Genomic DNA, 57671 nt, shown 5'->3' with positions numbered 1-57671 from the left:
ACTTATATATTGTAGTTTTTCTGCAATTGTTTGGTATAAAGACATCCTTAGTTGTTTGACGAAAAGCAAAGATAAGCAAAAATGTTAAACTGATGTTAAAAAATAATAAATATAACCAATTGATTATCAATTTATAACTTTTAAGTTGTATTTTATAAAAAATTGAATTTTAGAACATTGACGGTTTGCCGTAAAGACGATTCCTGAAAATGATATTCTGAAATAGGATTTTGTGTGATTAATGATAAAGTGAAAGCTTGTTTAAATTTATAATTATGATGATGACAAATCTATAGATTTACAGAATTTTTTTTTTTAACCACAAAAGCCACAAAAGTTTTTAACACTTCAGTTATTTGAAGTCTAAATATTTTGCGCATAAAAGTTCACATAAGTTTTGGAAAAATCAAGATTTTTGGACTGAATACTATCCATAAACATCTGTGAAAATCTGTGCAATCTGTGGTTAAAATATCAACCACAAAAGCCACAGAATTTATTAACACTTCAGTTATTTGAAGTCTAAATATTTTGCGCATAAAAGTTCACATAAGTTCTGGAAAAATCAAGATTTTTATCCTGATGAGTAACGATTATTTAACCTGCGAAACATTCCCCTCCCGTGGAGGGGTGGCGAAAATTCAAAGAATTTTTGACGGGGTGGTTTACAAGTAACCAAAAACAAAATTCCCACAGCTCACAACTCCAAAAGCAATAAATTACTTCTGAAATCCATGCATCTGCGGGAACTTTAAAAATAAAACTCCTTATTTAATTTTGAGAATATTTAGCGTAAGCCTTGGCTAGTTTTTCATCATATTTATTTTGCTTGTAACCGGCTCCGTTATAAAGTTTGGCAAAACCTGCCCAGTTTTTATTTCTGAGATGAACCAGACAATTATTTTTCTCCAGAAATTTTCCAAAAGCTTTCAAATGCTCACCCTCATTGATTTCCATTTGCGAAACGAAATGCTGAACATCCGTGTAGCCTAGATTTTTAGCATGATAACCCATAATCTGGAAACTTCCCCACGACGCAGAAGATAATGCAGCCTCTTCAAAGCTTGGGCTGTTGTCAAGGCTGATCGCTTCATTAAGCCGATCATATTCTTTCACGCCTCCCTGATAATAGGCTCTCGTCCATTTGGGATAAAGAACATTCTGGCTGTTTGAATTGTAATAGGAATTCGGATCGATACCTCTTTTCTTAAGTTCGCTCCAGAACACATGGCCTTCAAACAGTATTTTGGGCTTATTGTTGATTAAAAAACCTTTTCCGCTGCTTTCAATTTCATTCACCGCTTTTACAGCAGCTAATTCCAGATCGTATTCTTGAGCAAAGTTGATAAGATCACTTTCTTTCAGGAATTTATCAGTCTGGCTGACTGGTCTTTCATCTTTTTCAAGGAGAACGGCCCAGGTTTTTACCCCAACGATTCCGTCTACGACCAAACCGTTTTTGCGTTGAAAATCCTTCACTGCTTCATCGACTTCCAAAGTGAATGAATCTGAAATTTTAATGCTGTATCCCCGTTGATAAAGGATCTCACATAGTGTTTGTACTTCCGGTGCTTTTGTATAATATTTTAAAAGTTTCATGACAATAGTTTTTATTAAATAGTGAATTGTGAATAGTGAATAGTGAATTGTGAATTGTGAATTTTTTATGATAGACCTTAATAATTTCATCCTTAACCTTAGTCTGCCATCTAAGTAACCGGTATCCTCGGCATCTTCTCACAAATCATTCCGATCAGGAAAAAAGATTTAAATTTCACTTCCTCCCTTTGAAGTTTATATTCCAAATTGAGAGGCATGGCATTGGTGACACTGAAATTCTGATTTAAAATCGCATAATCATCAATTCTCAGTTCGATACTGTATTCCCCGGGAGGAATTAATTGGTTGATCATCCCTGTTTCATTGCTTTCGATTTCAAAAATCCGATTGTTATTGGTTCCTTTTATGGAAATACCGCATTTATAGATCGGTTCGCTGTTGATCTTATCTAAAATTCTGAACTGTACAACAGCTCCGGCAGGCGGTAGCGGAACAGGGATGGGAATAGGTGTCGGAGTAGGAATCGGCGTGGGAGTCGGTGTCGGTATTGTAGGGAATTTAGGTCCCCAGGAACCCCAGGGTACTTTGATGGGGTTGGCTGGCTGGGGAGCAGGCTGTACCGGACTGGCTCCGTGAGGAACAGGATTGAGAGGTTGTAAGTTTTTAATATTATTGATGATGTTTCCCATATTCGTTTTGCCCACAAAAGATGCGTTGACCGTTGTTTTCATGGCATCTATAGGTTCCGGTTCTACAGCTGTTTTAGCATTGAAGCTGTTGATCACGGTTGCTTTTTGGGTGCCAACAATAGCCGTCTTTCTGGCCATATAATTTAACTGATCAGATTTAATGGTTTTTACATTCGTGATTGCCTTCAGGAACTTCTGATTATTGTTTTTATTCACAAAAACCTGCTGCTTCATCACCATTGGACCGAAATAAACCAGCTGTTCCGCATTGCTTACACTGGCATTGATTATTGACGGATCTAAAATCACTTTCAGATTTTTAATCAGAATCATGGTTTTTGGATAGGCAGGAAGTTTAAAATCGTTGGAAATGGTCTGCCCGTCTGATATTTTTTTAGGTTCTTTCCATTCAAAATAATTGGAAAGCATGAAATTTTTATTGAACCAGTTTCTTTTTAAATGAACAAAAGAATAATCCACTTCCACAGCCTGAATCATACTTTCATCATAATCAATAGATAATATTTCAGAAGGAATATTCTCATTGTTGTTTTTCGCTTCGGAATGAAGTCCCTCCAGTTCAGATTTTTCAATACGCATGCTGTTCCATCCGGATTCATTTTCCATAAAATCATAGGGGATGAAATTGATGTCATGAATCGACGAGTTACTTATCACATCTGTCTTCTCAGCAGCTTCAAAAGTATGTTTTGCATTCTGTGCCATGGCGAGATAGAGATCAGCGTCAGATGATTTGTTAATTCTGGTCAGTTCCTTTTCAATCGTGTCTTTACTGCCTTTTACTTTCCATTCAGAAAAAGCGAGTTCTTTTAAATTGTTCAGGGCTACAAGCCTGTCGTTCCAGTTGTTTTTTTCTTCCTCCGTATCAAGTCCGTCAAATAACAAAAGATGATCAGTCACTTTATTAACGGTATCTTCAAATAATGTTCTGTATTTTTTGTAAGCTTTAAATTCCTTCGTATCGCTGTTTTTAGCATCAAATAAAACGGTGCTTTTGTTGTCGAGAACTTTATCCAGATTTTCTTCCAGGTTTTTCGGATTATTTTTGTCAAGAATATCCCTGTAAATATCAAACAGAGAATTGTTCGGATTCAGATCCCAGAAATTGGGTGAAATAGGAACAGAATTAAGTTCATAGGCGACATTCTGCTTTTTAATAATCGAAAGCGCTTTTTTCTGTTCATCGTTCAACAGGCTCTGAGGTTTCAGAAGTTCCAGTTCCTCATTGTCATAGATTCTAAGCGATGGACAAATCATCGGCAGATCATTCTCCATCGAACTTTGCGACATATAAATGTTTTTAAGCTTCTGGTAGACGGCTACAAAATATTTCATGGGTATAGTTTTTAGTTTAGGTGAATAACCGGCAGAAAAAACTTCTGCCGGCTATTCTTATTGAGAAGGATATATGAAGTGATAAGATAGGAAGAGGGAAGAAGGGAGGCTGGAAGTCAGTATTGTACACTCATCTTTTAATGGTTTTTAAAACTAAACCGTGATTGAATCTTGTACTCAATAACTTCCTTCTTCCGGCTTCAGACTTCCTTTCTGCTTATGATTTCCCGTCTGCCCATTTCTTGATCTCCGGATTTGGGTTTGGAGATTTTGGAACGATGTGGCATTTGTAACCGATAATGTAAATTCCTGTTGAAGTAAGCTTTTTGCCTTCCCATTCATAGCCGGATTTTACATTTTGGTTGTCGTAGCTATAGCTTCCTCCGATTACGAAAGGTCCTATTCCCACAGCACCACCTGCTGAAACTGAATTTTTAGCTTCCGTATACGCAGAACTGCTGTCCTTAAAGTTGAATGAAACATCTTTCGCAATAATTAGTTCAGTAATGATAGATGGCATTAATCCTTTACCTTTTCCGTCACTGATCATGTCGCCATTTAAGGTTTGTGGAGACTGTTCGTGAAGCTTCCAGTATTTGGATTCAATAAACTGTTGATTGAACCAGCCTCTTTCCACTCTTACCTTTCCGATTTTGAAAGAGATATCCATGCTTGTATAATCAGAGTTGATCTGTGTTTTTTCATTTTTTCCTCCGGCTTTTGCCCCGATGGAGAAAAGTCCCATGCTGAAACCGCCTGCAGCTCCCCAGTTATGAATGGTTTTAGAATAGTCGTAATTGGCTTTCCCTTGTGAGATAGAGATTTCGGGCCATCCTTTTGATTCTCTTAATGCATTGGCTGCTACAGGAATACATGGGGAATAATTCGTGTAATCCAAAATTCTGGTTCTCTGGCTGTTTCGGAATTCTGCCTGGATTCTTTTCTTGATCACAAGCATATGTTTTTCTTCAATTTCACTCAGATAATTTTGAATTCTTTCTACAGCTTCCTTGTATCCTAAAGACTGCCATGCTTTTAAAGAGGCCTCTTCACGTTTTTTCATGTTTTTCCCGTCGATGGAAACTTTGGCCATTGCATCAGGATCTCCGTTATCAGCAGCTGTTCTGATCTCATTGTTGGCATCTACAATATCATAATACTTCATCTGATACTCTACATATTTGGCATAAGTAGGCGCTACAAAAGTGTGGATCAGTTCAGGCTTGTTAAAGTCGTCTACCGGAGCATTCTCATCAAAATCAGGGTTTTTTACCTTTTTTATTTTGAATAATTTATCTCTCAGAGAATCCAGCTTTTTCTCTGTTTTTTTGTCAAAATCGGTGTCTACTACAACAGACCACTGCAGAAGGTCTTCGTATACTTTTGAAACTCTCTTCTGAGAATCATTCATAATGGTGATCGCTCTTCCTTTTCCGTCTGCCGTAAGTGGCGGAAGCTGAGAAGGAATGGCATCGGTCATTGCAGCGAACTGCTCCATCTGAAGATATTTTTTGAATTTGCTGTTGGATAATGCAGTCTGGTAAGCTTCCATATCCACTTTCGGATTTCCGTTCGCGTCAAGGATGGGTTTTCCTGTTCCGTCCAGCATGGGTTTTGGTGAAGGGGCATCTCCGAAAAGTCCGTTCAGGGCATAATCGAAAGTATCTTCAGAAAGTGTAATCCCTACCGGATCAAAGGCGATGAAATCATCAGTTCCTAAATGTTCAGGATTTCCTCCGTTGGTTACCGTGTCATAAACCTGCTTTAAAAGCATGCTCATTAATGAATTTGTTTTGGCTTCTTGAGTTAAAGTTGGCATAATTATAAGTTTTTAAATTTTTCTTTGCTTACTCTTTTTGGTTTTCAGCATCCCCTTATTTTCTATGGTACAAATGTATTTCGGTTCTGAAATAAATTCAACAGTGGTTTTCCTGTTTTTCGATGTGGTTTTCACTGTTTTTAAATTTATGTTGTATATTTTATAAATAACAGGTGTTTTTCTGAGGATAACAAAATGTTGAAAGGATGAATTTTGAATATTTCCTATGAAGAAGAATGTTAAAGTTTGCATATTGTTATAATATTTTTTAAAATATTGATGTTTTGATAAAATTTTGGCAGAAGTTTTGATATCGAAACAATACTTATCGATAAGAACACCTAAAACTAATAATCACTGATTTTAACAGTTTAAATATTTAATAGTGATGAAACACCTAAACCAAAACCAGGAATTTCGTTTCAACGAAGTTCTGTTTGAGCACCGAAACAAAGAATACGGTGCCTATGCATTAAGAAATGAATCAGATAGAATATTAACCAAAGCACTTTTTGTTGGGGTGAGTTTATTGGCTGCCATTTCGATAACGCCGTTTGTGATTTCAGCATTTCAGAGTGATGTGCGATCAGAAAGCGGAGATGGAGTAGAAATAGTATTAGTGGATCCGGTTGTTCCACCTGATATTCAGGTTAAACCACCTGTACAGATTCAGAAGACTGAAGTTCAGCCACCGAAAGTTAAAACTTATGATGCAACTCTGGGAGAGCCAAAAGCCCATGTGACAAATGAAAAAGTGATAGAGAAAATTGAAGGTGCTGTTGCAGGTCCGGAAAATAATAAAGACGGGATCATTGCCACAACAAATTATCATTCTGTACCTCCTCAGGCAGGAACAGGACCGGCAGTACCTTATATTCCACCAACTTCACCAGCAAAAGTTCCTGATAATCATATCGCAGATCCTACAGAACTGGCTTCTGAAGCCGTATTTGCAGGAGGAATTGATTCATTCAGAAATAAAGTAATGAATAATTTTGACGGTTCAGGATTTGGAGACGATGGAGGTATCATGAAAACGGTGATCACCTTTATTGTAGAAAAAGACGGAACCATCTCAGGATTAAAAGCAAATGGCAAGGATGCTGACTTTAATAATGAAGCCATCAGAACCATTAAAAATATTAAGGGTTTATGGAAACCTGCTAAAAATAAGCAAGGGGAAACCGTAAGAAGTTATTTTAAATTTCCGATTTCGATGAACTTTGAATAGTTGATGAAAAACAAATCTTGATAGTTATCCACAAAGAATTTTTTTTGTGGATAATTTTTTTTATCGCTAAAGTGTTTATTAACAATATTTTAACTCAATTTTGAATTTCGCCACTCATCGAGAGCAAAGAAAAAAGTGTATTTTTGAAACCTAAAGTTCTAATAATGGCAAAAATCATAGGTATCGCTAATCAAAAAGGAGGAGTTGGAAAAACTACCACAGCTGTAAACTTGGCGGCAGCATTGGGGGTATTGGAAAAAAGAATATTGATCATTGATGCCGATCCGCAGGCTAATGCAACCTCGGGGCTTGGTGTGGAAGACGTTCAGTATTCTACCTATAATCTTCTGGAGCACAGCGCAGATACAAGAACCTGTATCAAAAGAACCGCGACTCCCAATCTGGATATTATCCCTTCGCATATTGACCTGGTAGCAGCAGAAATTGAGCTCGTGGACAAAGAAAACCGTGAGTACATGCTGAAAAAAGCATTGGCGGAAGTGAGAGATGATTATGACTATATCATCATCGATTGTGCACCGAGTTTAGGACTTATTACAGTTAATGCGCTTACGGCGGCAGATTCTGTGATCATCCCGATTCAGTGTGAGTATTTCGCATTGGAAGGATTAGGAAAGCTTTTGAACACAGTAAAAAACGTACAGAAGATCCACAACAAAGATCTGGGTATCGAAGGTCTTCTTCTTACCATGTATGACAGCCGATTGAGATTATCCAATCAGGTAGTGGAGGAAGTGAATTCTCATTTCCCGGACATGGTTTTTGAAACCATCATCAGCAGAAATGTAAGATTAAGTGAAGCACCTAGTTTTGGTGAAAGTATCCTGAACTACGATGCAGAAAGTAAAGGTGCTATCCAGTACATTCAGCTTGCAGAAGAAGTTTTGCTGAAGAACGAAAATTTAGTAAAAAATTAATTTAATAATAAATGGATCCTAAGTGAATGCGCATCATCACTTATTAATTATCATTTATCAATTATATCTATGAAGGACAAAAAAAGAGCTATGGGACGTGGTTTGGGCGCTATTCTAAGTGCTGAATCCAAAGCGAGTATCAACTCCGCTACCGATGAAGGAGCAGATAAGTTTGTAGGAAATATCGTAGAGGTAGCCCTGGAAGATATTTATCCGAATCCGACCCAGCCGAGAACTTATTTTGATGAAAAAGCATTAAACGAACTTGCCCTGTCGATCACAAACTTAGGCGTAATCCAACCGGTTACCTTAAGAAAAGACGGCGAGAAATTCGAGATCATATCAGGGGAAAGACGTTACCGAGCCAGTAAAATTGCGGGACTTCCGACGATTCCTGCCTATATCCGTTTAGTGAATGACCAGGAGCTTCTGGAAATGGCTCTTGTTGAAAATATTCAGAGAGAAGATCTTGATGCTATCGAGATCGCTTTGACTTACCAGAGACTTTTGGATGAGATTGGTCTTACCCAGGAAAATCTGAGCCAGAGAGTAGGGAAGGACAGAAGTACCATTACCAACTCGATCAGATTATTAAGACTGAATCCGGATATTCAGAACGCCATCAGAAGCGGTGAAATCTCTGCCGGACACGGAAGAGCCATCATCAGTCTTGAAAGTGAGGAGCATCAGCAGATTCTATTTGATCTGATCATCAAAGAAAAACTCAATGTACGTCAGGCTGAACAGGCTGCAACCGCATTGAAAAACCCTAAATCACCGGCAGCGAAAAAAATAAATGCTGAGCTTTCCAACAACTTTAAGAGAGCCCAGAAAACGATCGCTGATATTTTAGACGTAAAAGTAGAGATCAAAACCTCCGGAAACGGTAAAAAAGGTAAAATAGTCCTGGACTTCAAAAATGAAGAAGAACTGGAGTATATTTTATCCCATATTAAATAATGAAGAAAATATTTTTCACATTTTTTTTGTGCACTTTTGCTTTTGCTTATTCGCAGGTAGTTCCTGGCGATACAGTTCGTATGGGACCTCTCCCTAAGGACAGTGTTGCGGTGATCACTAAGCCCTCAAAGCCGGCAAAACCTGTGAAAACAGAAGCTAAGATTATAGAAGATCTTGAAAATGCAAACGGGCCCACAAAAAAAACAATCAAACTGAACCCAACAAGAGCCGGACTGTATTCTGCAGTGTTTCCGGGGCTTGGGCAGTATTACAACAAAAGGTACATTAAAATTCCTATTGTATGGGGTGCTGTAGGAGCCGGTATTGGATACACCATCTGGAGTAATAATCAATACAAAAAGTACAGGGAATATTATGTAGCTAAGCTTAACGGAACACCTAATGAGTTTGTGGACAGTCACCCATGGCTGGATAAAAAAGCTTTTGGAAATGCCCAGGACAGATATAAAAGACAGCGTGATTATGCTATTGCTATCACAGGTCTTATTTACATCCTGAACATTGTAGATGCTGTGGTAGATGCTCACCTTTACGAGAGCCGCCATGACCCGGATCTTAGTTTTAACCCTACGGTGATCCAGGATCAGTATGGTTTTTCTACTCCGAAAACAGGTTTAAGTTTAAGTTATAGATTTTAAAACAGAATTTTAATAAAGTTGATATGAGCCGAAAGGCTGATACCATCATCATAAATAAGATATCACATGAGAATAGCATTAGTTGGATACGGTAAAATGGGGAAGATCATTGATGAGATCGCACAGAAAAGAGGTCACGAAATCGTTGCCCGCCTGAAAGAAACTCCAACCGCTGAAAATCTTAATAATCCGGACGTAGCTATTGAATTTTCATTGCCGGAAGTGGCTTATGATAATATCAAAGCATGTCTTGAGCATAAAATTCCGGTGATCTGTGGAACCACAGGCTGGCTGGAGAAAAAAGAAGAAGTTGAAAAATTGGCTGTAGACAACGACAGCGCGTTCTTATATGGTTCCAATTTTAGTTTAGGTGTCAATCTGTTTTTTGCCCTGAATGAAAAAGTAGCGGATATCATGAAAAATGTGGATGAATACTCCTGTCAGCTGGAAGAAATTCATCACGTCCACAAAAAAGATGCTCCCAGCGGAACGGCAATTTCCATTGCTGAAGGAATCATCAAAAATAATCCTAAATTTAACGCCTGGAAACTGGAAGAAACCCAGGGTAAAGAATTGGGAATCTTCGCTATCCGTGAAGATGAAGTTCCGGGAACCCACAGCGTTTATTATAAAAGTGAAGTAGATGAAATTGAAATTAAGCATACTGCCTTCAACAGAAACGGGTTTGCACTCGGAGCTGTAGTCGCTGCAGAATGGATTAAAGATAAAAAAGGAAACTTCACCATGAAAGACGTTTTGGGGCTTTAATTTGTAACAAATTCTTTAAATTGCAGACCAATACAAAGAAAATGATGAATAGTAAATTATAAATAGCAGAACGCTGGAATCATTTATTACTCATCATTTATCATTTATATATTTAGAATAGGCACAGAAAAAACTATGAATTATTTTTTAACTTACACAGTATATGTTCTCATTTTGTCTGTACTGATGGGGATTTCCACTTGGAAACTGTTCAAAAAAATGGGGCACAGTCCCTTATTTGCATTTATACCTTTCTATAATTATTTCATTATTTTAAAGGAAACAGAACATCCGAAATGGTGGGCAATCCTGTCCTATCTTCCGATAGTAGGGCCTATTATGATGTCTGTTTTCCATATTTATCTGATGAAGAAATTTGGAAAGACCCTGTTTCAGAACCAGCTTCTAACCGTGATCCTGCCGTTTATTTATATGGCTACGGTGAACTATTCCAAAGATGTGGAAGTAGAAGATGAAAATGCCAACGACCTTTTCATTACCGATGAAGAGAAAAGTGCAAAAAAGAAAGATACTTTCATGGGGTCTATTACTTTTGCCGTGGTTTTTGCCACCATTATCCACGTTTTTGTAACGCAGCCGTTCGGGATTCCTACAGGATCCATGGAAAGAACACTTCTTGTGGGGGACTTCCTTTTTGTAAACAAGTGGAGCTACGGATACAGAATGCCGATGCGTCCTGTGGCTATACCATTCCTTCAGGGAACCATTATGGATACGGGTCAGAAAGGAAACCCGAAAGATGATCCGAAATCATATGTTGATGGCATAAAACTTCCTTATACAAGAATTTTCGAGTTTGGAAAGCCTCAGAAAAATGATGTGGTTGTTTTCAATTATCCAAGAGACTCCGTGCATACAGCAATCGACAGAAAGGATCCTTATGTTAAAAGATGTGTGGCCGTAGCCGGTGATACCTTTGAAATGAGAGCCGGAAGACTTTTCGTGAACGGAAAACCAGAAACGGTTTTAGGTGATCAGGAAGTTCAGCACAGATATATTGTGAATACAAGCAGTCAGCTGGATATTCCTGGATTGTATAAGACTTACGGATTCTTACCGGTACAGGAGATTCAGGGTGAAAAAGGATATATGTATGCTTTCCAGGGGCTGACGGACAAAACGGCTAAAGAAATCAAACAGCTTTCTCAGGTCATAGACATGAAGGAAGATATTACACCAAAAGGTGAAGCAGCAGTATATTACAGAGACGAAGCCAAAACAAAAATAGATACGACACAATCTATCTTCCCAATCAACCAGCCTTGGAATCAGGATTGGTACGGGCCGCTAAGAATTCCTAAAAAAGGAGATGTTGTGGCCGTTAATAATGAAACACTTCCATTATATCAGTGGATTATTTCTGATTACGAACACAACAGGCTTGAAAAAAAGAACGGAAAGATCCTTATCAATGGACAGGAGACCAATCGTTACACAATTCAGCAGGACTATTATATGATGGTAGGGGATAATAGAGATGCTTCCCTGGATGCCAGGTTCTTTGGTTTCGTTCCGGAAGAAAACATTGTAGGAAAACCAATGTTTACATGGATGAGTCTTCAGGGAGCTTTCTCAGACAGCAGCTCTACATATCAGGCTCCGTTCAAAGTACGTTGGGACAGGATGTTTAAAGCAACCAATACAGGAGAGGCTAATAAAACTTCATACTGGTGGATTGCAGCCATGATCCTTATATTGTTCTTCGGATGGGAATATTTCATGAAATTCTTCGGAAAGAAGAAAAAGGAAGAAGAGGTATAATTGAATCTAAAACTTAAAGATAGAATGAAGTATTTGAAAAAATACTTCATTTTTTAATATGATGAATATGACAAATGTATTATTGCCGGTATTTTATATGCCCCCGATTTCATGGTTTTCAGTATTTTTAAATCCTGAGAACGAGATTGTATTTGAACAGTTTGAAAATTTTCCAAAGCAGACCTACAGAAACAGAACCAACATCTATGGGGCCAATGGAAAGCTTTCTTTAATAATCCCTATCAATCATAACGGTAAAAGAGAATTCAAAGACACGGAGATCTCTTACAGGGAAGACTGGAGAAACCTGCACTGGAAATCCATCAAAACTGCTTATCAGAGCTCGCCTTATTTTGAATACTATGAAGATAAATTCAGAAAAATATATGATCTGAATGAGAAGTTCCTATTGGATTTTAACCTGAAAGGATTGGAAGTTATACAGCAGATCCTTAAAACAGAAAAGGCACAGTCTTTGAATGAAGAATATATCAAAAATCCTGAAAGCATTAATTTCAGAGAAAAGTTCTCGGCTAAACATCCTTCTGAATTTCAGATGGAAGAATATTACCAGACCTTTTCAGATAAATTAGGATTTTTAGAAGATTTGTCAATTTTAGACCTTATTTGTAACAAAGGTCCTGAAACTCTGACTTATATAAAAAATATTAAATAATCATACTAAGATAAAATCGCCGTTAAAAGAATTCTCTGGAAAAGAAACCAATGAAAATGGCGATCGTATATAACTTTAAAGTAAATATCAACATATGAAAAAGGTATTATTAGCAGCTGTTTTTCTGACAGGTTTTAGTTTCTCTTATGCTCAGGAAGCTCAGGCTAAAAGCATTGATCCCAAAGAAGATAAAGATTTGATGACTTGGTATCATAAAGATTTCTCAACATCAAAAGTATACGGAGTAAATACGGCAAACGCTTATAAATATTTAGAATCCAAAGGCCTTAAGCCTAAAACTGTGGTAGTAGGAGTTTTAGACAGTGGTGTTCAGGTAGATCACCCGGGTCTTGTGAAAAACGTATGGTCAAATCCTAACGAAGTTCCCGGAAACGGAAAAGATGATGATGGAAACGGATACATCGATGATGTACACGGCTGGAACTTTATCGGTGGAAAAAACGGTGATATTGATATCGACAATATGGAGGTAACAAGAGTTGTTGCTAAATACAAACCTGTTTTCGAAGGTGACGATTCTGCAAAAAACAAAGCAAACCAGGCGAAAATGCCGGAAGAATTTGCGATGTACATGAAGTCTAAAGAACTTTTCAACAAAAAAAGTATTGAAGCAAAACAGAATCTTCAGACTTATACAATGATCAACAGTTTGATCCCTAATATGGTGAAATTGTTGGGAGGTAAGCCTGTAACTGCTGAAACCTTACAGGGAATTAAACCTCCGACGGACCAGAAAGATGCTATCGCGGTGCAGGTTCTGGGACAGGTTTCTCAAAGTCCTGAATTCAAAGGGAAATCTTCCGCAGATTTCGAAAAACTGATGAAAGAGCAGATGAAAGAAGCCATCGATCATTATGCACCACAATCTAAGCAGTACGATCTGAGCTATGATCCTAGAAAAGAAATTGTAGGTGATAACTATGACGACTATGCTGAAAAAATCTACGGAAACAATGACTACGAAGGACCTGACGCAGAACACGGAACACATGTTGCCGGTATTATCGCAGGTCTTCCGCAAGGCAAAGAAATACAGTATGGGGTAGCTTCTAAAGTAGCTAAAATTATGTCTGTAAGAACCGTTCCAAACGGAGACGAAAGAGACAAAGACGTTGCTAATGCAATCAGATATGCGGTAGATAACGGAGCTAAAGTATTAAACATGAGCTTCGGGAAGCCGGTTTCTCCAGGGAAAAATGTAGTTTGGGATGCTTTTAAATATGCTGAAGACAAAGGAGTTCTTTTGGTAAAAGCAGCAGGTAACGAAAATGAAGACGTTGCAGAGCACCTTGCATTCCCTACGAACTTTAAAAATGTTACAGATGAAAAACCTTTTGTAACTAACGTATTGGTTGTAGGAGCCAGCACCAACAGAAATAACGAACTGAGAGCAGATTTCTCCAATTACAACAAGAAAATGGTTAACGTTTTCGCACCAGGAGAAGAAATCTATTCTACAGTACCTAAAAACGAATATAAATATCTTCAGGGAACTTCTATGGCATCGCCCGTAGTAGCAGGAGCAGCAGCCGTATTATTAGCTTATATGCCCAACCTTAAACCTGATCAGATCATTGAAGCACTAGTGAAGAGCAGCAACCTGAGCTCAGAGAACAAATTTCCTGAGTATTCTCAGGCCGGAGGGGTTATCGATCTTCAGAAAGCAGCTGAATATGCTTACACGAATTTCTACAACGGAAAATCTTCACCATCGAAGAAGCCTGCGAAATCCGTAAAAAAGGCTGTTAAAAAATAATATATCTCCCTGTATATAAGGAGAAACCATTTAAAGTCCGAAATTTTCGGACTTTTTTTATTTTTATTTTTCAATTTGGCACGGTTTTTTGTAACTTTATAAATAACAAAATAATAAACAACAAAATGAAAAAGTTACTACTTGCAGGGATGATTGGAACATCACTTTTTGCAGTGTCTTGTTCCTCAGTGAAAAAAGCAGAAACGTCACAAAACCAAAGAGTTGAATATCTTAAATTAAAAGGCGACTGGCAGATTGTCAGCGTTGATTATGAAAAAGGATTCAAAATCAAGCCTTTTGACGAAGGTGCAGATGCTCAGTGTTTTGTAGGAAGCCATTGGAGATTAATCCCAAATAATTACACCGGTGCCTACACTTTAAACGGAGGAGGAGCTTGCCCAAGCATTACTCAGCCAATCAAATTTGAAGTAAAAGACGGCAATACTTTCATGTTTAAAAAAATCGCTGAGGGAACTAAAGCTAAGCAAAATCTTGCAGGATATTCTTTAACGATTACCAACCAGTCTACAGATCAGTTCTCACTTGTACAAAGCGTTCCATTTGATGGAAATACAGTGCAGGTTGTTTACAACTTTCAGAGAACATTCATGAAATAATTTATCAACATAAAAGATCAAAAAAATGAAATTTACTAAAACATATATAGGAGCGCTTTTCTTATCATCAGCATTATTATTAACCAGCTGTGAAGCTGTTCAGAATTCTAACCACCAGCAGAGAGGTACAGCAGTAGGTGTTGCATCTGGAGCTGTGATCGGAGGTATTTTGGGGAATAATGTAGGAAGTGGTAAAAACTCAGCTTTAGGAGCAGTATTGGGAGGTATTATCGGTGGTGTTGCAGGTAACGTGATCGGTAACAAAATGGATAAGCAAGCTAAGCAGATTAAAGAAACTTTACCAGGTGCTGAAGTAGAAAGAGTAGGTGATGGTATTAAGATTACCATGAATGAAAGCATCGTGAACTTTGCTTTTGACTCTTCAAACTTAACTTCTGTTGCACAGACTAATCTTAATAAGTTAGCTCAGGTTCTTGCTGACAACCCGGATACGAATATCAATATCTATGGTCATACAGACAGCAAAGGGGCAGATTCTTATAACTTATCTCTTTCTCAAAGAAGAGCAGATGCAGTAAAAGCTTACTTATCTGGAAAAGGAATCGCTTCTGCAAGAATGATTACAAAAGGTGAAGGTGAATCTATGCCTGTGGCAAGCAACGATACTGAAGAAGGAAGAGCTAAAAACAGAAGAGTAGAATTCGCTATTACAGCTAATGAGAAAATGATTAATGACGCCAAGCAAGGGCAGTAATTAATTTAATATATAAATATTTTCGTAAAAGACCGCTCCGGCGGTTTTTTTTGTATTTTTATGCTATGAATTTTGAATTTGCTATTTTTGTAACTGAATTAACATAAATGAAGAAATATCTTAAACTCCTCCGGGTGGAGCAATGGGTGAAAAACCTGTTTGTTTTTGTTCCTCTGTTCTTTTCGGGAAACATTACAAACATAGACTTACTAAGCAAAAGCATCTTTGCATTTATTATCTTTTCCCTCGCAGCAAGTGTAGTCTATATTCTCAATGATTATAACGATATAGAGGCAGACAGTAAGCATCCCGAAAAAAGAAGAAGACCTCTCGCAAGCGGGGCTATTTCAAAACCGAAGGCCTTAAGCATTCTTGCAGCACTCGTTATTGTTGATGTGGCTCTGGTAGGTCTTGCTCAACTTTATTTTCACGAACCTTTATGGAAATTTGCCACGATCATAGGACTTTATATTGTGATCAATCTCGCCTATACCTTTAAACTGAAACACGTTCCGATCATTGATATTTTCATCATCGCTACAGGTTTTGTACTGAGAGTTTTAGCAGGTGGTTATATCACCGGAATAGGGATTTCACAGTGGGCGATCCTGCTGACTTTTGTGCTGGCTCTTGTTTTAGCCATCGGAAAAAGAAGAGGAGAGCTGATTAATGCACAGGTTTCAGGAAAGACAAGAAAGGCTTTGGACGGATACAATGTACAGTTTGCAGATATTGCCCTATCTATTTCAGTAACGTTAGCCATTGTCTGCTATCTGATGTTTACCCTTTCACCTGAAGTTCAGGGAAGATTTCATCAGCGTGTTTTTTATACCGTTATATTTGTAGTCTTTGCTTTTTTAAGATATCTGCAGCAGACTCTAGTATACAACAGAACAGAATCTCCTACAAAAATAGTCTACAGAGACCGGTATATCCAGGTGACATTAGTACTTTGGGTAGCCGCATTTTTAATCCAGATTTATTTTAAAAAATGAAGCCGAATTTCACACAGAAAGTTACTAACTGGGGCAATTTCCCGGTAGTAGAAAAAGAAATGAGATCTGAGGACAGCTTCAAAAGAATCAGGGAGTTTGTACTTAATCATAACGAAATTATTGCCAGAGGAAACGGAAGATGCTACGGCGACGCTTCTCTGGGAGAAACCATATTTTCCACCAAAAAATTAAATAAATTCATCAGTTTCGACCGTCTCAACGGGGTGATAGAATGTGAATCCGGGGTACTACTTTCAGATGTACTTGAAATTTCAGTTCCGCAGGGATATTTTCTGTACGTAACGCCGGGAACCAAATTTATTTCCGTGGGAGGAGCTATTGCTTCAGATGTTCACGGGAAGAATCATCACGCAGAAGGTTGCTTTTCAGAATATGTGATTGAATTTAAGCTGATGACCGAAAGAGGAGAAATCATCACATGCTCCAGAGAAGAAAATTCGGATAAATTCTGGGCCACTATTGGCGGAATGGGACTTACCGGAATTATTCTTACCGTAAAATTTAAGCTTAAAAATATAGAATCTGCCTACATCCGCCAGGAAAGCATTAAAGCTGAGAATCTGGATGAAATTTTCAGACTCTTTGAAGAAAGTGAGAACTGGACGTACACCGTAGCGTGGATAGACTGCCTGCAAAAAGGAAAAGATCTGGGCAGAAGTATTCTGATGAGAGGAGAACACGCCTTTCAGCATGAACTTCCTCAAAATCTGACCAAACAGCCTCTAAGACTGAAGAAAAAGTTTCAGCCTACGGTTCCGTTTTATTTTCCGGGATTTGTTCTGAATGCACTGACCGTGAAAATATTCAATCTGCTGTATTACAAAAAGCAGACTAAGAAAGAAGTGAAGTCTTTTATCGACTACGAAACCTTTTTCTATCCGCTGGATGCCATCACCGACTGGAATAAGATCTACGGAAAATCAGGATTTATCCAATACCAGATGGTGATTCCGAAAGAAGCAGGGAAAGAAGGGATGAAACAGATTCTTGAAACCATTGCAGCAAGTGGAAACGGATCGTTTTTAGCGGTTTTAAAACTCTTCGGGAAAAACAATCCGGAGGCTTACAATTCATTTCCTTTTGAAGGTTATACTTTAGCCCTCGACTTTAAAGTGAATTCAAAACTGAAGAAACTGGTAGAGAAATTAGATAATACCGTTCAGCAGTTCGGAGGCAGGATTTATCTGACAAAGGACAGTATGAGCAGGTCTTCGCTCACGAATTACCTTAAAAATATTCAAAGTTCAAAATTTGTGTCTTTACAGCACAAAAGAATCATAAACAACAATTCATAATGATAGTTCTGGGAAGTACGTCTGAAGTGGCGCAGGCTTTTGTGGAAAAGGCTCTTCAGGAAGGAGAAAAGTTTGAGAAAATATACCTTTTCACTTCAAATAAAGAGACAACGGAAAGATTTGCGAGACACATTGATGTCAAATTTCTGCAGCAGTCCGAAGTCATCGAAATTGATCTGATGAAAGAAATTGATTACAATTCATTTGATCATGTCAGTTCAAATGTATTATTTTGTGCCGTAGGATATTTGGGAGATGGGGCTGAAGAAGGTCTTTATGACAACAGGAATACGGAAAGAATCATTACTATCAATTATTCAAAACTGATTCCTGTGATGAACTATTTTGCACAGAAGTTTGAAAGCAGAAGATCCGGAACTATTATCGGGCTTTCATCGGTAGCCGGAGATCGAGGAAGACAGAGTAATTTTATCTATGGTAGCGCAAAAGCGGCTTTTACGGCTTATCTTAGTGGTCTTAGAAATTATCTTTTTGAGAAAAAAGTACATGTTCTTACTATCAAACCGGGCTTTATGGCGACGAAAATGACGGAAGGACTGCCTTTGAATCCTAAATTAACTGCAACTCCCAAACAGGCGGCTGCATGCATTTATAAAGCATTCAAAAAGCAGAAGAATGTGGCATATGTTTTGCCGGTTTGGAGTATTATTATGATGATTATCAGGAATATACCTGAATTTATATTCAAAAAATTAAAGCTTTAATAAAAATGAAAAAATTGTATTGTTTTGATTTTGACGGAACCCTGACGTATAAGGATACCATGTTTATGTATCTTAAATTCTACGATTCTACCAAATTCCGGATACAGTTTTTGAGACACGTTCCTCTTTTCATTTTGCTGAAACTGAAGCTTGCCGAAACGGAAAAAGTAAAGAAAAGCTTTATCGGGTCTATTCTGAAAGGACAGACGCAGGAAAAGATTGAATTGAAGTCTAAGCAGTTTTTTGAACATCATTATCCCAAAATCGTAAGGGAAAACGCCCTCGACTTTATACAAAATATCGATAGGAATAATACACAGAGTTTATTGGTAACCGCATCGCTGGATATCTGGGTGAAACCTTTTGCTGAAGAACTGAAAATGCAGCTGGTATCCACACGTGCAGAGTTTAAAAATGGAGTTTTTACAGGAAACTTCATCGGCAAAAACTGCAACGGAAAAGAGAAACTGGTGAGAATAAAAGCTGAAATTCACGACTCTAAATACGATAAAATAATCGCTTTCGGAGATACTTCCGGAGATCGCCAGATGCTTAAATGGGCAAATGAAGGTCATTACCAATTTTTTCACTAATTTTGGATGGTAAAAATGTAAAAATGAAAAGACTGCTTGTGATAGGTACTGCAATCTTAATGAGCTGTACAGCTACGCCATCTCAAACATCATCAGATATGCAGAAAAATGCAGAACTTCTGGTGTCTGAGTCGCAGGGCGGTAAAGATGAAGCCGGATTTACCATTATTAAGAATGAACAGGAATTCCGTAACGCTATTAAAGGCAGTTTCGGTCTTATCGATTTGAAAAAAGAGCCGTCCGTTAACTATCCTAAATTCCCAAGAAACAAAAAAGTGGTTTTGTATCATATGGGACTTTTCAGATCGGGTAGCCACAGAATTACCAGCATTAAAAACACATCCGTAAAAAATAATGTCCTGTACGTGGAAGTTCCCGCTACAGCTTCAGGCGGAATGGAAATTCAGGTACTTTCAAATCCCTGGTTTATTTTTGCTGTTCCTTCAGATTATCAGTTTACCTCAGTAGAATTAACATATTCCAATTAAAAATGAACAAAATATATTTAGATAACGCTGCAACGACGCCTCTTGCGGAAGAAGTCATAGACGCAATGGTGGGTACCATGAAAATGAATTTCGGAAACCCTTCTTCTACCCACAGCTTCGGTCAGGAGGCGAAAATTCTTATCGAAAATGTAAGAAGACAGATTGCAGACTATCTTCATGTAACTCCTGCGGAGATCATCTTTACTTCGTGCGGAACAGAATCGAACAATATGATCATCAAATCCAGTGTAGAACATCTTGGAGTAGAAAGGATCATCAGCTCTCCTCTGGAACATAAATGTGTTTCTGAGAGCATTTTAGATATGAAAAACAGAAGGGGAGTAGAAGTAGTCTACATTCGCCCTAATGAAAAAGGAGATATTGATCTTAATAAGCTGGAAGAGCTTTTAAAATCTTCAGATAAAAAGACTTTAGTAAGCTTAATGCATGCCAATAATGAAATTGGAAACATTGTAGATATTAAAAAAATTGCAGAATTATGCAAAGCCAACAATGCTCTTTACCATTCTGATACGGTGAAGACCATGGCTCACATGAAATTTGACTTTTCAGATATTCCTGTAGATTTTGCATCATGCAGTGCTCATAAATTCCACGGTCCGAAAGGAATCGGGTTTGCTTTTATCAGAAAGGCGACAGGAATGAAAGGAATTATCACTGGCGGACCTCAGGAAAGAAGTCTGAGAGCTGGAACTGAAAACGTTTCCGGTATCGTTGGTTTAGGTAAAGCTTTGGATTTATGTGTTAATAATATGGAAGCATATGCCGGTCATATAAGAGAAATTAAAGAATATGCTATTGAAAGATTAACTGCAGAAGTTCCGAATATTAAGTTCAATGGACGAAGCGGTGAAATGGAAAATAGCGTTGACAGTGTTTTAAGCGCCTTACTTCCGTATAAAAATCCATTGATAGGACTTCAGTTGGATATGAAGGGAATTGCGATCTCTCAGGGCAGCGCATGCTCTTCAGGAGCATCCAAACCTTCTATGGTGATGATGATGGTGCTCTCTGAGGATGAAATGGACCATTGTACGCCATTGCGTATCTCATTCAGCCATATGACGACCAAAGCAGAGATCGATGCTCTGGCAGAAGCTTTGAAGGAAATTTCAAAAGACTTTGCTATAGAAAAAACAAATGTTGAGCATAGATAGTCTTATTGCTTAAAAATCGTAATTTTGAATATCCAATTACGGATTGAAATAAGAAAATAAATATTAATTTAAATAAAAGAAACAAAATGGCTTTAGAAATTACGGACAGCTCATTTCAGGAAACGGTTTTAAAATCAGATAAGCCGGTATTGGTAGACTTTTGGGCAGTATGGTGTGGACCATGCAGAACTTTGGGACCAATCATCGAAGAAGTAGCATCAGATTTTGAAGGAAAAGCAGTGGTAGGAAAAGTTGATGTAGATAACAATCAGGAAATTTCAATGCAGTATGGTATCAGAAATATCCCTACAGTTCTGATTTTTAAGAACGGTGAAGTGGTTGATAAATTAGTAGGTGTGACTCCAAAGGAGATTATCGCTGAAAAATTAAGCGCGCACTTGTAAAAAATAACTTTGATAATGAAGGCCTTCCGTTTTTGGAGGGCTTTTTATTTAGAAATAGTTTGCAGGTAATAAAAAAAGTTGTAGTTTTGCAATCACAAAAAAGAAACAACGTTCTTTATAACAACAGAAAATGATCCGGTAGTTCAGCTGGTTAGAATGCCGCCCTGTCACGGCGGAGGTCGCGGGTTCGAGTCCCGTCCGGATCGCAAAAGTTTTTCAATTTACTTTTAAAAAAAATTAGATCCGGTAGTTCAGCTGGTTAGAATGCCGCCCTGTCACGGCGGAGGTCGCGGGTTCGAGTCCCGTCCGGATCGCAGAAGTTTTTATTCAATTTCTTTTAAAAAAAATTGATCCGGTAGTTCAGCTGGTTAGAATGCCGCCCTGTCACGGCGGAGGTCGCGGGTTCGAGTCCCGTCCGGATCGCAGAAGTTTTCATCAATTTACTTTAAAAAAATTGATCCGGTAGTTCAGCTGGTTAGAATGCCGCCCTGTCACGGCGGAGGTCGCGGGTTCGAGTCCCGTCCGGATCGCAAGATCTTTAAACCCCCTTCAAGTAATTGGAGGGGGTTTTGTTTGTATGTCTATCGCCGACCTAAGGAGTAAGCTTTACCGGATAAGGTGCAAAGATCAAAAAAATAATACACTATCAAACCTTATAGGTTTTCAAAACCTATAAGGTTTCGTTATCTAAATATGCTTTCTGTTTTTTTTTTAGCGATAAAAGAATGTTTATAATGATGTACTCTAGCAGATTATACGGATAGAGCAGATTAGCAAAAGTAAAATCTGCATCATCTGATTAATCTGCGTGAAATTTTAAAACTATATAATTTACGAAACAATATATTCCACAATAGCCTCGCAATGTATTTTTGTAGTATCAAAAACAGGAACGGTAAAATCATCCTGACTGATGAGCATAGGAATTTCCGTGCAGCCCAGAATAATACATTCGGCGCCACGGCTGATCAGTTCTTCTGCAATGGAAATATAATTGGTTTTAGTTTCAGGATTAATAAATCCTACTCCCAGTTCATCCTTTACAGTATGCTGAATATAATCCCTTGTTTCCTGTTTTTCCGGGATCAGTACTTCAAGGCCGTATTCTTTAAGTTTATTTTTGTAGAAATCCATTTCCATCGTAAACTTTGTTCCGATTAAACCGACTTTTGTAAGTCCGGCTTTCTGTATGGCTTTTGCGGTTTCTGTACCGATATGGATAATCGGAAGTTGTACAGAGGCTTGAAGCTCGTCTGCGAAGAGATGGGCTGTATTGGCACAAAGCACAATGCTGCCTGCTCCGGTGTTTTTAAGGTGATTGCAGGCGTTTAATAGTAATTCGAAGGAATTCGTCCATCCTTTAGCCTGAAGGTCTCCAAAATTCAGGGAATAGATCATGCATTCCGCAGCATTCAGTCCTCCCAGCCTTGCATTGACTCCTTCATTGATGAATTGATAATAATCCAATGTGGATACCCAGCTTATTCCGCCTACCAGTCCTATTTTTTTCATACGTTTATTATTTACTGCAAAAGGCAAATCTAGATAAAAGTTTTGATGGATCCCGTCTGTCTGTTCGAATATTAACGGATTCAATGATTGATTTATAGATGCATCGGTCAGTCCGTAACTGCAGGCGGTTCTGGTGTCAATATCTATTTTCGTTAAACACGGGTTCAGTTTTTCAAAGTTTTGTGGCCTTGTAATTATAGCTGACTCATATTTTACTGTTATTTTTGTTCAGATACACCATCAGATCAAATAATTTATTCAAGGTTTATTGTTACATTAGTTAAATTCATAAACAGATTCAATGTCACAGAGAAAATTTATACTGCTTTCCATCCTTAAAACAGGGTTTATTGCTACGGTAATTTCGACGGTTATCCTGATTATCTACATGATGATCACAGAAGTTCCGCGTGATGATGAACATCTCCGAAACTGTGATATGAGTGGGATTGCTTATGTGCTTCTGATCTTTTGGGTTTTATCTATGACTATAAGCTCCTTCAGCAGTCTTTTTTCACTTTTAAAATCATTTCAAGGAAAAATCAGAAGATGGCTGTGTTGGTTTTTACTTCCCATATTGATCACCGGATACTTTTTCATTGAAATTTCCGGTGGAAAGATGGATGGGCAGGGAGTTGTATTTTTGTTGATCTCCAATCTTCCCTGGTTTCTTCTGTGGGGAGTGTATTATTCTAAATTTAATTCGATGTACAAATGACCATTTCAGGAAGTTTGAAGATGGAGTAAGGAAGTTATCGGCCCCAAAGCTGGCAGGTAGCAGATATTAGGAGGCAGGTGGTAGGGATTAGGAATTATGCCGAAGGTTGAAACTGTTATTTTTTGGTTTGATTAAGAGCTAAGAAACAAGATATCAGACATCAGACAATAATCTATAAACTTAATCATTACGAATTATCAATTATCAATTATCAATTATCAACTATCAACTATCAACTATCAACTAACAACAGCAACTATATCACTCCGTATCCCGAAACTGGTAACTCATCATTACTCTAAAACCTTCAAACCTTCAGACTCTCAAACTCTCTGACGTTACATCCCCGAAACCTTAAAAAAAATTATGTCTTAGCACCTAATAATTCTCTGATCTGATAGAAGAACCTTTCAATCAGTCTTAAATCTTTGGTTACGATGTCAGCATTACCTTTCAGTTCCTTATTAAAAGGGAGTTCTTTGTTGAATGAAGTGGATAGTTTTTTAGGAAGGCTGATCTCTGCATAATAATTCCCTTCCTTATCCGGAACTGACGATATGTTTTGCACTCTTCCTTCCACGATTCCGAATTCCTGAAAAGGATAATTATCCAGTTTTATCAGCACTTTCTGCCCAGGCTTTACTTTACCGGAGTTGTTTGATGGTATCATTAATCTGCCAATCAGTGTTTCGTGCTCTTCGGGCATGATGGAAACAAGGATTTCTCCGACTTTTACGAACTGGTATTTTCCCAAATGTTGCTGGAAGCTTACTGTTCCGTTGATGGATGATCTGAATACATAATTTTGTTCCCATTCTTTCAGGGATCTTCTCAGCTGCTCAAACAGCTGTGTGGTGCGGGAAAAAAAGTTGATCTTATCTTTTTCTGCGTTGATTGATGCTCCGCTTTTTGTCCGGTGAATTCCGGAGATTCCTTCCTGAAGCTGTGATATGGACAGATTGATATTTTCAACATTCTGTTTTGCCTGCAAAAGGTTTATTCTTTGCTGATCCATTTCTGAGGTAGAAATAACACCCTGATTATAGAGCTGCCGGGAACGGTCGAATTCTTTTTTAGACAAATCGTATTTGGCCTGCTCCATCCGTTTTTGCTGCTGAAAAGACTGAATTCTGCTGTTGGATTCCAAAAGGCTGCGCTCGGCTGAAACATTTTCCGGCGTATAAGGCTGTAGACGGGTGTAAAGCTGCTCATCCGTCAGAGCCTGTGCAAATGTATTATAATCCGCCTGAACTTCTCCCAGATTGAGCGATGAGGCTTCTTTCAGGGGAAAGTTTTGCAACTGCGAGTGATCTAAAGCACCGGTGATATTAATAAGCCTTAAAACATCCTGATAACGGGCGGTAGACTGCAGAACCAAAAGAAGCTGACCTTTTTTAACTTCTTCATGGTCTTTAATGAAGATGGCTTCTATTTTACTGTTGACCCTTGATTCTATTTTTTCCGTTGGATTCCACGTGGAAATAATGGCCTGAGAAGTAACCGTTTCAGGATACCGAATGATATAACTCATCAGAAGGATGAACAGTAAAATCATAAAAATGACCGTATTGCCCCGGCGGATCATCCAATGCGGTGCAGCTGTTAAAATATCCTGCACACCCTCGGAACGTAATTCTATTTCATCTAAAACGTCTGTCTTTAACTTCATTTTAATTTCCAAGTTCTAACTGGTTTTTTACTAACCGGTAATATTCTCCCTTCCGGGCCACAAGTTCTGTATGATTTCCTTCTTCTACGACTTTCCCCTGGTCCAGCACAATTATTTTATCGGCATGTTTTACTGTTGATAAACGGTGGGCAATAACAACGGCCGTTTTACCCCTGAAAAACTGTTCCATATTTTCCATAATTACTTTTTCGTTATTGGCATCCAAAGCGCTCGTAGCTTCATCAAAAAATATGTATTGCGGAGATTTGTATACGGCACGGGCAATGAACAGGCGCTGTTTCTGGCCGCCGCTTACGCCTATGCCCTCATTTCCGATCTTGGTATTATAGCTTAAGGGGAGACTTTCTATAAATTCCTTGATATTGGCCATTTCAACTGCTTTACGAAGTTTCTGTTTGTCTACGTAATCTTCTCCAACGGCTATGTTGTTGGCTATCGTATCATTGAATATATAACCTTCCTGCATCACTACACCACAATGGCTTCGCCAGAATCTGGGTGAAATATTCTTCAGTGGGGTGCCGCCTATTCTTAATTCTCCTTCCTGAGGTTCATAGAATTTCATAAGGAGTTTCAACAGGGTTGTTTTTCCACTTCCGCTGGCGCCAACAATGGCGGTTGTTTTTTGATGGGGAATGGTAAGGCTGAGGTTTTCAAAGATATAATTGGTGGAACCTGTATACCGGAAAGAGAGATCTCTGAGTTCTATATTCTGCTCAGGAATTTCTGAGACATAGTGGTCATCCGTATTTTCTTCATCATCTTTGTCATGAATTTCTCCCAAGCGTTCCAGTGAGATTTTCGCATCCTGGGTCTGTCTGATAAAATCGATGAGCTGCATCAGGGGACCATTCAGCTGGCCAATAATGTACTGTACCGAAAGCATCATCCCTAAAGTGAGGTTTCCTTCTAAAACGAGTTTAGCAGAAAGAAAGCTTACCAGAATGTCTTTCATCTGGTTAATGAAATTTCCTCCCACGGATTGCCATTGCTCTAATGAAAGGGATTTTATCTGGATTTTAAAAAGTTTTACCTGCAGAAATTCCCAGCCCCAGCGTTTTTGTTTTTCGGCATTATGCATTTTAATTTCCTGCATTCCATTCACAAGTTCTATCACTTTGCTCTGTTCCTGAGAAACCTGAGAGAATTTTTTATAGTCGAGTTCTTTTCTTTTTTTCAGAAAGAAAGTAATCCATCCTATATACAGCGCGGCACCCAGCAAATAAATAATAAACAGTCTGTAATCATATAAAAGCAGGACTATGCTGAACACAATAAGGTTCACCAGTGAAAAAAGGGTATTTAATGAAGCACTGGTCAAAAGCTGTTCTATCCTGTGATGATCATTGATCCTCTGCATGATATCTCCAGTCATACGGGTGTCAAAAAAACTGATGGGCAGTTTCATGAGCTTAATAAAGAAATCGGAGATAATAGAAATGTTGATCCTGGCCGAGAGGTGGAGCATGATCCAGCTTCGTATGACTTCTATTCCCATTCTTCCGGCAAAAAGCATGATCTGCGCCATGAGAACCAGATAAATGAAATTGAGATCATTATTCTGAATACCTATGTCTACGATGCTTTGCGTAAGGTAGGGAAAAATAAGCGAAAGTAAGCTGCTGACCAACAGCCCGAGACTCAACTGGAAAATCAGTTTTTTATACTTAAAAAGGTATTGTGAAAGGAATGCAAAACTGGCTTTACTTTTCGCATCATCCCATTCTGTCTGGTAAAATGCGGGAGTAGTTTCCAAAAGGAGTGCAATACCTTCTGCGGTTATGGAATTGGCTTTTTCTCCGATCCAGAGTTTGATGAACTCTTCCAGGGGATAACTAATTAAGCCATAGCTTGGATCAGAGATGTAAAGGGTATACTTATTCTTATTTTTTTCTATCTTGTAGAGGACAACGAAATGGTTTTTGTTCCAGTGGATAATGCAGGGCAAAGTAACTTCGGAGACAAGATCTTCAAAGTTGATTTTTACACCCATGGTACGGAACCCGAGGTTTTCTGCGGCATCGCTTAGTCCAAAGAGGCTGCTGCCTTCACGGGTTGTTTCGGAAAAGCCGCGTATCTGTTGCAGCGGTATGCTTTTTCCATAATATTTGCTTACAATCCGTAAGCATGTAGGACCGCAGTCTTTTGCATCCGGCTGTTTGTAAAAGGGAAAGGCGCTCAATTTACAGATACTTTTGTTTTCCTGTTTCCGATCTGTAATATTTCCATAGAAAATGGTACAGAACGAATTCATTTTCTCTTGGAGAGCTTCTGAAAATTCTGTTGCAGGACATATGAATTAAACTGGTTAAAATATTCATCGTATCATTTTCAGACAAATGATTTTTTATTTCCAGAATACTGCTTTTCATGGCTGCGTACCGATGTTCACTACAGGTAGTGAAAAAAGGATCAGACATGGCATTTTGAATCCTGTCTTTAGAGGCTCTGTATTTGAGATCCAATTCTTTCGACATGTATTTGTTGATCTGGAATTCTTTACTGAAAGAATCGTTTAATATGGTTGATAAACGCAATTTGTCATCAAGATTAAACCCGAAATTGGAAAGCAGGGCATCTATAGAATGAATGGCAAAAAGCCATCGCTCGTCTTCATTGAGATCCTGCTCATAAAAAAGCTGCAGATAATTAAGGATCATGATGCTGTCCTGAGAAAAGATGTTTTCAGCAAACGGCATGCAGCTGTTATAATACCTTTCCAGCTCTCTTTCGTAAGTGTCGGTCTGTACTTTATAAATGACTTTTCTTTCTACCAAAGGATGGATAAGCTCATGAAAATCGGTGATAAGGTTTCCTAATTTACTTTTGTCTTCCACCAAAAATCTAAGCCTCAAATGATAACCTCCTTCGCTGTATCGGATATAGAAGAATTGGCTGATAGAATCTGTTAAATGCTTTTTAACAAAGGGCAGAATGAAATCCGTTAATACAAAATCCGAATTAAATTCCCCTAAGAATAATTTATAGTATAACCAATCATCTCCTAAAAAAAAACTTCTCTTAATCATTGTATGTACTGCTTTTGGCATAAAGAAAAAATAAACTCATTACAATAGTCTTCACCCTTGTCATTTTTGACGATGGAATTGTATTCGCTGTATAAATATTCCTCGAGAACAAGATCTCTCTTTTTTTGAAGAATGTCGATAAAAAGGCTTTGGTAGACAGGATTTTCAAGGTTGAAATACAGCTTGTTGTCAGCCTCTACAAGAACCACTTCTGCGGGCATCTTGATTTCACTTCGCCATTTTTTCAGTTCGTCCGCCAGGTTTTCCTTATCCTTGAAACGGGTGATCAGATTGGGTTTCAGATACCAGCAGGCTTTGGAGATAATGATATTTTTGTACTCTATTCTAGGGTAGAAGACAAAGCTTCTGGACATTGAGCCCCAATCGAAGTTTAAAAACATACGCGTATTCTGATACTGGATATCGCATAAGAAACGGTATATGGAAAGCAGAAAAGGATTGGTATAGTTATGCGCATTGGTGAGCATTGGGATCACATACTTATTCAGTTTTTTCGATTTTAAAACAATCCTGTCCTCAATCAGTCTTACGTAGAGATCATCGAGGGAGATCTGACATGAAGGGTCAATATTGGATTTAGCCAGATAAGGAATTTCGTATTTTCTCAGTGCCGGTCTCAGCAGGATATTGCCCACTCTGGATTCCGGTAAATGGGTGATTTCTGCAAATACCACCTGATCATTCAGATATTGGTCTTCTTTATCTATTATTTCTGAACAGAGATCATATACCTCCTTATTGGAATTGGAAAATCTCATTAAAAGATTGGCCGCAGAAGAGCCCATGCATCCGGATATATGAATCACAGGCTGCTGGTCTTTCTCATAAATTTCTGTAGAAACGGACATGGTTTTAGGGAGATCATCCCAGGTATCGTTTAGCTGTTTCAGATCCTCATCATTGATAGAGATGCTGTATGCTCCGGAGAGATAAGTTTCAGACAGTTTATACAGAAAAGAATTGGCGATGCCGTCCTGAGGTGATGCCCCATTGGCATTCCTGTCCATTTTGAAATGAAGCCCTTTAAGAAGCGGGGATTCTGTTTTATTCTGAGACATCCCGTAAGGAATACCCGTATCACTGTCGAGAACTTCAAGAATAGGAACTTCCTGATCCTGAAATCTTGTATAAAATGTGTTTTTAAATTGATCCAGAGATGGGTTGGATGTCTTTTTTCCTAATTTATTTAAAATTTTCACCCCTGCCATCAGATCTTTTTTTAATGATGGAGAAAGGGTATTATGTGTTAAGCTGGTGTTGAGGTTGGACTGAAATAGATTCTTATCATCCACCATATTGATTTCGGTAGAGCGCAAGGCTGTACCTACCTGTTCGTATTTTTCTATATTATCTGTTTTTCCGGGAATATCTACGGCAGATAACGTATTTTTTATTTCATCCAGGAATGTATAAAGTGAATGTAATTCCGGAATGTTTTTAATTTTTTCCAGGATAAAATCCAAAATATCATCCCCTGTGGTATAAGGCTCCAATTCACTGATCAGGATCTGGGAGTCTATCAGTTCGTTGATGAAATCATTGGAATCTTCTTCATCGAATCCTTCTGCAACAAGCATTTCTACCAATGATGTAAAAGGAGTGCCGTCTTTGGTTTTTTCCAGAATAGCCTGAAGGATATCCGATGTTTCTATAGAGGTAAGAAGATGGTTTCTTATCCCGCTGATGTATTTATACTCAATGTATTTAAGAGTGTCGGTATAGGTGTAATGGCTGATGGAAGTATTGGGAAAATACTGGAGATACTTTCGGACTTCTTTGTTTTGGTTAATGATCTGGATCACCGAAAAAAGAATATTCATATCCAGCTGAACATGATTTCTGAAATCATTGATATTTCCTACCACCGTTTTGTTTTCTTCTCCCGTGAACGTACCTACACTGATTCCTGCAAAAAGGCCGAAAGGAGTACACCGGGTACTCATTCTGGAGAAATATTTTAAGATTGAGAAGTAGGCTTTAGAATCTAATTTATTTTTTGTATTTCTAAAACTGATCAGGGTATTATAGAAATCTCTGGAAGCGATGTACAGGGCTTCCATAAAGACAGGATTGTCTGTAAGGCGTTCAAGATCATCAAAAGAGACGGTCTTGAAAAAGTCAGCATTACAACTTAATAGGGGAGTTCTGAGTGCATATTTATCGAGAATTCCGTAGGTTATCTTTTCCATTGATAAAAAAATCTGTTAAAAAAACTGTGAGTATCGTGATACACATGATCACTCCAACTCCATTAAAAAGGTCATTCCCGTTTTGTATGATCATTTTTTCGCTGAATACAGCGGCATACGCATTAAAGCTGCCATGCAGGATTCCTATGAGGTATAAGCTGTTGCTCTTTTTTAGAATATAGGAAAAGTAAAAAGATACGATGATGCATAGCACACACATAGTAATGATTCCCCAGAAGGGATGAGAAGGGTAGTTATGCCCGTTGAGAATAAGAGGAGCATGCCACAATCCCCAAATCATACCTATGATGATATTTTTTTTGAAAAAAGGAAATGAAAGGTGCTTTTCCATAAAGCCTCTCCAGCCAATTTCTTCTCCCAAAGCAATCAGTCCGTTCAGGGTAATTCCGCTGAGGGTGTTGATGATAAAAAATACAATGAGAAGAATAGGTATAGACAGAGCCCTTGATTCGGGAAGTACTTCCATAAACTGAGGAACAATATCATTCAGATCTAAAAGCTTTCCAAAACCGGGAACCTGAAAAACATTTCCGATGAGGTACTGAAAAATGAGATATACAACAGGGATCACCAAATTGAAAATAACAAGATACTTCAACAGCATCCTGATTCTTATCTTCTTTAAAGACAGGTTATAGTACCGGATGAAGGTCTTTACATTTTTTTTTTCGATGATAAAAGCAACAATGGCGGGAGTCATCATCAGAATAACCGAAAAAATGATCTGAATGAGCGTTGCATCATACTGAAATGTATCTTTCAATATATAGATGAGCCCTCCGGCAATGATTGAAATAAGGTATACGGCTGCTACAAAGAATTTAACTTTTTTATTCATATTAAAATTTAAACATAAGAAAACACAACTTTACCCATTCTGTTTGAAGAATTGTAAGTTTTTTCAAAGAAACTGATTTCTTCCCCAATAGTGAAAACTTCGTCTATTAAAATATCAAATTTACCTTCTTCATAATGCTTGACAGCCATATTGAAATCTTCCTCCAGTCCTATACAATTCCCTATGATTGAAATATTTTTTGCCAAAACCTGCATGATGATATCTTTCATAAGGCCAGGTCTTTCGTTGTGTGAACGTACAGAGAAATCAGCATACTGGTCATACAGCCCGCAGGTAACATATTTGGAGTCATAATCCATAAATTTCAGAACCCTTTCCAGATAAATATCAGACATAGGATCAATGACAGCATTGAACAAACCGTTCTGTCTGGTAAAGTCTACCAAAGCTTGCCCTTCTTCAGGCTTAGCTTCATAACGGTCTACCACAAACACTTTTTTCACACCGTAATTGTAGAGAATGTCATGATCTTCGTGGGAAGACGTGATGGCATATACTTCTACCGGAAAATTACGGAGCGCACTGATAACGGCTAACGAAGTATTGGATCTGGCAGATGTCACCAAAACTCTGGCATTAGGAAAAACAACCTTTCGGATCATGGAGTAGGTGGTAAATGCGGCAATAGGAAATGCTGCTGCCACCGCATCAGGCATAGAATCTGGAATTTTCACCAGTTTATTTTCTTTGAAATCATCTATCCTTCTGGAGGCATGGTTGGATGGAATACCGCCCACATATCCTTTTGTATACGATGGATAGGAAATATTGGGAATAACACGGTCGCCAATTTTAAGTCCGGTAACGTTTTTACCAATTTCTATGACTTCCCCAACGAACTCTGAGCCCATATAAGAAAAAGTAATTTCATCATCAGCTTCCATATCCTGGACCTCTTTATTGTAATGCAAAATAAGGGTCTTATCCCTGTAATTACAGGAAAATGCCGTTTTTCTCACCACTACACGGTCGTCATCATTGATAACATTAGAGATGCTTAAATCATTTTCAGTCACCAAGCCGATATTCACCGTACTTTTTTCTAAATTAAAATGACCGCAGTGTTTGATCTCTTCAATTTCTTCAATATATTCTTTACTTCCTATTATTGATAAACTTTCCATATGCAACTATTAAAAAACAGCGTCCCTGTGAAGAGACGCATGTATTAAAAAACTTTAGATTATAAACACCACCATCCAGAGAACTGAAGAGTCTTGCTTTTAGACTTAGAGTAAGAAACGCTAAGTGAAAGGCTTACAGAAAGGCTTTCCAATTCTTGTGATGCATCAATACCTCCACCTTTGATAGTTTCCATTTCTCTCTGGTTAAGGTTAGTGATCGTTTTCTTTTTTAGTTGCGGTAATTGCTTCTTTTGTAATTTCATTGTTGTAATTTTTTAAAATGGTTAAAACTTTATCTTGTCATTTAGTCCCTGACATCGGGATTTTGCTGATCAGCAAAGCAGTGTCTGATTTTTGCACTGTACACATACAAAAATTTTTCATCGCTTTTGTGGCCGCAAAGATGTGGGAAATAGGCAGGACAATCCAAATACAACATCTATAGATTCATGAAATTAAGGGTGTAATTTCATGAATCTATCAATTGTATTGTGTTGAAAAGTAGTGTTATAGGTTGTTTTTATTGCTCTTTAGTTCTCTGATTTTTCAATTTCTTTCAGATAGATAGAAAGTGGAGTTCCGGTTCTCTTTTTGAATGCCAGAGTGAATGCCTGTTCATTATTATAACCCAGTTCATCTGCAATAAACTGTATTTTGTAAGAACGGAATTTTCTGTCATTGGCCAGTCTTCTGATGGCATAATCGATACGAAGATCATTCAGATAAGCCGCAAAATTTTTCCCTTTATAGGTATTAATGGTTTCAGATAAATACTTGGAATTGGTTTTTACCCGCTTGGCAAGACTTCCCAAAGTAATTCCTTTGTTCAGAAACTGATCTTTTGCTTCAAAGGCGGTAAGCTCTTTCAGAATATGCTGCACAACATCTTCAGAAATCGTATTGGCATTTCTTTCTTTCGGATCTTCGGACGGTAGCTCTACCATAATATTTTCTGGCTGAGGAGCGGGCGCAGGCTCATTTTTATTATTTTCCTGAACCTTCTGGATTAAATCCTGGGCAATTTGCCTGTGTTGTTTTTCTGCTTTTTTCGATTGATAATACAGGTATATAAAAACCAGTAATACGGATAGTAAGCTTATAGAAGAAACGTAGAAAATAATTTTTTTGTTTTCCAGCTCATGAGTGATGATTTCTTTTTCCTTGACCAGCTTCGGTTTTTCATATCGTCTTGGAAGCTCCCGCGAAATATATCTGAACTGAGAATCAAGAACCTTATCAATTTCTATAAATCTTTCAATATAATAAAGTTGATTCTCTCTGTCTTTTTTTTCTTTGTAATAGTTTATGACATAAGGGTAGATCATTCTCAACTCTGGAAAAATATAGTTTTTTTCCTTAATATGAGCATCTAATAATTTAAAATTCTCTACCGCTTTTTCTTTATTACCCAACCCTATATAAGAGCTTACCAGATAATACAGCGTATAGCTCTGGTTCCGTACATCATGGGTCGTGAAAAAATAATCCTTACACTGCAGCAGATCATCAACAGCTTCCTGGTATTTTTTAAGCTTAAGATGGTAATACCCCGATTCAACTAAATATCCGTGATACTGATAGGTTCTCCCTGCTTCAGATGTCAGATTTAAACCTTCTTTTATCAGTATATTGGCAGAATCCATTTTATTAAGGTCGATGTAGGTATCCGCCAAATTGACATGCATGTTATCATAATCTTTTTGATCCAGATAGTCCGTTTTATACAGATAATGCTTTAATGTATTGGCAGCGTCTCTGTACCGCCCGACATAATTGTTCAGGTAGGCTATATTAATTTCAGCAAAAGCAATCTGCCTTTTATTTCCTTTTTCCCTTGCGTGTTCAAGAGTGAGAACATAATTTCCCAATGCCGCTTTAACATTATAAAACTTGGAGTACAAATTGCCACGGAGAAGATAAACTCTCGCCGGGTAAAATGGCTTCGTTGATTTACGGGTAATGACCTGTAAGCTGTCCAGATATTTTAATGCATTGGGTAAGTTCTCATTAAAATGCATCATGACATAGCCTTCTGCCTTTTGTTCATCATCTTTTTCAAGATGGGCCTTATGAAGAAAATACGTGGAAATTCTTTGAGCATGGTCTGTCTGATTACTGTTATTATAATTGTAGAATTTCTGCTGCAGTTCCTGATATGAATATTTTTGCAGTGAATCAGGTCCTTTATTTTGTGAAAAAAATAAACTGTAAACTAAAATTAACAACATACAATACTTAAACCTCATCATGATTGTGTTTTTTTTTTGCAAAATTATTACATTTACATTATTCAAATAGGCATCAGCGCTATAAATTTTAATTTAATTTTTAAAGATTGGTAATCAGTAAGATGGAGTGTTTTTATGGTCTATAAATTCATGAATTTATCAATAATAGTGTGATAGGATTCAAAAAAAAAATATTTCCTTTGCAGTCTTAAATTAAAATTAAGCCTTATGAAAAAGCAAATTAAAAAAGAAAAAAAATTATCTTTAGAAAAATTACAGTTGGTAAAAATTAATAACCAAACCAAAATCTTTGGCGGAGGCGGAACCAGACCCACCAGAATCGACAGCTGCATTGATCCTGAAAACGGAAGCGGTAACCAGCAGGGAGGTGTTGGAGGTGTGGGATATTAATTACTGTAAATTTCTGTAATAAATCATTGCCCCATTTTAATTATTCTATATCATGTATTATAAGTTATTTCTATGTATTTTTTTATTTATCGTAGCTTTTTTTAAAGCTCAAAAAAATAATCAGGCAATATCGGTACCTGTTACAGACGAATATTTTGGAGTGAAGATCGTAGATGATTACAGAAATTTAGAAAACCTGAAAGATCCGAATACACTGAATTGGATGAAATCCCAGACTGATTATTCCAACTCTGTTCTCAATACAATTCCAAAACGGAATTATTATGTAGAAAAACGCCTGGAGCTCGATAAAAAACAGGGGTATTCTACTTCAGACCTTAAAATTACACAAAACGATACTTATTTCTACCTGAAGAGGAATGCGGGTGAAAAAACGGCAAAAGCATATTACAGATCGGGTTTTGCAGGAAAAGAAGAATTATTGTATGATCCGGCTTTCTTTAAAACTAATAGCCATGAAAACACACATAATCATATAATTAATTTAATCAGTCCAAGCTGGGACGGAAGCAGGGTAGCGATTTCTTTAACTGAAAAAGGAAAAGAATTATCCGAAGTGGTCATCATAGATGTAAAAACAAAATATATACATCCTGAGATCATTACCCATACCAATCCTTCCCGCATTGGCGGTATTAAATGGCTGGAAGACAACAGTGGTTTCTTCTATGTCTACTACCCGGTCATTGATATTAATTCAGATCAATTCAGAAAAGATACTCAATCTATCCTGTACAGGATAGGAGAAAATCCTGAAAAACTGAATGACGTTTTTTCCAACGCAAACAATTCAAGTCTAAACATCAGCAGGGAGGAATTCCCTGCTGTATTGGCTTTTAATCCGGACGATAAATATTACATCGGAATATTGGTAGATGCAGAAGATTTTAGAAAAACATTTATCATCGGTAAAAATGATTTACTGAAAGGCGGGAAAAACTGGAAACTCCTCTACGATAAAGACAGTAAAGTAACCTACATAAGGCTTTCAGGAGACGAAATTTACTTTTTATCCGGATTTAATACGCCTAATTACAAATTATGCAGAACGACCACTACTCAAAAGAATTTTAAAAATCCCGAAGTACTGGTTCCTGAAAAAAAGGATGAAGTAATCACTGAATACGCCATTACCAGAGACGGAATTTACTACACCACCACAAAGAACGGAGTAGAAGCAAAACTGTATATCTACAGAGACGGAAAAGAAACCGCTATAAAACTTCCTTACGTGTCAGGCAGCATCAGTTTGCAGTCAAAAGGTAAAAATTCTTCAGACATCTGGATCAATTGTTCGGGTTGGGCCAATGAAAACCAGCGGTTCAGATATAATTTGGCCACAAATACTTTTGCAGCCGAAAATTTGGCTCCCATCACCGAATATCCTGAATTTAAAGATATCATAGCAGAAGAAACCGTCATTAAATCTTTTGATGGAGTAGAAGTGCCCCTGACTTTAATCTATAATAAGAATTTAAAACGGGACGGCAAAAATCCTGTACTGATACAAAGTTATGGTGCATTTGGAACTTCCTTTTCACCCTTTTTTGCAAGAAGCTATCTGGTATGGGCCAGTGAAGGCGGAATTTTAGCCATTGCCCATGTAAGAGGCGGCGGAGAAAAAGGTGTTCAGTGGCATATGGACGGGCAGAAAACCAAAAAATCCAATTCCTGGAAAGATCTTATCGCCTGTTCGGAATATCTGATTGATAAAAAATACACCTCACCAAAGAAAATAGGAATCTGGGGAGCCAGTGCAGGAGGAATTACGACAGGAAGAGCCATGACTGAAAGACCGGACTTATATGGAGCCGTAATCATAGAAGCAGGGGTTCTGAATACGACAAGATATGAAGGTATTGGAGAAACCGGTTTTAAGGAATATGGTAATCCGGCCATTGAGGAAGAATTTAAAAGCTTACTGGACATGGATGTCTTTCAACATGTGAAAAAAGGAGTAAAATATCCGGCGACACTTATTACTTCGGGAGTGAATGACCCGAGAGTCGCTACATGGGTTCCTGCAAAATTTGCAGCTAAGCTCTTATCTCATAACGCTTCAAAAAAACCTGTTCTCTTAAAAATTGACTATGAAGGGGGCCATGGCAATGATATACCTGTAGCACAGGCCTATGCTAATCTGAGCGATATATTCGCTTTTGCGTTCTGGCAGCTGGGGCATCCTGATTATCAACCCAAAGAAAAGAGTCAAAAATAAATGACACCAGTTTCTTATCAGTTTTTTAATGATTTTGTAATCCGGACCCCTTTGTTTTCTTTTCATAAGCTAAAGAAAACTCTTGAAGAGCCGGATAAAATCATAAACGGAATATATCATGACCCTTTATTTCTTGAAGCTCTTTATCTCGCTTCGCCTGATTTGTATGAAGCCGTTAAGAAATGGCAGGATGCTGAGGATAATCCACTAAAACCGAATGCTATTCCGAAAGAGCTTTACAATACGCTTCTCAAGTATTTCATCCGAATGAGTACCCGCTGTACCCCTTTTGGCTTATTTTCCGGAGTTGATATCGGGCGGTTTTCAGAAACCTCTCAAAAATCCGGTACTGAAGAAAAAAAAACACATACATCATATATACGCGATACCAAGCCGGATATGCATTTTCTGGTCGTTTTAGCAGATTATTTAAGCAGTCTTCCTTATATCAAAGAAAAGCTGCTCTATTATCCCAATAACAGTATTTATAAAGTAGGTGAAAAAATCCGTTATATAGAATATCAGTATCATCAGGGTAAAAGAGAATACATCATTTCTTCTGCGCCACTATCAGCAGAATTGGCCGCTATTATCCATGTGCAGGGCGGAATGACCATTCAACAATTGAGCAGTCTTCTTACGGATGATGACATTACCGGGGAAGATGCGAAAGAATTTATTGAAGAATTGATAGACAATCAGGTCCTGGTGAATGAGCTGGTTCCCAATGTATCCGGAAATGATTTCCTGGAAAACATCATGTCGGTCTTACAGAAAACCGGTGCTGAAACTGAATTTTCCAGGATAAGTACAATCAGGGAAAAAATTCATGAACTCGATGCGAAAGTAGGAAACTCTCCCGCAAAGTATAAAGCCATAGAAGATCTTGTAAACGGTTTTCCTATAGATTTTGACAGGAAATATTTACTTCAAACGGATCTGTATTACAGGAATAAAAATGTGCTCAGCCATGTCTGGAGAAAAAAACTCGGAAAAGCATTAAAGTTTCTGAATATAATCACATTACCTTCGGAAGATTCTCATTTTATACAGTTCAGAAAAGCTTTTTATGAAAGGTTTGAAATGCAGGAAATTCCTCTGGCTTATGCCCTGGATACCGAAATAGGAATAGGATATGTACAGAATAGCGATGCAAAAGGAATTCATCCCTATCTTGATGACCTTATGATCCCTGAATCACCGGAGACCGGGAAACAGACTATTCAATTATCGCCAGTCCAGCAGCTGCTCAACAGAAAAATACAACAAGCAGGATTCAGTAAAGGAGGCATTATCCGGCTTAAAGATGAAGATTTTAAAGATGATCATGAAAACTGGGAAAACCTCCCCGACACCCTTTCGTTTATATCGGAAATAGCTGCTGAAAACGGAGTGGAGAAATTAATGATCAATGGCAGCGGAGGGGGCAGTGGCGCTAATCTTCTGGCCAGATTCTGCACAGACAGGCATGAAATAAGAAACCATATAAAAACCATTATTCAAAAAGAAGAAGACCTGAACCCGGATGTTATTTTAGCAGAAATTGTACATCTGCCACAGTCAAGGGCGGGAAATATATTAAGAAGACAGATCCACAGAAAGTATGAAATTTCTTATCTGGCAAAATCTTTACTACCGGACGAATATGTGATTTCTATAGACGATCTGTTCATCAGCATCAGGAATGGCAGGATCATTTTGCGTTCGAAAAGACTGAATAAGGAAATACATCCTTACCTGACCAATGCCCACAATTATCCGGCATCTTCTCTGCCTGTTTATCATTTTTTATGTGATCTCAACACTCAGAACAAACGTTCCGGAGTTTACTTTAACTGGGGAGATATGGAGAAGATCTATGACGATCTGCCAAGAGTGGAATACGATGATATTATTCTCTCAAAAGCAAAATGGAAAGTAGACCTGCAAGAACTGAGAAACCTCTATTTATTGAAAGAAAACAGCATTGCCTTATTGAGCGAAATCAAAAAATGGCAGGAAAAAAGACATATCCCTGATTGGATTGCATGGGCAGTTTCCGATAACAAACTGGTTATTCATCTGCAGAATTATGATATGGTTCTTTTATTTCTAAACAGCGTAAAACGAAATCAGTCTGTCACAATAGAAGAGTTTTTACACCTCGATAATGAAGCTTTTATTCATGAGTATATCTTTACAGCCTACAAAAACAAGCATGAAAGTTAAACGGAGTTTTTTGCCGGGAGGCCATTGGGTTTATCTGAAAATTTATACCGGAATAAAAACAGCGGATCTCATCCTGGAGGAAGTCATACAGCCGCTTACGGATTTATTTCTGCAGGAAAGCAAAGTGAACTGCTGGTTTTTTATCAGGTACAGAGATCCTGCTTCCCATATACGGCTGAGGCTTTCTCTCAACAGCCCGGAACATTATCATCATATACTCACCCAACTGGTTGCCGGCATGGAAAAATATGTAGATTCCGGCGAGATTTCTACTATCGTGAATGATACTTACATCAGAGAAATTGAAAGATATGGTGAGACTACAATTTCTTATGCTGAAACATTATTTTGCCATAACAGTCTGCTTACCCTTCAGTTTTTGTGGGCAAAGGATGAAGAAAAACTGATCATTATATTATTTTATATCGATCAGCTGCTGTCGAAAATTAATCTGCCGGTCGCACAGAAATTAATCTGGATAAAGGATTATAATCATTATTTTAAAAAAGAATTCAGAGCGGATAAAAAGCTTAACCGGCAGCTGGATAAAAAATACAGAATGTTCTTTCCAAAGTTTTCTGAATTTTTGGAGTCATCAGAATTTACAGAGATCCGGGAACTGATTCTGAATAATATTGCTCTAAGTGAAGCGGAACTGGAGAAAATTGTGGACGAATTTGAAAACAGCCCGGAGCTGAAATCACTGCCTACTTTTTTTCAAAGCATCTTTCATATGGCTGTAAACCGATTGTTCATTTCAGAACAGCGTTTGTTTGAAATGGTAGTATACGATTATCTGCACAGGTATTATAAAACCTTAAGTTATCAGGCTACAGCAGCTAAAAATGGTTATTAATGACAAAATATTATTAATGCGCTGAATGCCGTTTAAAAAAAACATTTAAAGCATATATTTGCTAAGCTCAAAATACTCAACCGTACAATATGTAAGAATGAATTATTGCAGAACTGCAGTGTGACGGTGAAAAAAAATAATCCTATGAAAAAACTTTTTCTGCTCTTTGTAGCTGCTATTTTCGGGACTTTTCTGCACGCCCAGCCGATCACTTTAAAATACGTTACTGAAATGAAAGAACTCAGGCTGAAACTGTATTATGGGAATGGCGGGAAAGGAGCTTTTATACAGTATGAAGGGAAGAAAGAAATTATTCCGTTAAATGTCAAAAATTACAGACTGGACACCATTTCGCAAGGCCCCGGTCAACCGGCCCATCATTATTTTGTATGGGATGAAATGGTTAACGGAAAACTTAACGGAACCTATAAAATGATGCAAATGAATAATGTGATTGTAGATCCCTCTTACATCAGAATACGGGATTTCACACATTTTAACCTTGACCTTGTGGAAGAAGAGGGAGAACCGGACGGCGAGGATAAATACCTGCTGCATGGTGCCATAATCTCCTTTAATCATTTTTATAATAACAGACTGCTGATCGAGTATCCTGACGGAAAAAGGATGACCACAGAACTTCCTTTTCCGGACAGCCCGGATCCAGCCCAGCAAAGCATTATTGAGGATTATAATTTTGATGGATACGATGATCTTTCTTTCATCATTCCCGATGCCGGAATGGGTGTCTACAGTACCTTTACCATTTATCTGTATAACCCGAAAACGAAGCGTTTTGATCTCTTTAAAGAGCCGGATTACTCCAAGTCAGCCTGTTCGTGCCTTTGTGATGTATCGATAGACAAAAAAAATAAACTGCTGTACACCGGATGCCGAGGAGGAGCTTCGTGGCATCAGGATGCGTACAGTTTTGATAAAAATGGAACTTTGAAATGGATGGGGACAAGGTAGCAGGTGGTAGGGATTAGGGATTAGGGATTGTGCCGAAGGTTGAAAATAGGGAGCAAGAATGTCAATGGTGAATTTTGCTTCGCAAGTGAAGATGAATGGGTATTAGAGTACCAATACAAAGAATAAAGAAATAGACAGATTTCAGACCTATTGCTGTTGGTTTCGAGTACCTCCCGGATGCAGCACTTCTATTTGAATATCCCAAACAAATAACCGGCATTCCAAATGGTGGCTGAGGGACTCTAAGCCACCATAACCAGCACCTCTCGCCCCCAAAATCTCCACCCCTAAAACCCTCCGACACTCAAACCCGAAACCGGACCAAAAAAAATTACTGCCCAAAAAGACAGTAATAGATTAGGATCAGCTGTTATGATGTTTCAAACAGTTTGTGGTTTTTTTTTCAGAAAATAAATTCTGTTATAAGGGGAGCTGATCTCTAAGGGCTGCTTTAATTCGGCCGGCGTTATTTATTATTTTCAGTCTGAACAAGCCCTCTTGGGCTGAATTATTTACGATAAAAACTTCATGGGTGAAATCTACTCTAACTTTGACCGAATCATTCTTGGGCAGCTCCTTTATTTCATGGTTATTGATTGCATATTGAAGGTCGTCTTTCTGTGAAGGATTATATAAAACCACTTCAAGAGTCTCTTTCGACGAATTTTTGATTTTCAGATTTTTGTGAGCAGGAATTTTCCACTGATTGCGGTAAAGATGTCTGCCTTTGGTGATCTGGAAAGAGGACAGAAGAATAACAAGTGCTGCAGAAAAAATAAATAGAGGATAAAGACAGATACTTTTCATCTTTGGGCTATTAATTTGTTTTTAGGTACAGAACTAAGGTTATTTACAGCAAAAATAGATCACAGTATTTTGATAAGCACTACACTTTTGTGTAGATTTGTATAAATGATGTAAATACTACACTTTTGGGTAGTGATTGTGCCAATTTATTAAGGGTGTATGGAAGAAATTAATAGATTTTTTAACGAAAAAAATGATGTCAGCACCAATGCTGAAATAGACCGCAGCCAGGTAGGAAACTATCTGGAAGCTATAAAGGCTTTTTCCAGACTCACGTATCAGAGTTTATATGTGATCGATTATCAGACCAGAGCTTTTGATTATGTCTCTGAAAATCCGCTGTTCCTGTGTGGAAAATCATCGGAAGAGGTGAAAGCCTTGGGCTATGCTTTTTATTTTCAGAATGTAAAACCTGAAGATGTGGAGCTTTTAATAAATATCAATGAAGCCGGATTTGAATTTTATGAGAATATTCCTGTGGATGAGCGGAAACTGTATTCCATTTCGTACGATTTCTACCTGATTAATGGCAAAAAGAATAAGGTTCTTGTCAATCATAAACTCACACCCATTTTTCTTACTGAAGGAGGACAGATCTGGAAAGCATTGTGTATCGTTTCACTTTCGAACAATACTTCATCGGGGAATATCGTGATAAGCAAAGAGAGATCGGATGAGTTTTGGAAATTTGATGTGGTAGCCAAAAAATGGGAGAAAGAAGAAAAAATAAAGCTTTCCCAGAGAGAATATGAAATTCTGAGTTTGTATGCCAGTGGATTGACTATCAATGAAATTGGAGAAAAACTGTTTATTTCTGCCGATACTGTAAAATTTCACCGGAAAAAGCTCTTTGATAAAATTGGTGTCAATAACATTGCTGAAGCCCTTTCTTACGCCAAAACCAATAAACTGCTGTAAAACAATATACTTAAATACCGTTTTTTTACGGTATTTTTTACAATGTCTTTTGTGATTCAAATTTAGGTCTGATATTTGCAATGGGTAACCAAACTAAATGGCCTGTTTTATTTATGAAAAACATATCTGTGAAAAAAATATTTTTATATGCTTGCTTTAGCGCCGCAATGCTGGTTTCATGTAAGAAAGAAATTGAAAAAATAAGCGATACTCTTAAAGATACGGTTTCCTCATCAGAGACTTCTGCCGTAGAAAAAGATTCCATCAAAAAAGATTCTGTAGTACAGAAAGAATCCGTTCCGCCGGCAATGCAGGAAAACGGTTTCTATAACGCTTTTGTCCTTCCGAAGGATAAAAAGATGAGAGATTCTATCTACGCGGAATTCAGTAAAAAATACAGCGAAAAAGAACGTTATGCGATTTTAGCATTAAACAGGCTTGATTCTAAAAACAGATTCAATACGGATACTTTGGTGGTTCCTGCTAAAATAGATACCACGCTGATGTCTTATTCACCATTTCCAATGCAGTTGGATGTATTAAGCGGCGTGAAAAAGTTTGTGATATTTTCTTATCCTATACAGGCTTACGGAGTATATTCTAACGGAAGTCTTGTCAAATGGGGACCAACCAGTATGGGTAAAAAGGCTGCACAGACAACGCGCGGACTTACTTTCGCCAACTGGAAAAAGAAGCTGTCTATCTCAACCGTGAGCACAGAATGGAAACTTCCTTATAACTTCAATATTCATAATATCGGAGGAATCGGATGGCACCAGTATGATCTTCCGGGTTATCCTGCATCACATTCATGTCTTCGTTTGTTAATGAAAGATGCACAGTGGTTATATTCATACGCAGATACCTGGATCCTGAATCCCGGAGGGGCTACTACCAAAGCGAAAGGTACTCCAGTAATGGTTTTCGGAGATTACAAATGGGGAGGAAGAAAGCCTTGGAAAAAACTTTTGGATGATCCCAATGCCAATAATATTTCAGTAGAAGAAATGACCAAACTTCTGGAACCTAATGTAGACAGAATGATAAAAGAACAGGACAACAGAGAAAAAGTTGCAGATTCCATTAAAACCGCTAAAGCAATGGCTCCGGTTCAAAGTGAAAAACCTGCAGAAGTTCCCGTTAATTAATTTTCTTTTCAAACTGTAAAGTAGATTCTTCAGCAAATCTTCTAAGCTTAAGCATCTCTTCCTTGCCTTTGTGCTGCCCGAATCTGGCCGCTGCATACGTAAGAAGAATACAGAATAACATCATAAATGAAGCGCTCAGGGCCCACGGGAACTCAGCGCTTTTTATTTGTTTTTCCACGTAATACATGGTGAAAAAGGTCATCCATAGAATGGAGAAGGAAAAATAAAGAAACATAAAGAACGTCCACACTGCAGAACTAGGGCCGAATACGCCACGTATGGCAATGTCATCATCTTCAATCTCTATTCTTAAAGACAGCCTGGGTTTCCAGTAGTTATCATATTTCGTTTCTACCCAGATTGTGGCCACTTCCTTGTTGATGTTTCCGGAGAATTCGTCTTTGTGCCCGGCGAGGTATTTTTTTAAGTTTTCCGCGTATTCTTCCTTGGTAAGATGGGTAAACATCTTAAATCTCGGGCGGGTTCTTATTTTATCTATTGTGCTTTCTTCGGTTTTCATAAGCTATTCTTGATAGGGTATAGGATCTTCCAGAACAAAATTAAAGGTCAGTTCCATATTTTTTCTCTGAACGACCATGGTGATGTTTCGTCCATCTTCAGATTTCATCAGTTCCATGATTTTTTCCATAGTCATGTCAGAAGTACGGCTTCCGTTAATAACCAGCACACGATCGTCTTTTTTCAGGCCTGCCTTAAAGCCGGGTGAGTCTTTTCGTATTCCTGCGATGGAAAATATGGGTTTTAAAGTAAATTTATACTGAAAACTACCATATGCTGAAATTTCAGTACTGGCGTCAGATATTTTTTTCGGTTCAATTTTTACCCGGTCTTCATGCCATTCCAGTCCATCCTGTTTAAAGTCTAGTCCGCTCATGTTAAAATGAAAAGGATCATCGAAATTTTTATTTTTTTTCAAATATATTTTCCCGCTGGGATAATCAAAAATAGTGGTAAACCTACGGATGATTTCTCCGCCTACGGACCCTTTCCGGTTAGCAACAAGGTTTACGTGCTGGATAGAGTATTCATCGGGCATTGCGGTAAGAGGCATCTCGAACTTAAAATCCCCCAGATAGAAATTGTGGATTCTGCTTCTTTTACCATAAATGTCTCCATTGAATCCGCGGCCCAGATAATCATCAATATTGGGTCTGTTGTACACAAAATCTTTGATCAGGGTAGGGAAGAGCCAGATGGCATCACTGTTACCAAGATCGATCAGAAGCTTTGAGCTTTTCTTTTCATTCGTCATTTCTACATCAGCATTGATGTAAGGTTTGTCCTTTTCTATAGTCATGGGCAGCTCCGTGAACTTTCTAATCTTCCTTTTAAGAACATCAGTATCCTGATAAACCGTTATTTTTTTAGAAATATAGTCTATCGATATCGGATGGTTTTTGAAAAAATGAGCCCCGATCACCCCGTTCACAGGAATTCCGATATGGGACGAGATATTGAATTCCTCATCAATAACAATATACAGAAGCATCGATGAATTGATAAGATGATCTCCTATTTTAGCAATATTACGGTCAGATTTAAAACCGTCTATACTTACATTTCCACCAAGGCCGGAAAATTTTATTTTTTCAACATTTTCCAGCTTCACTTCCTTATTGTCAAGACTGAAAAGAATGGTTTCAGCGACACCGGTATCCAGCATAAATGTCAGTTCAGCACCATTGACGTTGATTGGGATAAAGATGAGATTGTTGATGAGTTTAAAAGGGATAACTACTTTTTTGGCATTAATGAGCTCGAAAGAGTTCTGGGCACTAAGAAAAATGCTAAAGAATAATGCCAGTAAAAGAAGCTTAAGTTTCATTTACTGAATTTAGTGAAATTATCATTACTATGCATAAAAAAACATTCCAAAGGCAGGAATGTTTATATAAACTGCATAAAGCAGCGGGTATTGATTAAATTTATGTAAAATAACCTGAATTCGGGTTAAGAAGATTTAGCTTCAGAGAGTTTGAGAGTGGTAGGGTTCTAGGGTTGGAGAGTTTCGGTATACGGGATGAGAGTTGCTGGTTACTAGTTGCTAGTTTGTAATGATTAAGTTAATAGATTATTGTCTGATGTCTAAAATCTTCAATCTTGCTTCTTAGCTCTTGACTAAAACCAAAAAACCACAGTTTCGACCTTCGGCATAATCCCTAATCCTAGAACCTCCTACCTAATATCTGCTACCTGCCACCTAAAATTCTATTTTGAGTAGAATTCCATCAGATCCATATAGTTTTTCTGATTGACACCGTGTCCGCTCATATATTCTCTGAACGAAAAATAACAGCTTAGATCATACAGAAGGTCTGCTGCCTTTCTTCCCCACTCAAGAGGAATAACCGCGTCATCTGTTCCGTGGGAGATGAAGAAACGAAGTCTTTCCAGTTTCTTTTTGTCTTTAACGATACCGTCCAGAAGTTTTTCCTCAGGATAGCTGCTCAGACAAGCTACATAATTAAATAGTTCTGGGTGTTTTAAAGCCAAAGCATAGCACAATATTCCACCTTGGCTGAAGCCGCACAAATGTACCTTCCCTTCAGTGATTCCATAATGATTGACTATCTTCAGGATGTTTTCCAGTACGCTGTCCAGTGATTCCTTCGCTTGGGCAAGATCAATGAAATTTTCAGCATTATTGAAATCTATGTCAAACCATGAATATCCTTCAAACTGAGTGTCTCTGGGTGCTCTGAAACTTATGATAAGCCAGTCGGCAGGAAGTGTTTCCCTGAAGCTGAAAAGATCCTGTTCGTTACTGCCATAGCCATGCAGCATGAAAAGTACAGTAGTATCTGGGGTGATTTGTTCCGGTTCTCTTACTATATAATCTAAATTCATACGGCAAATATAATTAATAAATCACATTGTCAACTTCAAAACCGGAACCCATATATCTATATTTAATATTGACCGGATGAAAGGCGCAAATACGGGCCGATCCTGAAATTATGCTTTTTGCTGATTTGATATTATTTGGAAATCTTTATTGGAAATTTTTCATAAAAGTTATTTTTATATTAATAAAAAACTTATATTTGAAACATTAAAAATCTATTTGGAGAAATGAAGCAATTTTACAAATCAAAAAGTTTACTAAGACTTTCTTTTTTATTCGTTTTATTATTTTCTGTAATTACTGTGGTGAATTCTTGTAAAAAGGATAATGATGACGAGGAGTTTGCAGATCACGTTGTACAGTTTGAAGTGAAAACAACAACCGGTGGTGTTATCAGAGCAATTGTAACACAGGTGGGAACCGTAAAGACTGATATTTTCGATCCTGTAGGGACAACCTGGACGAGCGGAGAGTTTTTCGTTAATTCAAGCCAGGCACAGTTGAACCTTGATGCTAAAGCAGATCTTCCTGACGCTACCTCTGAACTGGTAGTTAATCTTTGGATAGACGGGGAAATTGTAAAAACCAAAAAGATGGTTGGAGCAGGTCCTTTGGTAGCTTCTATTGATTACAGCTTCTTAGAATTATAAAATATATTTCTTATATATAAATAAAAACCGCTTTTTTAAAAGCGGTTTTTTTGTTTTTTACTGGATCACGGGCAAAATAGGTAGACTAAGCAAAAATCTGCACCATCTGATTAATCTGCGTGAAATTTTTAAATCTTAAAAAGAATATAAAGGCATATTTTAGAAAACGAAACCTTATAGGTTTTCAAAACCTATAAGGTTTGATGGTATTTTATTTTTTTGACTTTTGCGTTTGATTTGAAAGACTTTGTTTTTTATTCCTCAATCATATGATGCTGAGTGGCCCGGTTGATAAGCTCGGTAGAATTCCTGGCCTGGAATTTTTGTAACAGATTCTTACGGTGTGTATCTACAGTAAGCGGACTGAGAAAAAGCTCTTCTGCAATCATCGCGCTTGTTTTTCCCTGTGCGACCATTTGCAGGATCTGTTTTTCACGTTTCGTAAGCCTTGGAATCGGTAAGTCATTTTGAGAAGGCCGGCTGATGATCTGTTTGGTTTCATTGCAGAAAACAATATTTCCTGAAAGTGCTCCTTTGATGCAGACCACAAGTTCGTCTATCGAAATATTTTTCAGAAGATAACCACTGGCTCCGTTTTGTATAGACTGCATGATAATGCTCCTCTCCGAACGGTTACTGAACATAATCACAGAAGTCTCCGGTGATATTTTCTTAATTTCCCGGCACAGTTCAGTTCCATTAGCATCCGGCAGTGTGATATCCAGAAGAATAATATCCACCTGATGGGAACGGATAAAACTGATGATTTCCGATCCGGAAGTAAAACTTTCTGAAATGTTGAAAAAAGGCTGACTTTTCAGCATCATTTTGAGTCCTTCTATGACGATAGGGTGATCGTCTACGATGACAATATTTATTTTTTCATTCACCATGGATATTGAGTTCGATGTTAATTGTTGTGCCCTGGTTGTCTGAGCTTACTTCCATTTTTCCTTTAAGATAATTGATCCGGTTTTTCAGATTGTGGAAACCCATGCTTTTCGATGGTTTCTCGATGTCTTTATCAAATCCTTTTCCATTGTCTTCTATGGTAATCATGAAGTTTTCGCCGGATTGAGAGCATTGAAGAAGAATATTGCTGGCCCCGGAATGTTTCACTGCATTAGCCAGAAGTTCCTGTACGATTCTGTAAATATTAAGCTGGATCGTAAGCGGAAGGTCTTTTTCTATATTTAAGGGTTGGAAATAGATATCCAGATCTTTACGGATATAAAACTCACAGAGGTCATTCAAAGCCGTTTCAAGGCCGAAATTAAGTAAAGACTCCGGCATCAGGTTCCTGGCCACATGTCTGAGTTCCTTTATTGAGAGGTCAAGATGATCCAGGATCTTATAAAAATCTTTGTGTTGTTCAGCTTCAAGGTGTCCGGCAGACCAGGTAGAGAAATTGATTTTAACGCCTGCGAGCATTCCGCCCAGGCCGTCATGAAGATCTTTTGCAATACGTTCCCGTTCTCTTTCTTCGCCTTCCAGAATGGCTTTCGTTAATGCCAGCTCTTCTTTCTGATTAATGTCTTCAATCTTTTGTTGAAGGTTGATCTCTTTCTGCTCAGACAGCTTTTTATTGTTCCTGTAAATAATGAATAAAAATACCAGAACGATCGTGATAAACAGCAGGAAAAGGCTCAATACCCAAAGATAGTAATTCTTTTTATTAACCTCCATTTCCTTCTGATTCTTTTCAGCATTCAGGAAAGCGATTCTCTTTTCCTTTTCAGAAGTATTGTATTTGGTCTCCAGTTTATTGATCTCCAATTTGATGTTTTCCGCATTGATGCTGTCATTCAGTTTGGAATATTTTTTCTCCCAAACCAAAGCCTGAGTAGGATTTCCCATGATCTCATTGATGTTCGATAAATGGCTGTAGAGTGTTTTCTTATTGTTGAGATCTGTGGCAAGGGTTTTTTCTGCAAGAATTTCTTCCAGCAAATCTTTGGCTTCCGTATATTTTTGCTCCTTTTTTAAGATGTCATATTTGTGAAAATAGAACATCTGAATAAGCAGTTTCTGGTTGAATTTTTTAGTATAAAACAATCCTTTTTCAATGGCTGCCAATGCATGATCATGTTCCTGCTTGCTGATGTAATACAATGTTTTGCTGTAATACAATAACGCATTGGACGAAGAATCAGGATAGGGTGAAATCATTTTCTCTGCCTTGTCCATATATTTTTTTCCGATACCGGCTTTTACCTGATAACAGTAATTGGTGGAGATATTCAGGTAATTGTAAAATAACTCCGTAGAATGAGGTGCTTTTTTCTCAAGAATATCGAGCGCTTTCGTGTTATAATTGGCGGCTTTTTCAAATTCAGCGTTGTAAGTAAGCATGAGTCCTAGCTGAGTGTATAAAAATCCTGTAAGTTTATCGTCGCCATATTTTTCAGAGGTTGGAATGCTTTTCTCAAGCATGGTTTTAATTAAATAAGGATAGCCTGCCTTATTCTTTTGGGTAACACCATAGCCGTACCAGCATAAAGATGTGTAGAGATCCGCTTTTTTGTCCTTTAATTTTGAAAACTCTTCTATGGCTTTATGATACGATAGTGCTGCTTTATCTTTATTCTGATCCAGAAAATACTGTCCCTCATAATAATGGTATTTGGCGGCGGTGAACGGATCCTTTCCACCCAATGCTTTTCCATTATTTAAATAGGTGCGGCTCCTAACCGTATCGGTATTTCTGTAATAATTGGATAACAGAAAACAGGCATCAGCCTTCGAAAGGACATTCCCATTATTTTTAACCACAAACTCTAAACTGTCCGTGAATTTTTTCTCATTAAGTGGAAACAACAGCTGAGCCTGCAGTACAAGGCCTGTCAGCAGGTATAAAAAAAATAATATTCGCTTTATCATTCAATTTCAGAATAAAGGTTGAATGTAATCAAAAAACCAACGAATAAAAATACCTAAAAACCAGTAGAAAAAATTACTTTTTTTTAAGGATTGTTTCCCGTTGTGCTGGCTTATAGTTTTGCAGAAGTCTTGTAACAGACCCAAATACTAAACATTGAAAACGATAAATATATAATGAAAAAAAAGATCTTTTTACTGAGCTTAATTTCCTTTTTCGGAATCATGAATGCCCAGAGAGTACAAAAGGGAGAAGCTCAGATCAATGCGGGGATTGGTCTTGCCAATGGATGGGGAATGCCCGTTTATGCAGGAGTTGATTATGGAATCCACAAAGACATCACAGTAGGTGCTGAAGGAAGTTTTGCCACCGAAAAATACTCAGGAGACGTAAAAGGCAGATGGATTTCGGTAGGATTGAACGGGAATTATCACTTCAATACCCTGTTGAAAATTCCTAATAAATTTGACGTATATGCCGGTGTTACCCTAGCTTACAACTCTTTTTCTTACCGTTATAATGGCTCAGACTATGATTATTTCGGAGGAGAGAGTTCAGGAGTAGGTTTTGCAGGACAGGCAGGAGCCCGTTATTATTTTACAGAGCATTTTGCCGTGAATGTAGAAGTAGGAGGGGGAAGTATAGCATCAGGAGGAAAAGCCGGAATTTCATATAAGTTTTAAACACAGATTAATCAATTCAATCAAATGAAAAAATCAAAAATATCTCAAATCATCCAATATACATTGTTCGTATTAGTAACAGCAGTCCTTTTAGGGTTTTCGACATCGTGCAGCAAAGATGATGACGATGATACGCCTGCCGGGAAAGCGCATAAAGTTGTTTTTAAAGCAACCGCCTCAGCCGGAAGTAATATTGATGTAGCCGTTTATGGATATGACAGCACCATCACCACCGCATCAAGCCTTAGCGGAACTACATGGACGAGTCCGGAAATTACAAGCCCTGCAGGTGCTTACAACGTTAATGTTGGTGTGAATGCAACAGGTGCTTCTTCATCATCAACACTTAAGGTACAGATTTACGTAGATGGAGAATTGAAAAAAGAGGGAACTTCAAGTGGCCAGATACTTTCTGCCAGTGCCAATTACACATTTTAAAAACTGAACTTCTAAAAAGAATTAAAACAATCACCAGACACTTAACATATCTTTTTTATAATAGTTTTTTCATGGCTCTTCAGAATCAATAACAAGAGCATTTTAAAAGTGATAACTTTCTCTACGAAGGCCGTGAGCTCCTTTCACGGCTTTTATTTTTTTAGACTGATAACAACCCTGTTGAAAACTCTACTCAAGACCTGTAATATCTTTCTTGATATTCAATAAAAAAGAGACTGTCCCGGACAGTCTCTTTTGATTTGTTATATGCTTGTATTCTTATTGAGCTTTTACAATAAAGTAACTTTTCTTACCCTTTTGAAGTAGTAAAAATGTTCCGTCAATAAGGTCGCTTTCATTAGCGGTATAGGTATCGTTTACTTTCTCTTTGTTTACAGAAATTGCATTTCCTTTAATTTCTCTCTGAGCTTCACTTTTAGATTTTAAGAACCCTGATTTTTCAGAAAGAAGATCTATAATATTTACTCCGATTACATCAGCCTTTGGAAGTTCTTTTTGTGGAACACCGTCAAAAACTTCAAGGAAAGTTTCCTCATCAAGACTTACCAGATCTTCAGCCGTAGAACGACCGAAAAGAATTTCTGAAGCTTTCAGAGCTTTTTCATATTCTTCTCTTCCATGTACCCAAACCGTTACTTCCTCAGCCAGTTTCTTTTGAAGTTTTCTTTCGTGAGGAGCCGTTTTGTGTTCCTCTACTAAAGCTTCAATTTCCTCTTTTGATAGGAAAGTATAGAATTTAATGAATCTTTCTGCATCATCATCCGTAGCATTCAGCCAGAACTGGTAGAATTTGTACGGTGAAGTTTTCTTTTTGTCCAGCCAGTAATTTTCTCCGCTTTCAGACTTTCCGAATTTAGAACCGTCAGCTTTCGTGATCAAAGGAACCGTTAATGCAAACGCTTCTCCCTGAGCTTTTCTGCGGATCAGTTCAGTTCCTGTCGTGATATTTCCCCACTGATCAGAACCTCCCATCTGAAGCTTCACGTTATTATTTTGGTACAGGTGAAGGAAATCATATCCCTGAATCAGCTGGTACGTGAATTCCGTAAAACTCATCCCGTCTGCTCCGCCATCGCCCGAAAATCTCTTTTTTACAGAGTCTTTCGCCATCATATAATTTACGGTGATATTCTTACCGACATTTTTAGCAAAATCGAGGAAAGAAATATTCTTCATCCAGTCGTAATTGTTCACCAATTCAGCTTTATTGGCACCTTCACCTTCGAAATCTAAAAATCTTGAAAGCTGGTTTTTTAAACAGTCTACATAATGAAGAAGAGTAGCTTCATCCAGCAGATTTCTTTCTGCAGATTTCCCTGACGGATCTCCGATCATTCCTGTAGCACCTCCTACCAAAGCAATCGGCTTATGACCGTGCTGCTGGAAATGCGCTAAAATTTTGATCTGGATAAGACTTCCGATATGCAAAGAATCAGCAGTCGGGTCGAAACCAATATATGCAGTAGTTACCTCTTTATTCAGCTGTTCATCGGTTCCAGGCATCATATCGGCAAAAAGACCACGCCATTTTAGTTCTTCTATAAAGGAATTCATCTATACTTTTCTTTAAAATTTTATGGTGCAAAGATAGTAAATTCAGGAGTATAGAGAACAGGGGTGGGAAGGTAAAAAAATGAAAGGATAAAAAGGCTTGTTTGGCCCTTTGCCCTTTCATTTAAAAAAATTATATTTGTTAATAATGAACGACGAACAGCTATTCCTGCTTATTCAAAAGGCCAAAGAAAAGGACCAGAAAGCCCAGACCAAACTCATCAATGTTTTTTGGGTGGATGTCTTCTCTTTTGTCATGAAGAAAGTGAAAGATGAAAATGATGCAGATGAGATCACGGTGAATGTTTTTTCAAAAGTGCTGTCGAAACTGGATATGTACGATCCGCATTTTCAGTTTAAAACTTGGATATTAACCATTGCCCAAAATACGGTCATTGATTTCTGGAGAAAAAGAGCCCGTGAAAACCAGGACCCGACTGAGAATCTTGATGAGGTGAAAAACCAGTTCGCAAAATCTCCGGAAGAGCTCATGATCTCCAATGAAGAGCAGAAAAAGATCATCAAAACCATCGAGTCGCTGGATGCCAATTACCAGGATATTATTAAATTAAGGTTCTTTGAAGAAAAAAGCATCAAAGAAATCGCAGAAGAACTCGGGATTTCCGTTGCCAATACCAAAGTAAGGGTGATGCGTGCCAAGAAAGTCCTGGCAGAACTGCTAAAGAATAATGAATTTGATGATAATTAGACTGAGTCCGCAGTGCGGATTTAGTAGTTCAAACCGACAATTAGCAGCTCAATCTTAAGAGTTTACTATTTACCGGTTCAAAATTTTCACAGATACACTTCCTCCTTCGTTTTTGGAAGAACAATCTTTCTCTGATCCTTTTGATTTCTGTTCTGCAGATCGATTTTTAATCCCTTTTTGATATAAGTTTCCTGTTTGGATTTCCCATATTCTTTAGTATTTTCCACATCTTTTTTGTAGTTGAGCTGTCCTGTGGAAAGATTAAAATCTACCTCCGCCCAATAATCTCCGGGCCTGCCGGATTCTGAAGAATAACCGATCAGTTCAAAATGTCCGTTCTGAAACCTGTATTTATCTGTATAGCCCCATTTCCAGCTGCTTCCTCCTGCCTGGGTAATGCTTAAAATTCCTTTTGAAACACTTGTACTCTGATATGGGTCGCCCATCATACCTCCGCCGGCACTTTCCAGAATCGCATTCCTTGATTTACTCAGAACCATCCATGTTCCGCCGCTCTTTTTCTGAATCTGAATTTCACGGATTTTGCCCAGTTCACCTTCATCTTTTGTATTATAAATGACGACTCTTTCAGGAATTTGGTCACCATCAAGATCTCCCTCCACAGTTTCAATGATCTCCGAACCCACCGGCTGAAGTTCTTTCTGAGCAAAGGAAAATGTACTGATGATAACAGATGCAGTTAAAAGAATCTTCTTCATAGTTTAAATTTGGTCATTTAAAATTACAATTATATTCTGAATTAAGGTTAATGAGGATGGAAACCGGAATATACTGCTTGATCAAACTTGTAAAAACAGTATTAAATTTGATAAATAAGACTTAAACGATTAATGAAATCGTCCTATAGTTGTGCTTGAGACCTTAATAACTTCCCTCTTCCAACTTCTGACTTCCTGACTCCATAAAGATTATCTGTTCCATCAATTTTTCCATTAGATGGTTTCCATGAAAAATTCCTTAACTTTGAACTTCAATTTTAGAGATGGAAAATTTAGTTCAAGATACTACCGTTCAAAAACCAAAGTGGATCCGTGTAAAACTTCCTACCGGAAAAAACTACAGGGAGCTTAGGACTTTGGTCGACAAATATAAATTAAATACCATATGCCAGAGCGGAAGCTGTCCGAATATGGGTGAATGCTGGGGAGAAGGAACGGCAACGTTCATGATCTTAGGAAATATCTGTACCAGAAGCTGCGGCTTCTGCGGTGTAAAAACAGGAAAACCGCTTGATGTGAATTGGGATGAGCCTGAAAAAGTGGCCCGTTCTATCAAATTAATGAAGATCAAGCATGCTGTTCTTACGTCTGTAGACCGCGATGACCTGAAAGATATGGGTTCCATCCTTTGGGGTGAAACCGTAAATGCTGTAAGAAGAATTTCTCCGGGAACCACGATGGAAACACTTATTCCGGACTTCCAGGGGCTTACCAAGCACCTTGACAGACTGGTAGACGTAGCTCCTGAAGTGATTTCTCACAATATGGAAACCGTAAAACGTTTAACAAGGGAAGTGAGAATTCAGGCTAAATATGAGCGAAGCTTAGAAGTATTGAGATACTTGAAAGAAGCAGGCCAGAGAAGAACAAAAACAGGAGTAATGCTAGGTTTGGGCGAAACTAAAGATGAAGTTTTACAAACCATTGAAGACATCAGAAATGCAAACGTTGATGTTATTACACTTGGGCAGTATCTTCAGCCTACCAAAAAACATTTACCGGTGAAAAAATTCATTACGCCGGAAGAGTTTGATGAGTTGGGAGACTTTGCAAGAAGCTTAGGTTTTAGACATGTGGAGAGCTCACCTTTAGTAAGAAGTTCTTACCACGCTGAAAAGCATATACACTAAAAATATAGAAAATATAGCCGCTTCATTTTTGGAGCGGTTTTTTTGTTTTTAGATTAGAAGAGTAAAATATTTCTGATAAAATTCAATAGGGGTGGGCTTTAGCCCAATGTCATTAAGTTAAGAATCAATTACAGGCTATCTTTGTGATTTTTAGTAATTATAGGCTTTGCCCTAGCTTTATATTTTGCTGTATTTCTTTGATGTGACCGAGCAGGTCTTATAGGGACTATATGTGATTTTAAAAGAGTTTTATATTCATCCATTGCCTCACTTATATCTCTCTTAGAAAAAAGTAAATCAAGAATTCTGTTTTTAAAAAATCCATAAGACAGAGATGTATTTATTTTATAACAGTACTTCTTAGAGCCTTGCTTTTCTTTAAGTTCTTCATTAAGCTCTTCAATAATAAGGCTTTGAATATTACTTACCAACAGTGTAGAATAAAAATCCTGCAGTATACTTTGATTTGAATAGCCCGAAAACTCTTCTATCCTAAGTTTGTTTTTAAGCTCGTCATAAAAAGTTTCTATTTTCCATCTCTCAAAATAAAGTTCTTTGAATATTTCAACAGCATACTGCTTTTCATTTTGAAGAGAAGTTGCCAATACTTCAATCTCACCTCCTGGTAAAATAACACGTACTAATCTTACTTTTATGCAAGTTAGTTTATCATAGTTTTTGGTCCGTAGATCGGAGTTTTTCCAGGGATACATATCTACTATTTCAGAATAGTTACCCCTAAGTACAAAATCTTTTATAACCTGATTAAAATCTAAACGAACACGCATCACAAAATCTAAACCAGCCTGCTGATGTTCGTAGATAAAATCAAACGAGGCAAAACCTCTGTCATAAATAATTAAGTCTCCTTTTCTGCAATATTTAAAAAGTTCTTTTGCCTGAATGCGCTCATCCGTATCAACAGATGAGAGTATTCCACCTATCGCTATCTTATTAAGCACATCATACACTACACAAGCTTTGGCCTGAACGGAATAAGTCTCTGTTTGATTCTTTGTTTTACCATAGATCTTTTCTAACTCCTTTGTTTTGGGAAGAACTAAACGAGAGCCATCCACCGATAAAATGCGTTTCCCAGAAAATCTTGTTTTTACGGCACTATTGTCAGTGTAAAATTCTTCGGTCAGTTTTTCATTCAGATAATGAAAGACCTCAGGTTTTATTTTTTTACGGGCTTGCACGAAAGCACTCTTGCTGAATGATTTCTGAGGAATTTCTTTTCTCTTGAGAAAACTTAAAAAGTTAACAATCTCAAGGGATAAACTTTTGGTCAAAAAATTGATCATAAATAAAATCGTTACCGAAAAAGAAAGATTTCTGTTTCTACTGAAATCTTCAGCATTAACTATAAATCTTTTCTTTGTAAAACTATGAGAAATTTCGCATTGAAGAGAAGATAAAATATCATTAATATTTTTTCGTCTAGGTTTAACTGATTGATTCACTGTTAAATATACGAAAAAAAAGATAAGATAAACAAGGTGAATCGTCTGAAAATCAAAACATTAGACCCTTAACTTAATGACATTGGGCTAAAGCCCGTTTCTATTGAATAACAGGACATTCGATTAAAAATCATTTACTAATTAGATATTTCATATACAGGATAATTGGAATAAATTCCAGTTATCATTCTACATTGTCTTACACGAACAGTCATTTTCCTCTATTCATGATATTTGTCAGACCCCTCGGGATTTTATTTTTAATAAATTACTTTTGTTTAAATTTAATTATTCTAAATAAAAATAAAATGAAAAAACAATTTTATCTCTTAGTTTTAGTTCT

General features: G+C 37.7%; 53 protein-coding genes and 4 tRNA genes (2 of these 57 cut by a window edge). 35 read left to right on the top strand and 22 right to left on the bottom strand.

The window, feature by feature from the left end; translation table 11 throughout:
- The 4 genes from IW22_RS19665 to IW22_RS19650 form a co-directional block, all read right to left on the bottom strand.
- Positions 1–45, bottom strand: partial view of an FkbM family methyltransferase gene (locus tag IW22_RS19665; RefSeq protein WP_034730107.1) — the 5' portion only. The gene continues 750 nt to the left of window position 1, outside the view; 45 of the gene's 795 nt are visible here — the first part of the coding sequence; its start codon is at positions 43–45; the stop codon falls past the left edge of the window.
- Positions 46–771: 726 nt separating this feature from the next.
- Positions 772–1599 (bottom strand): N-acetylmuramidase domain-containing protein, encoded by an 828-nt coding sequence (locus tag IW22_RS19660; protein WP_034730104.1) that lies wholly within the window; start codon positions 1597–1599, stop codon positions 772–774.
- A gap of 110 nt (positions 1600–1709) precedes the next feature.
- Positions 1710–3605 (bottom strand): hypothetical protein, encoded by a 1896-nt coding sequence (locus IW22_RS19655; RefSeq protein WP_034730101.1) that lies wholly within the window; start codon positions 3603–3605, stop codon positions 1710–1712.
- 217 nt (positions 3606–3822) lie between these two features.
- Positions 3823–5424 (bottom strand): hypothetical protein, encoded by a 1602-nt coding sequence (locus IW22_RS19650; protein ID WP_034730098.1) that lies wholly within the window; start codon positions 5422–5424, stop codon positions 3823–3825.
- Between the two features lie 388 nt (positions 5425–5812).
- Between IW22_RS19650 and IW22_RS19640 the strand changes: the two genes are divergently transcribed.
- The 21 genes from IW22_RS19640 (at position 5813) to IW22_RS19540 (ending at position 21776) form a co-directional block, all read left to right on the top strand.
- The gene (locus tag IW22_RS19640; protein ID WP_034730093.1) at positions 5813–6655 is read left to right on the top strand and encodes an energy transducer TonB; all 843 of its coding nucleotides are present in this window, start codon (positions 5813–5815) and stop codon (positions 6653–6655) included.
- A 164-nt stretch (positions 6656–6819) separates the two neighbouring features.
- The gene (locus IW22_RS19635; RefSeq protein ID WP_034730090.1) at positions 6820–7593 is read left to right on the top strand and encodes a ParA family protein; all 774 of its coding nucleotides are present in this window, start codon (positions 6820–6822) and stop codon (positions 7591–7593) included.
- Between the two features lie 69 nt (positions 7594–7662).
- Positions 7663–8553, top strand: coding sequence for a ParB/RepB/Spo0J family partition protein (locus IW22_RS19630; RefSeq protein ID WP_034730087.1), 891 nt, complete (start codon positions 7663–7665; stop codon positions 8551–8553).
- Positions 8553–9212, top strand: a complete 660-nt coding sequence (locus IW22_RS19625; protein ID WP_034730085.1) for a DUF5683 domain-containing protein — start codon at positions 8553–8555, stop codon at positions 9210–9212. The genes IW22_RS19630 and IW22_RS19625 overlap by 1 nt, the downstream gene beginning before the upstream one ends.
- A 66-nt stretch (positions 9213–9278) precedes the next feature.
- Positions 9279–9980: a 4-hydroxy-tetrahydrodipicolinate reductase gene (gene dapB / locus IW22_RS19620; protein WP_034730082.1), complete on the top strand. Its 702-nt coding sequence runs from the start codon at positions 9279–9281 to the stop codon at positions 9978–9980.
- Between the two features lie 135 nt (positions 9981–10115).
- Positions 10116–11762, top strand: a complete 1647-nt coding sequence (lepB, locus tag IW22_RS19615) for a signal peptidase I (protein ID WP_034730079.1) — start codon at positions 10116–10118, stop codon at positions 11760–11762.
- Positions 11763–11823: 61 nt separating this feature from the next.
- Positions 11824–12438, top strand: a complete 615-nt coding sequence (locus IW22_RS19610) for a WbqC family protein (RefSeq protein WP_185113584.1) — start codon at positions 11824–11826, stop codon at positions 12436–12438.
- 94 nt (positions 12439–12532) lie between these two features.
- Positions 12533–14215 (top strand): S8 family serine peptidase, encoded by a 1683-nt coding sequence (locus IW22_RS19605; RefSeq protein WP_034730076.1) that lies wholly within the window; start codon positions 12533–12535, stop codon positions 14213–14215.
- A 125-nt stretch (positions 14216–14340) separates the two neighbouring features.
- Positions 14341–14832, top strand: coding sequence for a lipocalin family protein (locus IW22_RS19600; RefSeq protein WP_034730073.1), 492 nt, complete (start codon positions 14341–14343; stop codon positions 14830–14832).
- 25 nt (positions 14833–14857) lie between these two features.
- Positions 14858–15547, top strand: a complete 690-nt coding sequence (locus IW22_RS19595) for an OmpA family protein (protein WP_034730071.1) — start codon at positions 14858–14860, stop codon at positions 15545–15547.
- Positions 15548–15654: 107 nt separating this feature from the next.
- On the top strand, positions 15655–16542 hold the full coding sequence (locus tag IW22_RS19590; protein WP_034730069.1) for a decaprenyl-phosphate phosphoribosyltransferase: 888 nt from the start codon (positions 15655–15657) through the stop codon (positions 16540–16542).
- Positions 16539–17858 (top strand): FAD-binding oxidoreductase, encoded by a 1320-nt coding sequence (locus tag IW22_RS19585; RefSeq protein ID WP_034730067.1) that lies wholly within the window; start codon positions 16539–16541, stop codon positions 17856–17858. Before IW22_RS19590 ends, IW22_RS19585 begins: the two co-directional genes overlap by 4 nt.
- Entirely contained in the window at positions 17858–18583 is a 726-nt protein-coding gene (locus IW22_RS19580) for an SDR family NAD(P)-dependent oxidoreductase (protein WP_034730065.1), read from the top strand. Before IW22_RS19585 ends, IW22_RS19580 begins: the two co-directional genes overlap by 1 nt.
- Positions 18584–18588: 5 nt before the next feature.
- The gene (locus IW22_RS19575) at positions 18589–19176 is read left to right on the top strand and encodes an HAD-IB family hydrolase (protein ID WP_034730062.1); all 588 of its coding nucleotides are present in this window, start codon (positions 18589–18591) and stop codon (positions 19174–19176) included.
- 23 nt (positions 19177–19199) lie between these two features.
- Positions 19200–19664, top strand: a complete 465-nt coding sequence (locus IW22_RS19570; protein WP_034730132.1) for a hypothetical protein — start codon at positions 19200–19202, stop codon at positions 19662–19664.
- A 2-nt stretch (positions 19665–19666) separates the two neighbouring features.
- Positions 19667–20842, top strand: a complete 1176-nt coding sequence (locus IW22_RS19565) for a cysteine desulfurase family protein (RefSeq protein WP_034730059.1) — start codon at positions 19667–19669, stop codon at positions 20840–20842.
- Positions 20843–20928: 86 nt separating this feature from the next.
- Positions 20929–21246, top strand: a complete 318-nt coding sequence (gene trxA / locus IW22_RS19560) for a thioredoxin (protein WP_034730057.1) — start codon at positions 20929–20931, stop codon at positions 21244–21246.
- 132 nt (positions 21247–21378) lie between these two features.
- Positions 21379–21452 (top strand) — tRNA-Asp (locus IW22_RS19555).
- Between the two features lie 34 nt (positions 21453–21486).
- Positions 21487–21560 (top strand) — tRNA-Asp (locus IW22_RS19550).
- A gap of 35 nt (positions 21561–21595) precedes the next feature.
- Positions 21596–21669: transfer RNA gene (locus IW22_RS19545), tRNA-Asp, on the top strand.
- A gap of 33 nt (positions 21670–21702) precedes the next feature.
- Positions 21703–21776, top strand: a tRNA-Asp gene (locus IW22_RS19540).
- Between the two features lie 301 nt (positions 21777–22077).
- On the opposite strand, the gene IW22_RS19535 is transcribed toward IW22_RS19540, so the two are convergent.
- On the bottom strand, positions 22078–22758 hold the full coding sequence (locus tag IW22_RS19535) for an aspartate/glutamate racemase family protein (protein WP_034730055.1): 681 nt from the start codon (positions 22756–22758) through the stop codon (positions 22078–22080).
- 301 nt (positions 22759–23059) lie between these two features.
- Between IW22_RS19535 and IW22_RS19530 the strand changes: the two genes are divergently transcribed.
- The gene (locus IW22_RS19530) at positions 23060–23476 is read left to right on the top strand and encodes a hypothetical protein (protein WP_034730053.1); all 417 of its coding nucleotides are present in this window, start codon (positions 23060–23062) and stop codon (positions 23474–23476) included.
- A 364-nt stretch (positions 23477–23840) separates the two neighbouring features.
- Here IW22_RS19530 and IW22_RS19525 read toward each other — a convergent pair whose 3' ends face one another.
- The 8 genes from IW22_RS19525 to IW22_RS19490 form a co-directional block, all read right to left on the bottom strand.
- Complete coding sequence (locus IW22_RS19525; protein ID WP_034730130.1) at positions 23841–25145, bottom strand: HlyD family secretion protein; 1305 nt, start codon at positions 25143–25145, stop codon at positions 23841–23843.
- Position 25146: 1 nt separating this feature from the next.
- The gene (locus tag IW22_RS19520) at positions 25147–27348 is read right to left on the bottom strand and encodes a peptidase domain-containing ABC transporter (protein WP_034730128.1); all 2202 of its coding nucleotides are present in this window, start codon (positions 27346–27348) and stop codon (positions 25147–25149) included.
- 1 nt (position 27349) lies between these two features.
- Positions 27350–28195 carry a thiopeptide-type bacteriocin biosynthesis protein gene (locus IW22_RS19515; RefSeq protein WP_034730051.1) on the bottom strand — a complete coding sequence of 282 codons (846 nt, stop codon included), beginning with the start codon at positions 28193–28195 and terminating at the stop codon, positions 27350–27352.
- A complete protein-coding gene (locus IW22_RS19510) occupies positions 28192–30405 on the bottom strand; it encodes a lantibiotic dehydratase family protein (RefSeq protein WP_034730049.1) in 2214 nt (737 codons plus the stop codon). The genes IW22_RS19515 and IW22_RS19510 overlap by 4 nt, the downstream gene beginning before the upstream one ends.
- Positions 30374–31264 (bottom strand): CPBP family intramembrane glutamic endopeptidase, encoded by an 891-nt coding sequence (locus IW22_RS19505; protein WP_034730046.1) that lies wholly within the window; start codon positions 31262–31264, stop codon positions 30374–30376. The genes IW22_RS19510 and IW22_RS19505 overlap by 32 nt, the downstream gene beginning before the upstream one ends.
- Before the next feature lie 8 nt (positions 31265–31272).
- Entirely contained in the window at positions 31273–32409 is a 1137-nt protein-coding gene (locus IW22_RS19500) for a zinc-binding alcohol dehydrogenase family protein (protein WP_034730043.1), read from the bottom strand.
- A 59-nt stretch (positions 32410–32468) separates the two neighbouring features.
- Entirely contained in the window at positions 32469–32672 is a 204-nt protein-coding gene (locus IW22_RS19495) for a class I lanthipeptide (protein ID WP_034730041.1), read from the bottom strand.
- A 267-nt stretch (positions 32673–32939) separates the two neighbouring features.
- Complete coding sequence (locus tag IW22_RS19490; RefSeq protein ID WP_081873986.1) at positions 32940–34658, bottom strand: helix-turn-helix domain-containing protein; 1719 nt, start codon at positions 34656–34658, stop codon at positions 32940–32942.
- Positions 34659–34865: 207 nt separating this feature from the next.
- On the opposite strand from IW22_RS19490, the gene IW22_RS19485 reads away from it, so the two are divergent.
- The 5 genes from IW22_RS19485 to IW22_RS23815 all read left to right on the top strand — a co-directional run bounded on the left by IW22_RS19485 (position 34866) and on the right by IW22_RS23815 (position 41323).
- Positions 34866–35048, top strand: coding sequence for a hypothetical protein (locus IW22_RS19485; protein WP_034730035.1), 183 nt, complete (start codon positions 34866–34868; stop codon positions 35046–35048).
- A 52-nt stretch (positions 35049–35100) separates the two neighbouring features.
- Positions 35101–37287 carry a prolyl oligopeptidase family serine peptidase gene (locus tag IW22_RS19480; RefSeq protein WP_034730032.1) on the top strand — a complete coding sequence of 729 codons (2187 nt, stop codon included), beginning with the start codon at positions 35101–35103 and terminating at the stop codon, positions 37285–37287.
- On the top strand, positions 37288–39495 hold the full coding sequence (locus IW22_RS19475) for a lantibiotic dehydratase family protein (RefSeq protein WP_034730028.1): 2208 nt from the start codon (positions 37288–37290) through the stop codon (positions 39493–39495).
- Complete coding sequence (locus IW22_RS19470; protein WP_034730025.1) at positions 39485–40351, top strand: thiopeptide-type bacteriocin biosynthesis protein; 867 nt, start codon at positions 39485–39487, stop codon at positions 40349–40351. The genes IW22_RS19475 and IW22_RS19470 overlap by 11 nt, the downstream gene beginning before the upstream one ends.
- A gap of 144 nt (positions 40352–40495) precedes the next feature.
- On the top strand, positions 40496–41323 hold the full coding sequence (locus IW22_RS23815) for an XAC2610-related protein (RefSeq protein WP_131401768.1): 828 nt from the start codon (positions 40496–40498) through the stop codon (positions 41321–41323).
- Positions 41324–41743: 420 nt separating this feature from the next.
- Here the strand turns inward: IW22_RS23815 and IW22_RS19460 are convergent, their stop codons facing one another.
- Positions 41744–42130 (bottom strand): hypothetical protein, encoded by a 387-nt coding sequence (locus IW22_RS19460; RefSeq protein ID WP_034730022.1) that lies wholly within the window; start codon positions 42128–42130, stop codon positions 41744–41746.
- A gap of 159 nt (positions 42131–42289) precedes the next feature.
- Here IW22_RS19460 and IW22_RS19455 point away from each other — a divergent pair, with 159 nt between their 5' ends.
- Positions 42290–43048, top strand: coding sequence for a response regulator transcription factor (locus tag IW22_RS19455; protein WP_034730019.1), 759 nt, complete (start codon positions 42290–42292; stop codon positions 43046–43048).
- A gap of 128 nt (positions 43049–43176) precedes the next feature.
- Complete coding sequence (locus IW22_RS19450) at positions 43177–44196, top strand: L,D-transpeptidase (RefSeq protein ID WP_034730124.1); 1020 nt, start codon at positions 43177–43179, stop codon at positions 44194–44196.
- On the opposite strand, the gene IW22_RS19445 is transcribed toward IW22_RS19450, so the two are convergent.
- The 3 genes from IW22_RS19445 to IW22_RS19435 all read right to left on the bottom strand — a co-directional run bounded on the left by IW22_RS19445 (position 44189) and on the right by IW22_RS19435 (position 47064).
- Positions 44189–44716 (bottom strand): hypothetical protein, encoded by a 528-nt coding sequence (locus IW22_RS19445; protein ID WP_034730016.1) that lies wholly within the window; start codon positions 44714–44716, stop codon positions 44189–44191. The two genes, IW22_RS19450 and IW22_RS19445, sit on opposite strands and share 8 nt — an antisense overlap.
- A gap of 3 nt (positions 44717–44719) precedes the next feature.
- Positions 44720–46042, bottom strand: a complete 1323-nt coding sequence (locus IW22_RS19440) for an aspartyl protease family protein (protein ID WP_034730014.1) — start codon at positions 46040–46042, stop codon at positions 44720–44722.
- 383 nt (positions 46043–46425) lie between these two features.
- Positions 46426–47064, bottom strand: coding sequence for an alpha/beta hydrolase (locus IW22_RS19435; RefSeq protein WP_034730012.1), 639 nt, complete (start codon positions 47062–47064; stop codon positions 46426–46428).
- Between the two features lie 225 nt (positions 47065–47289).
- On the opposite strand from IW22_RS19435, the gene IW22_RS19430 reads away from it, so the two are divergent.
- Positions 47290–47712: a hypothetical protein gene (locus IW22_RS19430; RefSeq protein ID WP_034730009.1), complete on the top strand. Its 423-nt coding sequence runs from the start codon at positions 47290–47292 to the stop codon at positions 47710–47712.
- 254 nt (positions 47713–47966) lie between these two features.
- Here IW22_RS19430 and IW22_RS19425 read toward each other — a convergent pair whose 3' ends face one another.
- A complete protein-coding gene (locus IW22_RS19425) occupies positions 47967–48605 on the bottom strand; it encodes a response regulator (protein WP_034730006.1) in 639 nt (212 codons plus the stop codon).
- Positions 48595–50592 (bottom strand): sensor histidine kinase, encoded by a 1998-nt coding sequence (locus IW22_RS19420; protein ID WP_034730004.1) that lies wholly within the window; start codon positions 50590–50592, stop codon positions 48595–48597. The genes IW22_RS19425 and IW22_RS19420 overlap by 11 nt, the downstream gene beginning before the upstream one ends.
- Positions 50593–50766: 174 nt before the next feature.
- On the opposite strand from IW22_RS19420, the gene IW22_RS19415 reads away from it, so the two are divergent.
- Positions 50767–51273, top strand: coding sequence for an outer membrane protein (locus IW22_RS19415; RefSeq protein ID WP_034730001.1), 507 nt, complete (start codon positions 50767–50769; stop codon positions 51271–51273).
- A 24-nt stretch (positions 51274–51297) separates the two neighbouring features.
- A complete protein-coding gene (locus IW22_RS19410; RefSeq protein ID WP_034729999.1) occupies positions 51298–51711 on the top strand; it encodes a hypothetical protein in 414 nt (137 codons plus the stop codon).
- A 279-nt stretch (positions 51712–51990) separates the two neighbouring features.
- Here IW22_RS19410 and tyrS read toward each other — a convergent pair whose 3' ends face one another.
- On the bottom strand, positions 51991–53286 hold the full coding sequence (gene tyrS, locus IW22_RS19405) for a tyrosine--tRNA ligase (protein ID WP_034729997.1): 1296 nt from the start codon (positions 53284–53286) through the stop codon (positions 51991–51993).
- A 145-nt stretch (positions 53287–53431) separates the two neighbouring features.
- On the opposite strand from tyrS, the gene IW22_RS19400 reads away from it, so the two are divergent.
- On the top strand, positions 53432–53992 hold the full coding sequence (locus IW22_RS19400) for an RNA polymerase sigma factor (protein ID WP_034729995.1): 561 nt from the start codon (positions 53432–53434) through the stop codon (positions 53990–53992).
- Positions 53993–54078: 86 nt separating this feature from the next.
- Here the strand turns inward: IW22_RS19400 and IW22_RS19395 are convergent, their stop codons facing one another.
- Positions 54079–54711 (bottom strand): hypothetical protein, encoded by a 633-nt coding sequence (locus tag IW22_RS19395; protein WP_034729993.1) that lies wholly within the window; start codon positions 54709–54711, stop codon positions 54079–54081.
- 284 nt (positions 54712–54995) lie between these two features.
- Between IW22_RS19395 and lipA the strand changes: the two genes are divergently transcribed.
- Positions 54996–55862: a lipoyl synthase gene (gene lipA / locus IW22_RS19390; RefSeq protein ID WP_034729990.1), complete on the top strand. Its 867-nt coding sequence runs from the start codon at positions 54996–54998 to the stop codon at positions 55860–55862.
- A gap of 128 nt (positions 55863–55990) precedes the next feature.
- Here the strand turns inward: lipA and IW22_RS19385 are convergent, their stop codons facing one another.
- Positions 55991–57328 carry an IS4 family transposase gene (locus IW22_RS19385; RefSeq protein ID WP_131401767.1) on the bottom strand — a complete coding sequence of 446 codons (1338 nt, stop codon included), beginning with the start codon at positions 57326–57328 and terminating at the stop codon, positions 55991–55993.
- A 308-nt stretch (positions 57329–57636) separates the two neighbouring features.
- Between IW22_RS19385 and IW22_RS19380 the strand changes: the two genes are divergently transcribed.
- Positions 57637–57671 carry the start of a T9SS type A sorting domain-containing protein gene (locus IW22_RS19380; RefSeq protein WP_034729984.1) on the top strand. The gene runs 1018 nt beyond the window's last position, so 35 of the gene's 1053 nt are visible here — the first part of the coding sequence; the start codon lies at positions 57637–57639; its stop codon lies off the right edge, out of view.

The sequence above is a fragment of the Chryseobacterium sp. JM1 genome (assembly GCF_000737715.1).
In the GTDB taxonomy this organism is placed as follows: Bacteria; Bacteroidota; Bacteroidia; order Flavobacteriales; family Weeksellaceae; genus Chryseobacterium.
This window is presented reverse-complemented; position numbering and strand designations above follow the sequence as displayed.

Excerpts from the sequence above, each read along its gene's own strand:
- IW22_RS19580 (WP_034730065.1), top strand. The coding sequence starts at position 17,858 with ATGATAGTTCTGGGAAGTACGTCTGAAGTGGCGCAGGCTTTTGTGGAA.
- IW22_RS19410 (WP_034729999.1), top strand. The coding sequence starts at position 51,298 with ATGAAAAAATCAAAAATATCTCAAATCATCCAATATACATTGTTCGTA.
- IW22_RS19565 (WP_034730059.1), top strand. The coding sequence starts at position 19,667 with ATGAACAAAATATATTTAGATAACGCTGCAACGACGCCTCTTGCGGAA.
- IW22_RS19430 (WP_034730009.1), top strand. The coding sequence starts at position 47,290 with ATGAAGCAATTTTACAAATCAAAAAGTTTACTAAGACTTTCTTTTTTA.
- IW22_RS19510 (WP_034730049.1), bottom strand. The coding sequence starts at position 30,405 with ATGGAAAAGATAACCTACGGAATTCTCGATAAATATGCACTCAGAACT.
- lepB (WP_034730079.1), top strand. The coding sequence starts at position 10,116 with ATGAATTATTTTTTAACTTACACAGTATATGTTCTCATTTTGTCTGTA.
- IW22_RS19525 (WP_034730130.1), bottom strand. The coding sequence starts at position 25,145 with ATGAAGTTAAAGACAGACGTTTTAGATGAAATAGAATTACGTTCCGAG.
- IW22_RS19395 (WP_034729993.1), bottom strand. The coding sequence starts at position 54,711 with ATGAAGAAGATTCTTTTAACTGCATCTGTTATCATCAGTACATTTTCC.
- IW22_RS19445 (WP_034730016.1), bottom strand. The coding sequence starts at position 44,716 with ATGAAAACCGAAGAAAGCACAATAGATAAAATAAGAACCCGCCCGAGA.
- IW22_RS19660 (WP_034730104.1), bottom strand. The coding sequence starts at position 1,599 with ATGAAACTTTTAAAATATTATACAAAAGCACCGGAAGTACAAACACTA.
- IW22_RS19570 (WP_034730132.1), top strand. The coding sequence starts at position 19,200 with ATGAAAAGACTGCTTGTGATAGGTACTGCAATCTTAATGAGCTGTACA.
- tyrS (WP_034729997.1), bottom strand. The coding sequence starts at position 53,286 with ATGAATTCCTTTATAGAAGAACTAAAATGGCGTGGTCTTTTTGCCGAT.
- IW22_RS19515 (WP_034730051.1), bottom strand. The coding sequence starts at position 28,195 with ATGATTAAGAGAAGTTTTTTTTTAGGAGATGATTGGTTATACTATAAA.
- IW22_RS19475 (WP_034730028.1), top strand. The coding sequence starts at position 37,288 with ATGACACCAGTTTCTTATCAGTTTTTTAATGATTTTGTAATCCGGACC.
- IW22_RS19435 (WP_034730012.1), bottom strand. The coding sequence starts at position 47,064 with ATGAATTTAGATTATATAGTAAGAGAACCGGAACAAATCACCCCAGAT.
- IW22_RS19400 (WP_034729995.1), top strand. The coding sequence starts at position 53,432 with ATGAACGACGAACAGCTATTCCTGCTTATTCAAAAGGCCAAAGAAAAG.
- IW22_RS19590 (WP_034730069.1), top strand. The coding sequence starts at position 15,655 with ATGAAGAAATATCTTAAACTCCTCCGGGTGGAGCAATGGGTGAAAAAC.
- IW22_RS19460 (WP_034730022.1), bottom strand. The coding sequence starts at position 42,130 with ATGAAAAGTATCTGTCTTTATCCTCTATTTATTTTTTCTGCAGCACTT.
- IW22_RS19605 (WP_034730076.1), top strand. The coding sequence starts at position 12,533 with ATGAAAAAGGTATTATTAGCAGCTGTTTTTCTGACAGGTTTTAGTTTC.
- IW22_RS19425 (WP_034730006.1), bottom strand. The coding sequence starts at position 48,605 with ATGGTGAATGAAAAAATAAATATTGTCATCGTAGACGATCACCCTATC.
- IW22_RS19650 (WP_034730098.1), bottom strand. The coding sequence starts at position 5,424 with ATGCCAACTTTAACTCAAGAAGCCAAAACAAATTCATTAATGAGCATG.
- IW22_RS19440 (WP_034730014.1), bottom strand. The coding sequence starts at position 46,042 with ATGAAACTTAAGCTTCTTTTACTGGCATTATTCTTTAGCATTTTTCTT.
- IW22_RS19575 (WP_034730062.1), top strand. The coding sequence starts at position 18,589 with ATGAAAAAATTGTATTGTTTTGATTTTGACGGAACCCTGACGTATAAG.
- IW22_RS19505 (WP_034730046.1), bottom strand. The coding sequence starts at position 31,264 with ATGAATAAAAAAGTTAAATTCTTTGTAGCAGCCGTATACCTTATTTCA.
- IW22_RS19535 (WP_034730055.1), bottom strand. The coding sequence starts at position 22,758 with ATGAAAAAAATAGGACTGGTAGGCGGAATAAGCTGGGTATCCACATTG.
- IW22_RS19495 (WP_034730041.1), bottom strand. The coding sequence starts at position 32,672 with ATGAAATTACAAAAGAAGCAATTACCGCAACTAAAAAAGAAAACGATC.
- IW22_RS19610 (WP_185113584.1), top strand. The coding sequence starts at position 11,824 with ATGAATATGACAAATGTATTATTGCCGGTATTTTATATGCCCCCGATT.
- lipA (WP_034729990.1), top strand. The coding sequence starts at position 54,996 with ATGGAAAATTTAGTTCAAGATACTACCGTTCAAAAACCAAAGTGGATC.
- IW22_RS19420 (WP_034730004.1), bottom strand. The coding sequence starts at position 50,592 with ATGATAAAGCGAATATTATTTTTTTTATACCTGCTGACAGGCCTTGTA.
- trxA (WP_034730057.1), top strand. The coding sequence starts at position 20,929 with ATGGCTTTAGAAATTACGGACAGCTCATTTCAGGAAACGGTTTTAAAA.
- IW22_RS19530 (WP_034730053.1), top strand. The coding sequence starts at position 23,060 with ATGTCACAGAGAAAATTTATACTGCTTTCCATCCTTAAAACAGGGTTT.
- IW22_RS19630 (WP_034730087.1), top strand. The coding sequence starts at position 7,663 with ATGAAGGACAAAAAAAGAGCTATGGGACGTGGTTTGGGCGCTATTCTA.
- IW22_RS19490 (WP_081873986.1), bottom strand. The coding sequence starts at position 34,658 with ATGATGAGGTTTAAGTATTGTATGTTGTTAATTTTAGTTTACAGTTTA.
- IW22_RS23815 (WP_131401768.1), top strand. The coding sequence starts at position 40,496 with ATGAAAAAACTTTTTCTGCTCTTTGTAGCTGCTATTTTCGGGACTTTT.
- IW22_RS19485 (WP_034730035.1), top strand. The coding sequence starts at position 34,866 with ATGAAAAAGCAAATTAAAAAAGAAAAAAAATTATCTTTAGAAAAATTA.
- IW22_RS19415 (WP_034730001.1), top strand. The coding sequence starts at position 50,767 with ATGAAAAAAAAGATCTTTTTACTGAGCTTAATTTCCTTTTTCGGAATC.
- IW22_RS19470 (WP_034730025.1), top strand. The coding sequence starts at position 39,485 with ATGAAAGTTAAACGGAGTTTTTTGCCGGGAGGCCATTGGGTTTATCTG.
- IW22_RS19455 (WP_034730019.1), top strand. The coding sequence starts at position 42,290 with ATGGAAGAAATTAATAGATTTTTTAACGAAAAAAATGATGTCAGCACC.
- IW22_RS19595 (WP_034730071.1), top strand. The coding sequence starts at position 14,858 with ATGAAATTTACTAAAACATATATAGGAGCGCTTTTCTTATCATCAGCA.
- IW22_RS19500 (WP_034730043.1), bottom strand. The coding sequence starts at position 32,409 with ATGGAAAGTTTATCAATAATAGGAAGTAAAGAATATATTGAAGAAATT.
- IW22_RS19600 (WP_034730073.1), top strand. The coding sequence starts at position 14,341 with ATGAAAAAGTTACTACTTGCAGGGATGATTGGAACATCACTTTTTGCA.
- IW22_RS19640 (WP_034730093.1), top strand. The coding sequence starts at position 5,813 with ATGAAACACCTAAACCAAAACCAGGAATTTCGTTTCAACGAAGTTCTG.
- IW22_RS19480 (WP_034730032.1), top strand. The coding sequence starts at position 35,101 with ATGTATTATAAGTTATTTCTATGTATTTTTTTATTTATCGTAGCTTTT.
- dapB (WP_034730082.1), top strand. The coding sequence starts at position 9,279 with ATGAGAATAGCATTAGTTGGATACGGTAAAATGGGGAAGATCATTGAT.
- IW22_RS19635 (WP_034730090.1), top strand. The coding sequence starts at position 6,820 with ATGGCAAAAATCATAGGTATCGCTAATCAAAAAGGAGGAGTTGGAAAA.
- IW22_RS19655 (WP_034730101.1), bottom strand. The coding sequence starts at position 3,605 with ATGAAATATTTTGTAGCCGTCTACCAGAAGCTTAAAAACATTTATATG.
- IW22_RS19585 (WP_034730067.1), top strand. The coding sequence starts at position 16,539 with ATGAAGCCGAATTTCACACAGAAAGTTACTAACTGGGGCAATTTCCCG.
- IW22_RS19625 (WP_034730085.1), top strand. The coding sequence starts at position 8,553 with ATGAAGAAAATATTTTTCACATTTTTTTTGTGCACTTTTGCTTTTGCT.